The 56,249-nt window shown below is 63.6% G+C and carries 53 protein-coding genes and 2 pseudogenes (1 of these 55 running past the window's edge); 33 read left to right on the top strand and 22 right to left on the bottom strand.

The genetic code is table 11. The annotated features are described in order from the left end of the window. The 8 genes from purH to B6V74_RS16370 all read left to right on the top strand — a co-directional run. Positions 1-1,361, top strand: partial view of a bifunctional phosphoribosylaminoimidazolecarboxamide formyltransferase/IMP cyclohydrolase gene (purH, locus tag B6V74_RS16405; protein ID WP_088723421.1) — the 3' portion only. Its footprint begins 226 nt before the window's first position; only the last 1,361 of its 1,587 coding nucleotides appear in the window; its start codon lies beyond the left edge, outside the window; its stop codon occupies positions 1,359-1,361. 84 nt (positions 1,362-1,445) lie between these two features. Further along, the gene (gene lspA / locus B6V74_RS16400; RefSeq protein WP_088723420.1) at positions 1,446-1,925 is read left to right on the top strand and encodes a signal peptidase II; all 480 of its coding nucleotides are present in this window, start codon (positions 1,446-1,448) and stop codon (positions 1,923-1,925) included. Positions 1,926-1,996: 71 nt separating this feature from the next. Then, positions 1,997-2,548 (top strand): DUF3035 domain-containing protein, encoded by a 552-nt coding sequence (locus tag B6V74_RS16395; protein WP_075776816.1) that lies wholly within the window; start codon positions 1,997-1,999, stop codon positions 2,546-2,548. 93 nt (positions 2,549-2,641) lie between these two features. Further along, positions 2,642-4,024, top strand: a complete 1,383-nt coding sequence (locus B6V74_RS16390; protein WP_077701340.1) for a pitrilysin family protein — start codon at positions 2,642-2,644, stop codon at positions 4,022-4,024. Beyond that, the gene (locus B6V74_RS16385) at positions 4,021-5,346 is read left to right on the top strand and encodes a pitrilysin family protein (RefSeq protein ID WP_206185217.1); all 1,326 of its coding nucleotides are present in this window, start codon (positions 4,021-4,023) and stop codon (positions 5,344-5,346) included. Before B6V74_RS16390 ends, B6V74_RS16385 begins: the two co-directional genes overlap by 4 nt. 65 nt (positions 5,347-5,411) lie before the next feature. Beyond that, positions 5,412-7,310, top strand: coding sequence for a DNA mismatch repair endonuclease MutL (gene mutL, locus B6V74_RS16380; RefSeq protein WP_088723419.1), 1,899 nt, complete (start codon positions 5,412-5,414; stop codon positions 7,308-7,310). After that, positions 7,307-8,758: a DNA recombination protein RmuC gene (gene rmuC, locus B6V74_RS16375; protein ID WP_088720533.1), complete on the top strand. Its 1,452-nt coding sequence runs from the start codon at positions 7,307-7,309 to the stop codon at positions 8,756-8,758. The genes mutL and rmuC overlap by 4 nt, the downstream gene beginning before the upstream one ends. 61 nt (positions 8,759-8,819) lie before the next feature. Next, positions 8,820-9,164 (top strand): DUF3775 domain-containing protein, encoded by a 345-nt coding sequence (locus B6V74_RS16370; protein ID WP_075776813.1) that lies wholly within the window; start codon positions 8,820-8,822, stop codon positions 9,162-9,164. Positions 9,165-9,276: 112 nt separating this feature from the next. Here the strand turns inward: B6V74_RS16370 and B6V74_RS16365 are convergent, their stop codons facing one another. Further along, positions 9,277-9,963: a response regulator transcription factor gene (locus B6V74_RS16365; RefSeq protein ID WP_075776812.1), complete on the bottom strand. Its 687-nt coding sequence runs from the start codon at positions 9,961-9,963 to the stop codon at positions 9,277-9,279. A 142-nt stretch (positions 9,964-10,105) separates the two neighbouring features. Here B6V74_RS16365 and ribA point away from each other — a divergent pair, with 142 nt between their 5' ends. Further along, a complete protein-coding gene (gene ribA / locus B6V74_RS16360) occupies positions 10,106-11,182 on the top strand; it encodes a GTP cyclohydrolase II (RefSeq protein ID WP_075776811.1) in 1,077 nt (358 codons plus the stop codon). Next, entirely contained in the window at positions 11,182-11,736 is a 555-nt protein-coding gene (locus B6V74_RS16355) for a L,D-transpeptidase family protein (RefSeq protein ID WP_088723418.1), read from the top strand. Before ribA ends, B6V74_RS16355 begins: the two co-directional genes overlap by 1 nt. Here B6V74_RS16355 and B6V74_RS16350 read toward each other — a convergent pair. Beyond that, on the bottom strand, positions 11,733-12,386 hold the full coding sequence (locus B6V74_RS16350) for a YggS family pyridoxal phosphate-dependent enzyme (protein WP_088723417.1): 654 nt from the start codon (positions 12,384-12,386) through the stop codon (positions 11,733-11,735). The two genes, B6V74_RS16355 and B6V74_RS16350, sit on opposite strands and share 4 nt — an antisense overlap. Positions 12,387-12,485: 99 nt before the next feature. Then, positions 12,486-13,472 carry a porin gene (locus B6V74_RS16345; RefSeq protein WP_088723416.1) on the bottom strand — a complete coding sequence of 329 codons (987 nt, stop codon included), beginning with the start codon at positions 13,470-13,472 and terminating at the stop codon, positions 12,486-12,488. Positions 13,473-13,822: 350 nt separating this feature from the next. On the opposite strand from B6V74_RS16345, the gene B6V74_RS16340 reads away from it, so the two are divergent. From B6V74_RS16340 to B6V74_RS16320, 5 genes are all read left to right on the top strand, one after another. Then, complete coding sequence (locus B6V74_RS16340) at positions 13,823-14,368, top strand: DUF3576 domain-containing protein (protein ID WP_075776807.1); 546 nt, start codon at positions 13,823-13,825, stop codon at positions 14,366-14,368. 152 nt (positions 14,369-14,520) lie between these two features. Beyond that, a complete protein-coding gene (gene leuS / locus B6V74_RS16335; RefSeq protein WP_088723415.1) occupies positions 14,521-17,079 on the top strand; it encodes a leucine--tRNA ligase in 2,559 nt (852 codons plus the stop codon). After that, positions 17,066-17,563 (top strand): LPS assembly lipoprotein LptE, encoded by a 498-nt coding sequence (gene lptE / locus B6V74_RS16330; RefSeq protein WP_088723414.1) that lies wholly within the window; start codon positions 17,066-17,068, stop codon positions 17,561-17,563. The genes leuS and lptE overlap by 14 nt, the downstream gene beginning before the upstream one ends. Further along, positions 17,560-18,582 (top strand): DNA polymerase III subunit delta, encoded by a 1,023-nt coding sequence (gene holA, locus B6V74_RS16325; RefSeq protein WP_075776804.1) that lies wholly within the window; start codon positions 17,560-17,562, stop codon positions 18,580-18,582. Before lptE ends, holA begins: the two co-directional genes overlap by 4 nt. Next, the gene (locus B6V74_RS16320; RefSeq protein WP_168184244.1) at positions 18,579-19,766 is read left to right on the top strand and encodes a TIGR03862 family flavoprotein; all 1,188 of its coding nucleotides are present in this window, start codon (positions 18,579-18,581) and stop codon (positions 19,764-19,766) included. The genes holA and B6V74_RS16320 overlap by 4 nt, the downstream gene beginning before the upstream one ends. A 45-nt stretch (positions 19,767-19,811) precedes the next feature. Here the strand turns inward: B6V74_RS16320 and B6V74_RS16315 are convergent, their stop codons facing one another. Next, the gene (locus B6V74_RS16315; RefSeq protein WP_088720540.1) at positions 19,812-20,408 is read right to left on the bottom strand and encodes a glutathione S-transferase family protein; all 597 of its coding nucleotides are present in this window, start codon (positions 20,406-20,408) and stop codon (positions 19,812-19,814) included. 172 nt (positions 20,409-20,580) lie between these two features. Here B6V74_RS16315 and B6V74_RS16310 point away from each other — a divergent pair, with 172 nt between their 5' ends. Beyond that, the gene (locus tag B6V74_RS16310) at positions 20,581-21,816 is read left to right on the top strand and encodes an MFS transporter (protein WP_088723413.1); all 1,236 of its coding nucleotides are present in this window, start codon (positions 20,581-20,583) and stop codon (positions 21,814-21,816) included. Here the strand turns inward: B6V74_RS16310 and B6V74_RS16305 are convergent. After that, on the bottom strand, positions 21,804-22,655 hold the full coding sequence (locus B6V74_RS16305; RefSeq protein ID WP_075776800.1) for an SDR family oxidoreductase: 852 nt from the start codon (positions 22,653-22,655) through the stop codon (positions 21,804-21,806). The two genes, B6V74_RS16310 and B6V74_RS16305, sit on opposite strands and share 13 nt — an antisense overlap. Before the next feature lie 101 nt (positions 22,656-22,756). Between B6V74_RS16305 and ade the strand changes: the two genes are divergently transcribed. From ade to B6V74_RS16285, 4 genes are all read left to right on the top strand, one after another. Further along, positions 22,757-24,559 carry an adenine deaminase gene (ade, locus tag B6V74_RS16300; RefSeq protein WP_088723412.1) on the top strand — a complete coding sequence of 601 codons (1,803 nt, stop codon included), beginning with the start codon at positions 22,757-22,759 and terminating at the stop codon, positions 24,557-24,559. Next, positions 24,556-26,031 (top strand): AMP nucleosidase, encoded by a 1,476-nt coding sequence (locus B6V74_RS16295; protein ID WP_088723411.1) that lies wholly within the window; start codon positions 24,556-24,558, stop codon positions 26,029-26,031. Before ade ends, B6V74_RS16295 begins: the two co-directional genes overlap by 4 nt. 131 nt (positions 26,032-26,162) lie before the next feature. Further along, positions 26,163-26,450, top strand: coding sequence for an HU family DNA-binding protein (locus tag B6V74_RS16290; protein WP_075776797.1), 288 nt, complete (start codon positions 26,163-26,165; stop codon positions 26,448-26,450). An 87-nt stretch (positions 26,451-26,537) separates the two neighbouring features. Then, positions 26,538-27,413: a DMT family transporter gene (locus B6V74_RS16285; RefSeq protein ID WP_075776796.1), complete on the top strand. Its 876-nt coding sequence runs from the start codon at positions 26,538-26,540 to the stop codon at positions 27,411-27,413. A gap of 33 nt (positions 27,414-27,446) precedes the next feature. Here B6V74_RS16285 and B6V74_RS16280 read toward each other — a convergent pair whose 3' ends face one another. The 3 genes from B6V74_RS16280 to dapD form a co-directional block, all read right to left on the bottom strand. Further along, positions 27,447-28,721 (bottom strand): lytic murein transglycosylase, encoded by a 1,275-nt coding sequence (locus B6V74_RS16280; protein ID WP_088723410.1) that lies wholly within the window; start codon positions 28,719-28,721, stop codon positions 27,447-27,449. Positions 28,722-28,805: 84 nt separating this feature from the next. Then, positions 28,806-29,171: a hypothetical protein gene (locus B6V74_RS16275; protein WP_075776794.1), complete on the bottom strand. Its 366-nt coding sequence runs from the start codon at positions 29,169-29,171 to the stop codon at positions 28,806-28,808. Next, positions 29,164-29,991 carry a 2,3,4,5-tetrahydropyridine-2,6-dicarboxylate N-succinyltransferase gene (gene dapD, locus B6V74_RS16270; RefSeq protein ID WP_075776793.1) on the bottom strand — a complete coding sequence of 276 codons (828 nt, stop codon included), beginning with the start codon at positions 29,989-29,991 and terminating at the stop codon, positions 29,164-29,166. The genes B6V74_RS16275 and dapD overlap by 8 nt, the downstream gene beginning before the upstream one ends. Positions 29,992-30,073: 82 nt before the next feature. Between dapD and B6V74_RS16265 the strand changes: the two genes are divergently transcribed. Continuing rightward, entirely contained in the window at positions 30,074-30,895 is an 822-nt protein-coding gene (locus B6V74_RS16265; RefSeq protein WP_075776792.1) for an LOG family protein, read from the top strand. Between the two features lie 9 nt (positions 30,896-30,904). Here B6V74_RS16265 and B6V74_RS16260 read toward each other — a convergent pair whose 3' ends face one another. The 4 genes from B6V74_RS16260 to B6V74_RS16245 form a co-directional block, all read right to left on the bottom strand. Next, a complete protein-coding gene (locus B6V74_RS16260; protein ID WP_088723409.1) occupies positions 30,905-31,615 on the bottom strand; it encodes a gamma-glutamyl-gamma-aminobutyrate hydrolase family protein in 711 nt (236 codons plus the stop codon). Further along, positions 31,612-32,571, bottom strand: a complete 960-nt coding sequence (locus B6V74_RS16255) for an amidoligase family protein (protein ID WP_088720547.1) — start codon at positions 32,569-32,571, stop codon at positions 31,612-31,614. The genes B6V74_RS16260 and B6V74_RS16255 overlap by 4 nt, the downstream gene beginning before the upstream one ends. A gap of 58 nt (positions 32,572-32,629) precedes the next feature. Then, positions 32,630-33,811: a 23S rRNA (adenine(2503)-C(2))-methyltransferase RlmN gene (gene rlmN / locus B6V74_RS16250; protein ID WP_088723408.1), complete on the bottom strand. Its 1,182-nt coding sequence runs from the start codon at positions 33,809-33,811 to the stop codon at positions 32,630-32,632. Between the two features lie 133 nt (positions 33,812-33,944). Next, positions 33,945-34,460 carry an invasion associated locus B family protein gene (locus B6V74_RS16245; protein WP_088723464.1) on the bottom strand — a complete coding sequence of 172 codons (516 nt, stop codon included), beginning with the start codon at positions 34,458-34,460 and terminating at the stop codon, positions 33,945-33,947. Positions 34,461-34,626: 166 nt separating this feature from the next. On the opposite strand from B6V74_RS16245, the gene B6V74_RS16240 reads away from it, so the two are divergent. After that, positions 34,627-35,619 carry an asparaginase gene (locus B6V74_RS16240; protein ID WP_088723407.1) on the top strand — a complete coding sequence of 331 codons (993 nt, stop codon included), beginning with the start codon at positions 34,627-34,629 and terminating at the stop codon, positions 35,617-35,619. A gap of 3 nt (positions 35,620-35,622) precedes the next feature. Here the strand turns inward: B6V74_RS16240 and B6V74_RS16235 are convergent, their stop codons facing one another. From B6V74_RS16235 to B6V74_RS16210, 6 genes are all read right to left on the bottom strand, one after another. Then, positions 35,623-36,441 (bottom strand): DUF1217 domain-containing protein, encoded by an 819-nt coding sequence (locus B6V74_RS16235; RefSeq protein WP_088723406.1) that lies wholly within the window; start codon positions 36,439-36,441, stop codon positions 35,623-35,625. Beyond that, on the bottom strand, positions 36,438-36,842 hold the full coding sequence (gene flbT, locus B6V74_RS16230) for a flagellar biosynthesis repressor FlbT (RefSeq protein WP_075776786.1): 405 nt from the start codon (positions 36,840-36,842) through the stop codon (positions 36,438-36,440). The genes B6V74_RS16235 and flbT overlap by 4 nt, the downstream gene beginning before the upstream one ends. Beyond that, positions 36,839-37,213 carry a flagellar biosynthesis regulator FlaF gene (flaF, locus tag B6V74_RS16225; protein WP_088723405.1) on the bottom strand — a complete coding sequence of 125 codons (375 nt, stop codon included), beginning with the start codon at positions 37,211-37,213 and terminating at the stop codon, positions 36,839-36,841. Before flaF ends, flbT begins: the two co-directional genes overlap by 4 nt. 87 nt (positions 37,214-37,300) lie before the next feature. Next, complete coding sequence (locus B6V74_RS16220) at positions 37,301-38,542, bottom strand: flagellin (RefSeq protein WP_075776784.1); 1,242 nt, start codon at positions 38,540-38,542, stop codon at positions 37,301-37,303. 208 nt (positions 38,543-38,750) lie between these two features. After that, positions 38,751-39,089, bottom strand: a complete 339-nt coding sequence (locus B6V74_RS16215; protein ID WP_088723404.1) for a hypothetical protein — start codon at positions 39,087-39,089, stop codon at positions 38,751-38,753. Beyond that, a complete protein-coding gene (locus tag B6V74_RS16210) occupies positions 39,082-39,351 on the bottom strand; it encodes a rod-binding protein (protein WP_206185218.1) in 270 nt (89 codons plus the stop codon). The genes B6V74_RS16215 and B6V74_RS16210 overlap by 8 nt, the downstream gene beginning before the upstream one ends. 1,333 nt (positions 39,352-40,684) lie before the next feature. On the opposite strand from B6V74_RS16210, the gene B6V74_RS19030 reads away from it, so the two are divergent. Together B6V74_RS19030 and B6V74_RS16200 are read left to right on the top strand one after the other, a co-directional pair. Continuing rightward, positions 40,685-41,575, top strand: coding sequence for a flagellar hook-length control protein FliK (locus B6V74_RS19030; RefSeq protein WP_168184243.1), 891 nt, complete (start codon positions 40,685-40,687; stop codon positions 41,573-41,575). 9 nt (positions 41,576-41,584) lie between these two features. Then, positions 41,585-42,268 carry a flagellar hook capping FlgD N-terminal domain-containing protein gene (locus tag B6V74_RS16200; protein ID WP_088723401.1) on the top strand — a complete coding sequence of 228 codons (684 nt, stop codon included), beginning with the start codon at positions 41,585-41,587 and terminating at the stop codon, positions 42,266-42,268. Here B6V74_RS16200 and ubiB read toward each other — a convergent pair. Together ubiB and ubiE are read right to left on the bottom strand one after the other, a co-directional pair. Beyond that, positions 42,265-43,794: a 2-polyprenylphenol 6-hydroxylase gene (ubiB, locus tag B6V74_RS16195; protein ID WP_088723400.1), complete on the bottom strand. Its 1,530-nt coding sequence runs from the start codon at positions 43,792-43,794 to the stop codon at positions 42,265-42,267. The two genes, B6V74_RS16200 and ubiB, sit on opposite strands and share 4 nt — an antisense overlap. A gap of 3 nt (positions 43,795-43,797) precedes the next feature. Beyond that, positions 43,798-44,550: a bifunctional demethylmenaquinone methyltransferase/2-methoxy-6-polyprenyl-1,4-benzoquinol methylase UbiE gene (gene ubiE / locus B6V74_RS16190; protein ID WP_088723399.1), complete on the bottom strand. Its 753-nt coding sequence runs from the start codon at positions 44,548-44,550 to the stop codon at positions 43,798-43,800. Between the two features lie 76 nt (positions 44,551-44,626). Here ubiE and mutM point away from each other — a divergent pair, with 76 nt between their 5' ends. The 9 genes from mutM to gyrB all read left to right on the top strand — a co-directional run bounded on the left by mutM (position 44,627) and on the right by gyrB (position 54,624). After that, positions 44,627-45,472, top strand: a complete 846-nt coding sequence (mutM, locus tag B6V74_RS16185) for a bifunctional DNA-formamidopyrimidine glycosylase/DNA-(apurinic or apyrimidinic site) lyase (RefSeq protein WP_088723398.1) — start codon at positions 44,627-44,629, stop codon at positions 45,470-45,472. An 87-nt stretch (positions 45,473-45,559) separates the two neighbouring features. Beyond that, complete coding sequence (locus tag B6V74_RS16180) at positions 45,560-46,336, top strand: enoyl-CoA hydratase (RefSeq protein ID WP_075776776.1); 777 nt, start codon at positions 45,560-45,562, stop codon at positions 46,334-46,336. Between the two features lie 209 nt (positions 46,337-46,545). Next, entirely contained in the window at positions 46,546-46,812 is a 267-nt protein-coding gene (gene rpsT / locus B6V74_RS16175; protein WP_075776775.1) for a 30S ribosomal protein S20, read from the top strand. Positions 46,813-47,311: 499 nt separating this feature from the next. After that, complete coding sequence (gene dnaA, locus B6V74_RS16170) at positions 47,312-48,706, top strand: chromosomal replication initiator protein DnaA (RefSeq protein ID WP_088720565.1); 1,395 nt, start codon at positions 47,312-47,314, stop codon at positions 48,704-48,706. Between the two features lie 114 nt (positions 48,707-48,820). Further along, a complete protein-coding gene (gene dnaN, locus B6V74_RS16165; protein WP_078521612.1) occupies positions 48,821-49,939 on the top strand; it encodes a DNA polymerase III subunit beta in 1,119 nt (372 codons plus the stop codon). Between the two features lie 52 nt (positions 49,940-49,991). Next, positions 49,992-51,050: a DNA replication/repair protein RecF gene (gene recF / locus B6V74_RS16160; RefSeq protein WP_088723397.1), complete on the top strand. Its 1,059-nt coding sequence runs from the start codon at positions 49,992-49,994 to the stop codon at positions 51,048-51,050. Then, entirely contained in the window at positions 51,047-51,475 is a 429-nt protein-coding gene (locus B6V74_RS16155) for a VOC family protein (RefSeq protein WP_075776772.1), read from the top strand. Before recF ends, B6V74_RS16155 begins: the two co-directional genes overlap by 4 nt. Further along, positions 51,472-52,092, top strand: coding sequence for a LysE family translocator (locus B6V74_RS16150; protein ID WP_088723396.1), 621 nt, complete (start codon positions 51,472-51,474; stop codon positions 52,090-52,092). Before B6V74_RS16155 ends, B6V74_RS16150 begins: the two co-directional genes overlap by 4 nt. An 81-nt stretch (positions 52,093-52,173) precedes the next feature. Beyond that, positions 52,174-54,624 carry a DNA topoisomerase (ATP-hydrolyzing) subunit B gene (gyrB, locus tag B6V74_RS16145; RefSeq protein ID WP_075776770.1) on the top strand — a complete coding sequence of 817 codons (2,451 nt, stop codon included), beginning with the start codon at positions 52,174-52,176 and terminating at the stop codon, positions 54,622-54,624. On the opposite strand, the pseudogene B6V74_RS16140 reads toward gyrB, so the two are convergent. Both B6V74_RS16140 and B6V74_RS18825 read right to left on the bottom strand, forming a co-directional pair. Next, positions 54,581-55,519, bottom strand: a pseudogene (locus B6V74_RS16140) (IS3 family transposase); the annotation flags it as partial. The gene gyrB and the pseudogene B6V74_RS16140 overlap by 44 nt on opposite strands. 136 nt (positions 55,520-55,655) lie before the next feature. Next, a pseudogene (locus tag B6V74_RS18825) lies at positions 55,656-55,856 on the bottom strand (transposase); the annotation flags it as partial. Positions 55,857-56,249 lie beyond the last annotated feature (393 nt).

Raw genomic sequence — 56,249 nt, 5'->3', positions numbered from 1 at the left:
ATGGCGGCCTGCTGGCGCTGCGCGACAACGAAGAACACCTCGCCGCGATGGAAGCGCACCAGATCGAGGCGATCGACCTGCTGGTGGTGAACCTCTACCCGTTCGAGGAAACGGTCGCGAAGGGCGCCGATTACGACACCTGCATCGAGAATATCGATATCGGCGGCCCGGCGATGATCCGGGCTGCGGCGAAGAACCACGCGTTTGTCTCGACCGTCGTGGATGTCGAAGATTACGCCGCCGTGCTGGAAGAGCTCGACGCGAATGATGGCGCGACCTCCTACCCGTTCCGCCAGCGCCTCGCCCAGATCGCCTATGCGCGCACCGCGGCCTATGATGCCGCCGTCTCGACCTGGATGGCTGGCGCCATCGGCGAGCAGACCCCGCGCCGCCGCGCTTTCGCGGGTACGCTCGCCCAAACGCTGCGCTATGGCGAAAACCCGCACCAGTCGGCGGCCTTCTACCTCGACGGTACGAACCGCCCCGGCGTCGCGACCGCGAAGCAGCTGCAGGGCAAGGAACTGAGCTACAACAACATCAACGACACCGATGCCGCCTACGAGCTGGTCTCGGAATTCGGTACCGAGAAGCCCGCCGTCGCGATCATCAAGCATGCCAATCCCTGCGGCGTGGCGACCGGCGAGACCGTGATCGAAGCCTATAAGCGCGCGTTCGACTGCGATCGCACCTCGGCCTTCGGCGGCATCATCGCGCTGAACCAGACGCTCGACGCGGCGACCGCCGAAGAGATCACCAAGATTTTCTCCGAAGTCATCATTGCGCCCTCGGTGGACGAGGCGGCGAAAGAGGTTATCGCGAAGAAGAAGAATGTGCGCCTTCTCGAAACCGGTGGCCTGCCCGACATCACCGCACCGATCACGACCTATCGTCAGGTCGCGGGCGGTTTCCTCGTACAGGACAAGGACAACGGCGTGATCTCGCTGGACGATCTGAAAGTCGTGACCGAGCGCCAGCCCTCCGAGCAGGAGCTGAAAGACCTTCTGTTCGCGTGGAAAGTCGCGAAACACGTCAAGTCGAACGCGATCATCTACGTCAAGGACGGCGCGACCGTCGGCGTGGGCGCGGGCCAGATGAGCCGCGTCGACTCGACCCGGATCGCGGCGCGCAAAGCGGAAGACATGATGGAAGCCGCTGGTCTGAGCGAGACTCCCACCAAGGGGTCAGTCGTGGCCTCGGACGCCTTCTTCCCCTTCGCCGACGGCCTGATCACCGCGGCTGAGGCAGGCGCCACCGCGATCATCCAGCCCGGCGGCTCGATGCGCGATCAGGAAGTGATCGACGCGGCGAACGAGCGTGGTCTTGCGATGGTCTTCACCGGAATGCGCCATTTCCGCCACTGATCCGCCCGTATCTTTGCGTAGCCCGGTGGATGCCGGGCTGCACCTTCTGGCATGAAGACGTGACGAGAAACAAACGAGGGCCAGATGCGGCTAGCAGCGAAAGTGACAGCGGGCGTCCTGCTCCTCGACCAGGTGTCGAAATATATCGTGGTGCAGGGGATGCATCTCGACCAGCGCGGCGCGATCGACGTGGTGCCGCCCTACCTCAACTTTCGCATGGCATGGAATCGCGGCGTCAATTTCGGTCTGTTCTCCGACGAAACCGACTGGATGCGCTGGGTGCTGATTGTCGTCGCGCTGGTGATTTCGCTCTGGGTCTGGGTCTGGATCGCGCGTGAGCCGCATTCGCGCCGGGTGAATATCTCGGCCGGGCTGCTGGTCGGTGGCGCGCTCGGAAACGTCGTCGACCGGCTCGTTTACGGCGCGGTGGCGGATTTTCTCAACATGTCGCTACCGGGTTGGGAGAACCCCTATTCTTTCAACGTGGCAGATGTGGCGATTTTCCTCGGCGCTGTCGGTCTGGTGCTGTTCACCGGCAAGGACCATCGCGCCAACGAAGGCTAGCCTGTTTTTCGCAGGTGACGACGCTCCAATGTTGCGTTAAGACGGGGGCGGAACTGGCAAGGGAGTGGTTCATGCAGGCGAAGATCGGCACGCTCGGACTCGCGTTTACAGCGGTACTGACGCTGGCTGCCTGCGGCAATTCCCGCGACCCCAGCCTGATGAATCTGCGGTCTTCGCACCAAGGCCCGGACGAATTCGGCGTAATTCCGACGAAGCCGTTGGAGATGCCGGAGAATCTGGATGCCCTGCCGCCCCCCACGCCGGGCGGCGCGAACATCACCGATCCCACGCCCGAAGCCGATGCCGTCGCCGCCCTTGGTGGCAATCCGCGCCGCCTCGATCGGAACGGCCAGGTGCCGACGTCGGATCGGGCGCTCGTCTCCGCGGCTTCGCGTTACGGCAGCCAGGCGGGCATCCGCCAGACCCTCGCCGCCGAAGATTACCAGTGGCGCAAGGATCACGACGGTCGCCTGCTCGAACGTCTGTTCCAGGTTTCGGTCTACTACAAAGCCTACAAGCCGATGGAGCTCGACCAGTCGGCAGAGCTCGAGCGCTGGCGCCGTCTCGGCGTCGTCACCCCGGGCGCCCCGCCCTCGGGTGAAGCGCAGCAAGCGGTCAAGTAATCCGGAAAATCATCACGAGAACGTCACCGGCGTTTGCACGCGAAGCGAGAGTGCTTATCTTCGCCGAAACTGTGTCTTGTGAGGAGTTGGGCATTGCGTGCATTCCTGTTCGCCCTGCTGACATTGGCAGGTCTGAGCCCGGCGGTGGCCGGTGACGTCTCTACTTTCGAGTTGGAAAACGGCCTGAAAGGCGTCGTGATCGAAGATCACCGCGCGCCCGTCGTGGTCCATATGGTCTGGTACAAAGCCGGATCGGCCGACGAGAAGCGCGGCAAATCCGGCATCGCGCATTACCTTGAACACCTGATGTTCAAGGGCACCGACACCATGGCCCCCGGCGAGCTGTCGAAGACGGTCGCCGCCAATGGCGGTTCGGACAACGCCTTCACCAGCTTCGATTACACCGCCTATTTCCAGCGCATCGCCGCGGACCGACTGCCGCTGGTGATGAAGATGGAAGCGGACCGGATGCGCAATCTGCGTATCTCGCCCGACGACGCGAAGACCGAGCTGCAGGTGATCCTGGAAGAGCGTGCGCAGCGTACCGATTCCAACCCGCAGGCGCTGTTCAACGAACAGGAACGCGCCGCCCAGTTCCTCAACTCGCCCTATGGCACGCCGGTCATCGGCTGGCGCAAGGAAATGGAAGGCCTGACCCGGCAGGACGCGCTCAAGTGGTATCACGAATATTACGCGCCCAATAACGCGGTACTCGTGGTCGCGGGCGATGTGAAGCCCGACGAGGTGAAGGCGCTCGCCGAGAAGTATTACGGCAAGCTGAAACCGACCGAGGACCTGTCGCCCCGCGCCCGCCCGCAAGAGCCGCCGCAACGCGCCGCGCGCCACCTGACCTTCGAGGACGCCCGCGTCGCCCAGCCCTATCTGGTCCGCACCTATCTCGCCCCCGAGCGCAATCCGGGCGATCAGAAGCGCGCGGCCGCCCTGACCGTTCTGTCGGAGATTCTCGGTGGCAATCAGGCGACCTCCGTACTTGGCCGAAAGCTGATCTACGGCGACGGCACCGCGATCTACGCGTCGAGCTATTATGACGGCATGTCGATCGACCCGACGACGTTCAACCTCTCGGTCATGCCCGCCAAGGATGTGAGCCTCCCCGAGGCAGAAAAGGCGCTCGACAAGGCGCTGGCGCAATTTCTGAAGGAAGGCATCGACCCTGAGCAATTTGCCCGCATCAAGACGCAGGTGAAGGCCTCCGAGATCTATTCGCGCGACAACACGCAGGGCCTCGCACGGCGCTATGGCGAAGCACTGGCCTCGGGCTTCACGGTGAAGGATGTCGAGGACTGGCCGGACGTTCTGATGTCGGTGACGGAGGAGGACGTGATGGCCGCGGCCCGCGATCTGTTCCAGAACAAATCCTCGGTAACGGGCTATGCCAAGCGTCCCGATGACGCCCCCGCCGAGACTGCGGCCCCCGCCGCGCCGCCCGTGACCGCGCAGGAGATCACGCAATGATCCATACCCGTTTCCCGATCACCGCGCGCCTCGTGATGGCGTCGCTCTTTGCCTTCGTGCTGGCTCTGCCCGCCCGCGCGATCGACATTCAGCAGGTCACGTCGCCCGGCGGCATCAAGGCGTGGCTGGTGGAGAACCACGACATCCCCTTCACCGCGCTCGACATCGCCTTCCGGGGCGGGGCGAGCCTCGATGCCAAGGGCAAACGCGGCGCGATCAACCTGATGACCGCCACGCTCGAAGAAGGCGCGGGCGAGAAGAACTCGCAGCAATTCGCCGAGGCCGAGGAAGCACTGGCCGCACAGTTCGGCTTCGATGTGGGCGACGACTCGCTCGACATCTCGGCCCGGATGCTGACCGAGAACCGCGACAAATCCGTGGACCTTCTGCGCGAGGCGCTGGTCAATCCGCGTTTCGATCAAAGCGCAATCGAACGCGTGCGCCAGCAGGTGCTCGCCGTGATCGCGTCGAGCAAACAGGACCCGAACGACATCGCGGGCGAGAAATTCCGCGAGATCACCTATGGCGATCATCCCTATGGTAGCTCGCTCAACGGCACCACCGAGAGCGTGAAGGGCCTGACGCGCGAGGACCTGTTCGAGGCCAAGGACCGTGTGATGACCCGCGATCACATGGTGGTCTCCGCAGTGGGCGACATCACCCCGGAAGAACTCGGGCCGATGCTCGACAAGCTGCTGGGCGATCTGCCCGCCAAGGGCGCCGACATGCCCCCCCCCGCGGATCCGAGCTTCAAGGGCGGCGTGACCACGGTCGATTTCGACAGCCCGCAATCGGTGGTGATGTTCGGCCAGAAGGGGATCGGGCTGAAAGACCCCGATTTCTTCGCGGCCTATGTCCTCAACCAGATCCTCGGCGCGGGCGGGTTCTCGTCGCGCCTGATGGACGAGGTGCGCGAGAAACGCGGCCTGACCTATGGCATCACCTCCTATATCGTCGACAAGGATCTGGCGAAGACTTGGCAGGGCAGCTTTGCCTCCGCCAATGAGAAGGTCGCAGAGGCGATCTCGGTCGTGAAAGAACAGTGGAAAAAAGCGGCGACCGGCAAGGTCACCGACAAGGAGCTGGAGGACGCCAAGACCTACCTCACCGGTGCCTATCCGCTGCGTTTCGACGGCAATGGCACGATCGCGGGCATTCTCACGGGGATGCAGCTCAACGACATGGCGCCGAGCTATATCGACACCCGCAACGACAAGGTGAACGCGGTCACGAAGGAGGATATCCAGCGCGTGGCCAAGCGCATCCTGAACCCCGACAACCTCACCTTCGTGGTCGTCGGACGCCCGCAGGGCCTGAACTGATTTCGCTGGGGATAGCTGGCGCGAATCTCTTTAGATGAGCGCCGCACCATGCTATCCCTAGTGGAATGAACCAGCACAACCGCAATATCGGCGCGTCTGAGCGTCCCGTGATCCGGCAGCTCGATGACGCTGCGGCAAACCGCATCGCAGCGGGCGAAGTGGTCGAACGCCCGGCCTCTGCCGTGAAAGAGCTGGTGGAGAACGCGCTGGATGCAGGCGCGTCTCGGGTCGCGGTGGAATATTGCGATGGCGGCAAGACGCTTATCCGCGTGACCGATGACGGCTGTGGGATGACCGCCGAGGATCTGCCGCTGGCGCTCTCGCGCCATGCCACCTCGAAGATCGACGGCTCGGATCTTCTGAACATCCACACTTTCGGCTTTCGCGGCGAGGCGCTGCCCTCGCTCGGCGCGGTCGGACGGCTGACGATCACCTCGCGCGTCGATGGTCTCGACGCCTTCCAGATCAGCGTGGCGGGCGGCCAGATCGGGCCGGTGAAACCGGCGGCGCTGAACCGGGGCACCGTGGTCGAGTTGCGCGACCTGTTCTTCGCCACGCCCGCACGTCTGAAATTCATGCGCACCGACCGGGCCGAGGCGCAGGCGATCGCCGATGTGATGAAACGGCTGGCGATGGCGGAGCCCTATGTCAGCTTCACCCTCACCGATGTGTCCAACGGCAAATCGCGCGAGATTTTCCGCGCCGATGGCGAGCAGGGCGAGCTGTTCGACGCGCTCTCGGAACGTTTGGCCCGGGTGATCGGGCGGGCCTTTTCGGACAACGCGGTGAAGATCGACGCCGAGCGCGAAGATATCCGTCTGACCGGTTATGCCGCGCTGCCCACCTATTCGCGCGGCGCGGCGGTGGAGCAGTTCCTCTTCGTCAATGGTCGCCCGGTCCGCGACAAGCAGCTGACCGGGGCACTGCGCGCGGCTTACATGGATTTCCTCAGCCGCGAGCGTCACCCCGCCGCCTGCCTGTTCCTGACCTGCGAGCCCGAGCGCGTCGACGTCAACGTCCACCCCGCAAAGGCCGAGGTCCGCTTCCGCGAGGCCGCGACCGTGCGCGGGCTGATCGTGACGGGGCTGCGCCATGCGCTGGCGCAAGCGGGGCATCGGGCGTCCTCGACCGTCTCGGATGCGACGCTCGGCGCGATGCGCCCCGAACCGACCGCCGATCAGCCGCCGCGCATTTACCAGATGGATCGCCCGAGCCTTGGCGCGATGCGGTCGTCCTACTCCGCGCAGGCGCCGCTGCCCGATCCGGCCTATCAGCCCCCATCCTACCCGCAGCCGTCCTTCCAAGAGGCCCCTGCGCCCAGCTTCGACTATGCGCCCTCGGCGCGGGCCGAGGCCCCGGCCCCCGCAGAGCCCGCGCTGACCGAAAAGCCCTTGGGGGCTGCCCGCGCGCAGGTGCATGAGAATTACATCATCGCCCAGACCGAGCGCGGCATCGTCATCGTCGATCAGCACGCGGCGCATGAGCGGCTGGTCTATGAGAAGCTGAAGGGCCAGATGGCCGAGAACGGCGTGCCCGCGCAGGCGCTGTTGATCCCCGAGATTGTGGAGCTTTCTCAAGGCGACGCCGCGCTGCTCCTGGAACATGCCGACGCGCTTTCCCGCCTTGGGCTGACCATCGAACCCTTTGGCGGCAGCGCGATTGCGGTGCGCGAAACCCCTGCCGTTCTGGGCGAAATCAATGCCGAAGGGCTGCTGCGCGACGTGCTCGACGAGCTGTCCGATCTGGGCGACAGCCAGTTGGTGCAGGCCAAGATCGAAGCGGTACTCAGCCGCATGGCGTGCCACGGCTCGATCCGCTCGGGCCGCCAGATGCGCGCCGACGAGATGAATGCGCTGCTGCGCCAGATGGAGGCCACCCCCCATTCCGGCCAATGCAACCATGGGCGTCCGACATATGTCGAACTGAAGCTCAGCGATATTGAAAGACTGTTTGGCCGCACATGATCCAGCTCGGTTCCCTCACTCTCGACCTCAACGATCCCGTGGTTCAGGCTCTGATCGGCGCAGTCGTCGTCGCGCTGATCTTCGCCGGGCTGTGGCTGTCTGCGCGCAAGCGCGCGGCGGAACTGGATGCCGATCTGGCCGCGGCCGAACCTTATCGCGAAGAGGCCCAGAACCTGCGCGAGGCGCTCGCTGCCTCTGAAGCTGCGGCAGAACGTCTGCACGAGGTCGAGGCCACGCTGGAGCGTACGCGAAACGCGCTCAACGACGAATACCGGGCGCGCGTTGCCAAGTCCGAGGCTTATGAGAGCCTGCAGCGCGAACATGCGGCGCGCCTCGAAGAATTGCGCGGCATGAAGAAGGAGATCGAGGATCGGTTCTCCTCGGTCGCCTCCGGCGTGCTGCAGAAGAACTCCGAGGCTTTCCTGTCGCTCGTCTCGGAACGGTTCAAGACCCATGAGAAGACCGCGCAGGAGGAACTCGACCGCCGCCGCGACGCGATCGAGCATCTGGTGAAGCCGCTCAACACCCGGCTCAACGAGTTCGGCGAGCAGATTCAGTCGATCGAGAAGGCCCGCAACGAGGCTTACGGCGCGATCCATGCGCAGGTGAAGACGCTGGCCCAAGGGCAAGCGCATCTGGGGCAGGAGACCCGCAAGCTTGTGCAGGCGCTGCGGGCGCCGAAGACGCGGGGGCGGTGGGGCGAAATGCAGCTGCGGCAGGTCTTCGAGATGGCGGGGATGTCCGAGAACGTGGATTTCCACCTCGAGCAGCATTTCCAGACCGATGCAGGCGCGCGCCGCCCCGATGCGATCGTGCATATCCCCGGCGGCAAGAGCATCGTGATCGACGCCAAGACCCCGCTCGAGGCTTATCTCGATGCGCTGGAGGCGGAGACCCCGGAACTGCAGAACGCGGCCATCACCCGCCACGCGCAGCAGGTGCGTCAGCATGTGAAGCTGCTGTCCTCGAAATCCTATCAGGACCAGCTGCACGAGACGCCCGATTTCGTCGTGATGTTCATCCCCGGCGAGACCTTCGTGGCCGCCGCCGCCGAGGCCGATCCGGGCCTTATCGAATACGCGTTCGAGAACAAGGTGCTGATCGCCTCGCCGACGACGCTGATGGCGCTGGTGAAAGCCATTGCCTATGGCTGGCAGCAGGAGAAGATGGCCCGCAACGCCATCGAAGTGCAGAAGACCGCCAAGGATCTCTACGAGCGGATCAAGACCTTCGGCGGCCATGTCGAATCCGTCGGCAAGGCGCTGACCCGCTCGGTCGAGAGCTACAACAAGGCGGTGGGCTCGCTGGAAAGCCGCGTGCTGCCTTCCGCCCGCCGCTTCGAACAGATGGGCGTCGTGCCCGATGGCGGCACGCTGGAGACGCCCGCGCTGGTCGACAGCCATCCGCGCGCGGTCTCCGCCCCGGCGCTCGTGCAAGAGGAAGACTGACACCTATTGCCGCTTGCGCAAAAGAGGGCGGAGGCGCAAACTCAAGCCTCAGGAGGGATACATGCTCACCATCAGCCCCGCCAAAATCGCCCATGTCATCATCCGCGCCCGCAAGTTCGACGCGGGCGTGCCCGGCTCCGGCCAAGCCCGTGAGCTGCGTGCCTTCATCGCCGCGCTGAACGAGGATGAGCAAGCAGGTCTGACTGCGGTGATGTGGGTCGGGCGCGACACTTATGACGCGTCGGAACTGGATGAGGCGATCGCCACCGCCAAGGCCGAGGCCACCGCGCCCACCGAAGATTACCTGCTGGGCAATCCGATGCTGGCCGATCATCTCGAAGACGGGCTGAATGCGCTTGGTATCTCGCTCGAAGAGGCCGAGGAAGACATCTACCCCACGGTCTGAGCCGCGCATCCCAAGCGCCGGACAAGGAAAAGGCGGCCCCCGCAGGAGCCGCCTTCCTCATTTCCAACCTTGGCGCGCGTCACGCAGCCCATGCCGCGCGAAACGCTTCAGTTCAGGCCACCAGTCGGTAGCCGCCCGATTCCGTCACCAGCAGGCGTGCATTCGAGGGATCGGGCTCGATCTTCTGACGCAGGCGATAGATATGCGTCTCGAGCGTGTGGGTGGTGACACCCGCATTATAGCCCCAGACCTCGTGCAGCAGCACGTCGCGCGGCACCACGCCGTCGGTCGCGCGATAGAGGAACTTGAGGATATTGGTTTCCTTCTCGGTCAGACGCACCTTGCGGTCCTTGTCGTCGACCAGCATCTTCATCGCGGGCTTGAACGTATACGGGCCGAGCTGGAATACGGCGTCTTCAGACTGTTCATGGGTGCGAAGCTGGGCGCGCAGACGGGCCAGAAGCACCGGGAACTTGAAGGGCTTGGTGACGTAGTCGTTGGCGCCGGAGTCGAGGCCGAGGATCGTATCGGCGTCGGTGTCATGCCCGGTGAGCATCACGATCGGGCATTTCACACCGCTTTTGCGCAGCTTCTTGCACAGTTCACGGCCATCGGTGTCGGGAAGGCCCACATCCAGAACGACGAGGTCGTAAAGCGTCGATTTCGCCTTATCTACAGCTTCGTGACCATTGCTGGCTTCGAACACCTCAAAATCATCGGTCGCGACGAGCTGCTCGGCGAGCGCCTCGCGCAGATCGTTGTCATCGTCAACCAAAAGGACCTTCTTCAATGATGCCATGTCCTGAGCCTCCATTTGCGTTTGACGAATAGCTGTTGCCCTTTCACAGCGATGGCAAGGGTGGTGAAACCTATCTCACGCTGACGTGTCGAATCACCGGCAGATATTTCAATTTGTTACAGTCGAGGCTATCTCAGAGCGCATGACCGGTACCTATTCCCTCGGGCCGAGCCCGGCTGAACGACTGAATCGCGCCCGCGCCGATCTGCGCATGGGGCTGCCCGTCTTGCTGTCAGATCACCTCGCGGTGGCGGTCGAGGCGCTCTCGCCCGAGCGGCTCGCGGCGTTGCGCGCGCTGGGGCCGTTGACGCTGGTGCTGACCGCGCGCCGGGCCGAGACGCTGAAAGCCCGGGTCTATGACGCCGATATTGCCCGGATCGAAGTGCCTGCAGACGCCGATCTGCTCTGGCTGCGCGCGCTCGCCGATCCGGCAGACGATCTGCGCGTGCCGATGAAAGGCCCGCTCAAGGCCCTTCGCGGCGGCGATGCGGATCTCTCCCGTGCCGCTATCCGGCTGGCAAAGTCCGCCCAGCTTCTGCCCGCAGCGCTGATGGTCGCAGCGCCCGACCCCACGCCGACGGATCTGACCTGCATCACCGCCGAAGAGGCGCTCGCCGCTGCCGACATCCCGCAGGCTTTCGCCCCGGTCTCTGCCGCGCGCGTGCCGATGCGCGCCGCCGAAGCGGGGCGCCTGCATATCTTCCGCCCCGACAATGGCGCCGAGGAGCATTACGCGATCGAGATCGGTCGCCCCGATCGCTCGAAACCGGTTCTCGCGCGGCTGCATTCGGCCTGTTTCACCGGCGACGTTCTGGGCTCTCTGAAATGCGATTGCGGCCCGCAGCTGGACGCGGCGCTGACGCTGATGGGTCATGAGGGCGCGGGCATCCTGCTCTATCTAAATCAGGAGGGGCGCGGGATCGGGCTTGCCAACAAGATGCGCGCCTATTCGCTGCAAGATCAGGGATTCGACACGGTGGAGGCGAACCACCGCCTCGGCTTCGAGGATGACGAGCGCGATTTCCGGATCGGCGCGGCGCTGCTGCGCAAGCTCGGGTTTTCGCAGGTGCGGCTGCTGACCAACAACCCCGCCAAGGTTGCGATGCTGGAGGCCAACGGCATCGACGTGACCGAGCGCGTGCCGCTGAAGGTCGGCATGAGCCGCCATAACGAAAACTACCTCGCCACCAAGGCGGCGAAATCGGGGCATATCCTGTGATGCGCCTGACGCCCACGGGCCTGCTGTTTCGCGGCCGCCGTTTCCCGGTCGAGATCGGCCGCGGCGGCATCACAGGCAGCAAGCAGGAGGGCGACGGCGCGACCCCCTCGGGGCGGCTGCATATCCTGCGGATGTTTTACCGCGCGGATCGAATCTTAGCGCCTCAGGACTGGGCTGAACCGATTGGGCCGCGCGATCTGTGGTGCGACGCCTCCGGGGATTCGGCCTATAACCAATTGGTTCGCGCGCCGTACCCCGCCTCGCATGAGGCGATGCGGCGCGCCGATCCGCTTTACGACATCGTACTGGTCACCGATTGGAACTATCCGCAGGCGCAGGCCGGCAAAGGCTCGGCCATCTTCCTGCATCAGCGCCGCCGCGCGGGCTACCCTACCGCAGGCTGCCTCGCCTTCCGCCGCGATCACCTGATCTGGATCGCGCAGCGCATCGCACCGGGTGAGCCGCTGGAGATTCCCGTTCGGCTTGGCGGAAATATCCTCCGGGGGTCCGGGGGCGGAAAGCCCCCGGCGCTCGACGCCCGGGACAAAGCTTAGGAATAGTCGCGCGCGCCGAAGATTGCCGAGCCTACGCGCACGTGGGTCGCACCGGCCGCGATCGCTTTCTCGAAATCCGAGCTCATCCCCATCGAGAGACCGTCGAGCCCGTTGCGCCCGGCCATCTCGGCCAGCATCGCGAAATGCGGCGCAGGGTCTTCGGATTCGGGCGGGATGCACATCAGCCCGACGACCGGAAGATCCTTCGCCCGCATATCCGCGACGAAAGCGTCGACATCATCGGGCAGCACGCCCGCTTTTTGTGGCTCCTCGCCAGTATTGACCTGAATGAAAAGATCGGGAGAAGCCCCGCGCGTCTGCGCCAGATTGGCCAGCTTCTTGCCCAGCGAGGGCCGGTCGAGCGTGTGAATCGCCTCGAACAGCTCCACCGCCAGCTTCGCCTTGTTCGACTGCAGAGGCCCGATCATGTGGACTTCGCAGCCGGGAAATTCCTCGCGCCAGGCGGGCCATTTGCCTTGCGCTTCCTGCACGTAGTTTTCGCCGAAGAGCCGATGCCCTTCGCGCAGAACCGCCTCGACCCGCTCGGCGGGCTGAACTTTCGAAACGGCGATCAGCTTCACCGACCCCGCATCGCGCCCTGCCTCTGATTCCGCTTTTGCGATCCGCGCCTGAATGTCGCTCAGTCCCATCTGGCCCTCCCTCGTCAGCGCGCCCAAGAAACACCGAAGGGCCCAAAAAGAAAAGAGCGGGCGCAAGGCCCGCTCTTCCCATCGTTCTGTCCCGAAGGATTAGAACGAGAACTTCACGCCGAGGTCGGCAACCATGTCCGAACCCGAGATGTCGTTGTCAGCAACGCCGCCCTTGATGGTCGCGCCGCCGCCGAGGTCGTACTCAGCGCCGAGACCGTACCAGGTCACGTCGGTGTTGTCGATTTTGTCTTTGGCGTGCTGAACGTAGCCACCGACGGTGGTCGCGCCGAAGACCGACGAAGCACCGATGCCGTAGTAATCAATGTCGAGATCTTTGCCAGCATGCGCGATGTGGGCTTTGACCGAGGTGTTGCCGAACTGAGCGACACCAGCGAGGGTGACCATGTCAGCTTTGCCGGTGCCGAGAACAACGGGGTCGTTGCCCGGAGCGGGAATGTCAAACACGGTTGCGTCGAGGTATTCGTAGCCCAGACCAACGGTGTAGTTACCGAAGGTGTAAGCGCCCGCAATGGCGTACTCTTGGGACGCGTCGGTCGAGCCAGCTTTGCCATCCGACATCGAAGCCGCGACCGAGAACGCACCGAAGGTGCCGGTGTACAGCAGGTTCGGCCCGGTGTTGAGGACCTGCTGCGTGTTAGTGTCGGTGATTGCGGATGCACCCACGTCACCGCCGTTGTCGCCGGTCAGGTACTGGATGTCGTTGCCCAGACCGCCCATCGAGGACAGGTCAGTGTAACCAACTTCGTAGTAGTCGCCGAACAGAGCTTCCGGAGCGCCAACAACGTCGCCCATCGAGAGCTTGCCGAATGCGCCGGAGATGTAGACCGAAGCAGCGGTGCCGTTGGTGGCAGCAGTCGCTTGGTCAGCGCGCATGGAGCCGCCGAACTCGAGGCCACCGTCGGTGGTGCCCGAAGCGGTGAACGAGACGCGGATACGGCTCGAGAAGTTCCAGTCGGTGCCGTTGTACACGACACCCATGCGGCCGTCGCCGCCAACCGAGACCTCAGCGGCAGCGATGCCAGCCGAGAACACGAGCGCGGTCGTCGCGAAGAGAACCTTTTTCATCGTTTTCCCTCATTGTCTTACAGGTAACCCCCAACCTGGGGAATCCGAAGTTGGGTATGACGGTGTTTTCTCTCCCCGCCCTTTTTATTGCAACTCAAAGCGCCCGACCGGGTCGAATAGGGTGTTTGATGGTGCAGACATGTCACAGTAACGTCAGCCCGCCCTTGCAGCCTTTCCTTGCCACCGCCTCGCGACAGCCCTCATGTGTGTATATAGCGGCACAAGACCCGCGAGTGGCAGCGGGCCGATCGGGCGAATTCCGGAGCGAAAAGGGAAAAACCTTGTCGGGCTTGGGGCCATGGGCTAGAGAAAAGGCAACCAATGACGCAGGCCGACGGGGACAGCTTCGCATGACTTCCAGAACCCTTTTGAAACGCACGGCAATTCTGGGCCTGTGCCTCGCGCTCGCAGGCTGCGGCAAGGGTATCTCGAGCGGCAACATCTTCTCGGGTAGCGGTGGCACCCCCGCGCAGCGCGATGCCAATCAGCTAGACCACCTGTCCGGCTCCAACGAGGCCGTAATCGACGGGCCCTCGCGCCGGGTTCAGAAAAAATCCACCGTTTGGGACCTCTTCAGCGGCAAGGGCGATCCGAACATCACCGTCGAGGTGAACAAGTATCTCTGGCAGGCTTCGCTCGAAGTGCTCGACTTCCTGCCGATTCAAGAGGTTGACCCCTTCTCCGGCGTCATCGTGACCGGCTACGGCACCCCGCCGGGCGGCGGTCGCGCCTACAAGGCCACTGTTTACGTCACCGATCCGGCGCTCGATGCGCGCTCGCTGAAAGTGTCGATCCGCACCCGGGGCGGAGCAGTTTCCGCCGATACGCAGCGCGCCGTGGAGAACGCGATTCTTACCCGCGCACGTCAGCTGCGGGTCCGCGACTCGCAACTCTGATCCCGAAAGTCGACCGCAGGACGCATTCAGATCCCCGCCCGAGCCAGCCTCCGGCGGGGATATTTCTGTCCAAATGAGCGCGGCGGCTGGACCTCGCCCCCAAGGCCAGTGTAGCAAGCTCGCGCAGAATTCGACGTGATGAGGGGCCCGACATGGCACGCTACGAACCGAGCCAGAGCGAGACGAAATGGCAAGAGGCCTGGAACAGGGCGGATCTCTTCGCCGCGCGCCGTGATCCGGCCAAGCCGAAATATTACGTCCTCGAGATGTTCCCCTACCCGTCGGGCCGCATCCATATGGGCCATGTGCGCAACTACACGATGGGCGACGTCGTCGCGCGCTACAAGATGGCGAAGGGCTTTTCCGTGCTGCACCCGATGGGCTGGGATGCCTTCGGGATGCCCGCCGAGAACGCCGCGATGGACAATGGCGGTCACCCGAAGGACTGGACCTACGGCAATATCGCCGTAATGAAGGACCAGATGAAGCCGCTGGGCCTCTCGATCGACTGGTCGCGCGAATTCGCGACCTGCGACCCGGACTATTACGGCCAGCAGCAGGCGATGTTCATCGACATGCTCGAGGCCGGTCTCGTCTATCGCAAGAACGCGGTGGTGAACTGGGACCCGGTCGACATGACCGTACTCGCGAACGAGCAGGTGATCGACGGCAAGGGCTGGCGCTCTGGCGCCGAGGTCGAACGCCGCGAGCTGACGCAGTGGTTCTTCAAGATTTCCGACTATGCCGAAGAACTGCTCGACGCGCTCGACAACCTGAAAGACTGGCCCGAGAAGGTGCGCCTGATGCAGGCAAACTGGATCGGGAAATCGCGCGGCCTGCAATTCGCCTTCTCGACCGTCGATGCGCCGGAAGGTTTCGACCGGCTGGAGGTCTACACGACCCGCCCCGACACCCTGCGCGGTGCGAGCTTTGCGGCGATCTCGCCCGATCACCCGCTCGCCAAGCATCTGGAACGCCACGATCCCAAGGTCGCGGAATTCGTCGCGAAATGCCGCGCGGGCGGCACAACAGAAGAAGCCATCGAGACTGCCGAGAAGCTCGGGATGGATATCGGCATCAAGGTCCGCCACCCGCTCGACACTAGCTGGGAACTGCCGGTCTATATCGCGAACTTCATCCTGATGGATTACGGCACCGGCGCGATCTTCGGCTGCCCGGCGCATGACGCGCGCGACTTCGAATTCGCGACGAAATACGAGCTGCCGATCACGCCCGTTTTCGAGCCGCTCGAAGGTGACTATCCCGACGCCGAATACGTCCCGCTGAAATCGGAAAAAGTCCGCTATATCCGCGGCTTCGCGGGCGACGAAGTGCAGACCGGCGAAGAGGGCGTAGCAGCCGCGATCGCCTTCTGCGAGGAAAACGGCATCGGTCAGGGCGTGACCAAGTTCCGCCTGCGCGACTGGGGCCTGAGCCGCCAGCGCTACTGGGGCTGCCCGATTCCGGTCGTGCATTGCGAGACCTGCGGCGTGGTGCCGGAGAAGAAGGAAAACCTGCCCGTCGAGCTGCCTTACGACGAGGACGGCCAGAAGATCGACTTCTCGATCCCTGGCAACCCGCTCGACCGTCATCCCAGCTGGCGCGACTGCACCTGCCCGAATTGCGGCGGGCCGGGTCAGCGCGAGACCGATACGATGGATACCTTCGTCGATTCGAGCTGGTATTACGCGCGCTTCACCTCGCCCGGTGCCGCCACGCCGACCGATCCGGCCGAGGCCGAGTATTGGATGAACGTCGACCAATATATCGGCGGCATCGAGCATGCGATTCTGCACCTGCTCTATTCGCGCTTCTATGCCCGCGCGATGCACAAGACCGGCCACCTGCCAGCGAAAGCGATCGAGCCGTTCGATGCGCTGTTCACGCAAGGCATGGTGACGCACGAGATCTACCTCACGCGCGACGCCAAGAATCGCCCCGTCTACCACCTCCCCGAAGAGGTCGAGGACGGCAAGCTGAAGGCGACCGGCGAAGCGGTCGAGACCATCCCCTCGGCCAAGATGTCGAAATCGAAAAAGAACGTCGTCGATCCGATGAACATCATCGCCGAGTTCGGGGCCGATACCGCCCGCTTCTTCGTGATGTCCGACAGCCCGCCCGAGCGGGACGTGGAGTGGACCGCCGCCGGCGCCGAAGCCACGTCGAAATTCCTCGCCCGCGTGCACCGCATTGCCGACGATATCGCCAATTCGGATGCGCCCGCGAACGAGGCCGAGGATACGGCGCTGCTTAAGGCCACCCACAAGGCGATCGACGAGGTCACCAAATCGATCGAGGGCTTCACCTTCAACAAGGCGGTCGCGACGCTCTACGGCCTGACCAACACGATGTCGAAATCGAAGGCCGGGGCCGAGACCAAGCGCGAAGCGATGAAGCTGATGGCGCAGCTGATGGCGCCGATGGTGCCGCACCTCGCCGAAGAGGTCTGGTCGATGCTGGGCGGCGAAGGTTTCGTGATCGCAGCCCCTTGGCCCGAGGCGGACCCGGCCCTGCTGGTCGAGGATTCGGTGACGCTGCCGATCCAGATCAACGGCAAGCGCCGCGCCGAGATTTCGGTGCCCAAGGACATGCCGAAGGAAGAGGTTGAAAAGCTGGTTCTGGCCGACGAAGCTGTGGTCAAGGCGCTGGCCGGTGGCCAGCCCAAGAAGCTGATCGTTGTGCCGGGGCGGATCGTCAATGTGGTCATCTGACAGACGCGGATTTCTGGGGCTCGCGGGGGCCGCTGGCCTGCTCGCGGGCTGCGGCTTCACCCCGGCCTACGGGCCTCAGGGCGGGGCTGCGAAACTGCTCGAAGGGGTCGAACCGGCTGCGCCCACGACGCGCGACGCCTTCGCCCTCGTTCAGCAGCTGAATGCCCGGCTCGGCCCGTCGCAGGCCACCCGCTACCGGCTCGATTACAAGATCGACACCGAGGCGGTCGGTCAGGGCATCTCGCCCGACAACGCGACCACGCGCTACCAGTTGAACGGCACTGTGGATTACACGCTGCGCGATGCGGCCGATAACGCCGTGCTGCTGACCGGACGCGTCACCTCCTTCACCTCGTGGTCCGCGACCGGCACCGTGGTCGCCTCACAGGCCGCGCAGGAAGACGCGCATCGCCGTCTGATGGTGATCCTTGCCGATCAGATCGTGACGCGCCTGCTGTCCCAAGCACCGAGCCTTCCGGAATGAAACTGACCGGCGTAGCAGCGACCCGCTATTTCGCCAAACCCGAGCCAGAGCGCACCGGCCTGCTGATCTTCGGGGGCGATGCGATGCGCGTGGCCCTCCGCCGTCAGGAAGTCATCGCCGCATTGATTGGCGCAAAGGGCGAAGAGGAGATGCGCCTGAGCCGGATCGCGGGCGGCGATCTGCGCAAGCAACCCTCGCTGCTGCTCGATGCGATCAAGGAGGTCGGCTTCTTCCCTGGCCCGCGCGTGGCCTTCGTCGAAGACGCGACCGACGCGGTGGCCGATGCAGTGAAAAACGCGCTCGACGCATGGCGCGAAGGCGATGCGCAGATCGTGATCACCGCGGGCTCGCTCGCCGCGAAATCGAAGCTGCGCAAAGCTTTCGAGGGTCACAACAACGCCTATTCTGTAGGGATTTACGACGACCCGCCGAGCCGCGAGGAAATCGAGGATATCCTGCGCCGCGCCGGTCTGCGCGACATCTCGAACGACGCGATGACCGATCTCGTGGCGCTGTCGCGGGCACTCGATCCAGGCGATTTCCGCCAGACCGTCGAAAAGATCGCGCTCTACAAATTCGGTGACACTACGCCGCTTGCCCCTGCCGATGTGGCTGCCTGCGCGCCGTCTTCGGTCGAGGCAGGCGTCGATGACGTGCTCTCCATCGTGGCCGAGGGTCGCGCGCCCGAGCTTGGTCCGGTGATGCGGCGGCTGGAAAGCCAAGGGGTGCAGCCCGTGCAGCTCGCCATTGCCGCGATGCGCCATTTCCGCGCGCTGCATGCCGCGGCCTCCGACCCGCAAGGCCCCGGTGCAGGCATCGCCCGGATGCGTCCGCCGATCTTCGGCCCGCGCCGCGACCGGATGCAGCGGCAGGCGCAAAGCTGGGGCATGTTCAAGCTGGAGACCGCGCTGAAGGAACTGGTCGAGACCGACCTGACCCTGCGCTCCGCCAGCCGCGCGCCGCAGATGGCGGTGATGGAGCGCGCGCTGATGCGGCTCGCGATGCTGGCCCGGCGGTGAGCGCGGCGGCGAAATCCGCGCTCGTCATCGGTGGCGGCCCGTCGGGACTGATGGCAGCCGAGGAACTGGCGCGGGCCGGTGTCGCCGTGACATTGGCAGAGGCCAAGCCGACGCTCGCGCGCAAATTCCTGATGGCGGGAAAGTCCGGGCTGAACCTGACCAAGGATGAGCCGCTCGATGCCTTCCTATCCCACTATTCCCACCCGCAGATCGCCGCGATCACGCGCGCGTTCGGCCCCGAGGCGACGCAGAGTTTCGCCCGCGATCTGGGTGTCGAGCTGTTCACCGGCTCCACCAGTCGGGTCTTCCCGACGGTGATGAAAGCCTCGCCGATGCTGCGCGCCTGGATCGCGCGACTCGAATCTCTCGGCGTCACGATCCACACCCGCTGGCGCTGGCAGGGCTTCGATGGCGACGCACTGATCTTCGACACGCCCGAGGGGCGCCAGAGCCTGAGCCCCGATGCCACGATTCTCGCGCTTGGCGGCGCAAGCTGGCCGCGGCTTGGCTCGGATGCGGCATGGGCGCCTTGGCTGAGCGCGAAGGGCGTAAAGATTGCCCCCTTTGCCCCCGCCAACATGGGGTTCGAGATCGACTGGTCGGCGCATATGGCAAGCCAGCTCGGCCAGCCCGTGAAAGGGGCCGCGCTGATCACGCCGACCCGGCGCACGCGCGGGGAAATCGTGATCTCGGAGCGTGGCCTTGAGGGCGGCGGCATCTATGAACTTTCCGCCGAATTGCGCGAGGGCGCGCCGCTGAGCCTCGATCTCGCCCCGGATCAGAGCGCCGAAGACCTCGCCGCGCGGCTTGCGAAGATCCCGCCCAAACAGAGCCTGACGAACCGCCTGCGCAAAGGCGCGAAGCTGGACCCGGTGAAACTCGCGCTCGCTCTGGAATGGGGACGCCCGCTACCCAAGGACCCGACGCAACTTGCGACAACGCTCAAATCCTTGCCCGTGCCTCTCGGCGCGCCGCGCCCGATCGCCGAGGCGATTTCCAGCGCGGGCGGCATCGCGTGGGACAGCCTCACCGACGATCTGGAACTGACCGCCCTGCCCGGCCTCTACGCCGCAGGCGAAATGCTCGACTGGGAGGCCCCGACGGGCGGCTATCTGCTGACCGCCTGCCTCGCCTCCGGCCGCCATGCCGGACGCGCCGCCGCGCGACAGCTCGCTTCTTCTTGATAGAAAATCCCGGGGGAGGTCCGTAGCACCGGGGGCAGAGCCCCCTTACTCGTCCCGCTTCGCCACCGCGCGCTTATAGGCGGGGCGCGCCCGCATCCGGTCGTGATATTCGCTCAGCCGATGCTCGACGATCGGGAATTTCGCCATCAGCGCCCAGTCGAGGCAATGCGTCAGGATGATATCGGGCACGGTCATTTCCTCGCCCATCACGAACTCCCCATCCCCCATTCGGTGGATGAGCGTGCGCTGCGAGCGCTCGAACTCCCAGCGCAGGGAATTCTTGATGCCCGACAGCCGCAGCTCTTCGGGCAGGACGAAACTGTGGCGCGCGGCGGTCCAGAGATTCGCATCGAACTCGTCGAGCAGGAATTGCGTCAGGCTGTCCTGCCGCGCACGCTCCAGCGTACCCGCCTCATGGGTGAACTTCCCATGCGCATCAGCAAGATAAGTGAGGATCGCGGTGGAATCGGTGATCGGCGTGCCGTCGACAACGAGCACCGGCACCTTGCCTGCCGGGTTGAAGGCCACGACATCCTCCGAGCGCGGCGCGGCCCGCACGTGCTGATACTCCGCGCCCAGCTCCTCCAGCATCCACAACACGCGCAGCGTCCGCGAGCCGACCGTTCCGATAACCGTATACATCCTGCCTCCCCTCGAAAGTCACGCCATTGGGCCATGGCTGCGGAGGAGGTTCAAGAGCGGCTCTGGGGCATTCCCGCGCGATTGTGACCGAGACAAGCTCGCGATTGACGCGCTGCAGCATCCATGGCGATATGCCGCCCGCGCGGAAGGGAGATCCGCCGGGAGACGTAGAATGACACAAGGCAGACTGTTCACGCCGGTTCTGATCGGAGGGGCCGTGATCCTGATGCTGAGCTTCGCCATCCGGGCGAGCTTCGGCGTTTTCCAGATTCCGATCGCCAGCGAGTTCAACTGGCCACGCGCCGAATTCTCGCTCGCCATCGCGGTGCAGAACCTCGCCTGGGGCATTGGTCAGCCGATCTTCGGCGCGATTGCCGAGCGCTGGGGCGACCGGCCGGCGATCATCCTCGGTGCGCTGGTCTATGCGCTCGGCCTCGTGCTCTCGGCCTTCGCGGTGGAGCCTGAACAGCATCAGCTTCTGGAAATCCTCGTGGGTTTCGGCATCGCGGGCACCGGCTTCGGCGTTATCCTCGCCGTGGTAGGCCGCGCGACCTCGGACGAGAACCGCTCGCTTGCGCTTGGCATCGCGACGGCGGCAGGCTCGGCCGGTCAGGTCTTCGGCGCGCCGATGGCGGAGCTGCTGCTAGGCCATTTCCCGTGGCAGACCGTCTTCGTTATCTTCGCCGCCGTGATCCTCGCCTCGCTGGCCTTCCTGCCGCTGATCCGCGCGCCTGAGCGCGCCAGCCGCGAAGAGATGGCCGAGAGCATGGGCACCGTTCTGATGCGCGCCTTCCGCGATCCGTCCTACACGCTGATCTTCCTCGGCTTCTTCTCCTGCGGCTATCAGCTGGGCTTCATCACGGCGCATTTCCCCGCGATGGTGACCGAGATGTGCGGCGCGGTACCGCCCGGATCGTTGCTGGCCGGGATCGGGATCGAGACCACCTCGGCGCTCGGCGCCGCCGCGATCTCGGTGATCGGCCTCGCCAATATCGCTGGCACGATCTATGCGGGTTGGGCGGGCAAGCGATGGTCGAAGAAATACCTGCTGGCGGGAGTTTACCTGCTGCGCACATTCGTCGCCGCCGCATTCATCCTGACGCCGATGACGCCCGCGACGGTGCTGATGTTCTCGCTCGCGATGGGGGCGCTGTGGCTCGCGACCGTGCCGCTGACCTCGGGGCTGGTCGCGCATATCTACGGGCTTCGTTACATGGGCACGCTTTACGGGATCGTCTTCTTCTCGCACCAGGTCGGCGCCTTCCTCGGCGTCTGGCTGGGCGGCAAGCTCTACGACATCTACGGCGATTACACGCTGGTCTGGTGGGTCGGCGTGGGCGTGGGTGCCTTCTCCGCCATCGTACACCTGCCCGTGCGCGAGAAGCGGGTGGAGCTTCAGCCCGCCTGATCGAGAAGCGCGCGCAGCCCTGCGCGGTAATCCGGATAGCGCAGCGTGACGCCGAGGTCGTGTTTGATCTTGTCGTTTCGCACTCGCTTGCTCTCCGCATAGAAGCTGCGCGCCATCGGGCTGAGATCGGCCTCCTCGAACGGCACCTCGGGCGGTAGCGGCAGGTTGAGCAGTTCCGCAGCATAGGCGATCACGTCCTGCGGCGGCGCGGGATCGTCGTCGCAGACATTATAGACCGCGCCCGGATCGGGACGGTCGATCGAGGCGAGCAGCACCTGCGCGATGTCCTCGACATGAATGCGCGAGAAGACCTGCCCCTCCTTGATAATCCGCCGGGCCTTGCCCTGCCGCACCTTCTCGAAGGGCCCGCGCCCGGGGCCGTAGATGCCCGCGAGCCGGAAGATATGCAGCGGCAGGTCATGGGCTGCGGCCAGCGCGCCCCAAGCCGCCTCGGCCTCCACCCGCGCCTGCCCGCGCTTGGTCGAGGGGGTCAGCGGCGTTGCCTCATCGACCCAGCCGCCCGCGTGATCGCCATAGACGCCGACGGTCGAAAGATAGCCGATCCACTCCAGATGCCGCGATGCAGCAATTTCGGAATGCTGCGCAGCGAGGACCGGATCACCCTCCTGTCCCGGGGCAACCGAAGACAGCAGATGCGTCGCTTGATCGAGCGGCAGAGGCCCACCTTCCCAGACCAGCGGCTCCACGCCTTCGCTGCGCAGCATTTCGGCCTTCTCTGCGCTGCGCGTAGTGCCGATCACGCGCCAGCCACGCGCCAGAAGAAGCGGTGCGAGTGCACGGGCGGAATAGCCGTGTCCGATGGAAAGAAGCGTCGGCATCACGGCCTCCTTTGCGTTTCTGTCATCCGTCATAGGTAGAGGCTGTGTGAAGGCATAACAACGTCTCTTGAACCTTCCCGCACGCAATGACAGGCTTGGACATGGAACAGAAGAACAAGATCAAATCCTGGCCCGAAGCCGCACCGCGATTGATTGCCGTGGCTGCCGGGCGCGAACCTGCCGACCTCGTGATCCGGGGTGGCAAATGGGTTAATGTCCACACACGAGAGGTTCTCGACGGCTACGATATTTCCGTGGCCGAGGGGAGATTTGCGGCCGTGGCCCCCGATCTCTCGGACAGCATCGGACCCGATACCGAAGTGATCGAGGCCGGAGGGCGTTACATGGTGCCGGGCCTGTGCGACGCGCATATGCATATCGAGAGCGGTATGCTCACGCCCGCCGAATTCGCCGCCGCCGTGATCCCCCACGGCACGACGAGCATGTTCACCGATCCGCATGAGATCGCGAATGTGCTGGGGCTCGACGGCGTGCGGATGATGCATGACGAGGCGCTGATGCAGCCGGTCAACATCTTCACCCAGATGCCTTCCTGCGCGCCCTCTGCGCCCGGGCTGGAAACGACGGGCTTCGAGATCACCCCCGAAGATGTGGCCGAGGCGATGACATGGCCCGGCATCATCGGTCTGGGCGAGATGATGAACTTCCCCGGCGTGATCAATGCCGACCCAAAGATGCTCGCCGAGATCGCGGCGACGCAGAACGCGCATAAGACCGTGGGCGGGCATTACGCCTCCCCCGATCTGGGCGCACCGTTCCGCGCCTATGTCGCGGGCGGGCCCGCCGACGACCACGAGGGCACCTGCGAGGCCGACGCGATCGCGCGGGTGCGCAACGGGATGCGCTCGATGATGCGGCTGGGCTCGGCTTGGTATGACGTTGAGACGCAGATCACCGCCGTCACCGAGAAGGGTCTCGACCCGCGCAACTTCATCCTGTGCACCGATGATTGCCATTCCGGCACGCTGGTGAATGACGGGCATATGAACCGCGTCTTCCGCCATGCGGTGGAGTGCGGGGCCGATCCTCTGGTCGCGCTGCAGATGTGTACGATCAACACTGCGACCCATTTCGGGCTGGAGCGGGAGCTGGGCTCGATCACGCCGGGCCGCCGGGCCGATGTGATCCTGACCTCGGATATGGCGACCCTGCCGGTCGAGCAGGTCATCGCGCGTGGGCGCACGGTGGCGAAGGATGGAAAGCTGCTGGCGGACTGCCCGCATTACGACTGGCCTGAAAGCGCCCGCAACACGGTGCATCTGGGCAAGGCCCTGACGGCTGCGGATTTCGAGATTGCCGCGCCGGAGGGCGCTAACACAGTGACCGCCAAGGTGATCGGCGTGGTCGAGAACCAGGCCCCGACCAAGGCGCTGACCGCAGAGCTGGACGTGACCGACGGGCTCGCCCAGCCCGACACCTCCAAGGACATCGCCCAGATCGCGCTGGTGGAGCGCCATCAGGGCACGGGCGGCGTCACCAACGGCTTCGTCTCAGGCTTCGGCTACAAGGGCCGCATGGCGATGGGCTCGACTGTCGCTCATGACAGCCACCACATGATCGTGGTCGGCACTGATCGCGAGATGATGGCCGCCTGCGCCAATGCGCTTGGCGAGATGGGCGGCGGAGTCTCTGTCTGGAAGGACGGCGCAGAAATCGCCGCCGTCCCGCTGCCGATCGCAGGGCTGATGTCGGACGATCCGGCACAAACGGTCGCCGCGCGCGCCGCCAAGATGGTCGAGGCGATGGGCGCCTGCGGCTGCACCTTGAACAACGCTTACATGCAGCATTCGCTGCTCGCGCTCGTCGTCATTCCCGAGATCCGCATTTCGGATCTTGGCCTTGTCGACGTGACGCGTTTTGAACTGACGGATCTTTTTGAATGAATGAAACGCTAGACCTCATCACCCCTGACGCCGCCCCTGCGGAGAGCTTCACCGATGCCGCCGAGGCCGTGGCCCGGCTCGAGGCGCTCTATGACGAGGCGACCGCCTTCCTGCTCGAGAAATTCAACGAGACACTGGAGAGCAAGACCGCGCGGAACCGCTTTCGCGCCTTCTACCCGGAAGTGCGCATCTCTGTGCCATCGCATATCAAGGCCGACAGCCGGCTGAGCTTCGGCCATGTGGCGCTGCCGGGTACCTACATGGCGACGATCACGCGGCCCGACCTGTTCCGCAACTACCTGACGCAGCAACTGGGCCTGCTGATCAAGAACCACAATATCCCGGTCACGGTCGGCCCGTCGGAAACCCCGATCCCGGTGCATTTCGCCGTCGCCGCGCATCCGGAAGTGACGGTGCCGCAGGAAGGCGTGCTCGATTTCAGCCTGCGCGACGTGTTCGACGTGCCGGACCTTGCGGGGATGAACGACGACATCGTCAACGGCATGGCGGGGCCGAACCCGGACGGCTCGGGCCATCTCGCCCCCTTCACCGCGCAGCGCGTGGATTACTCGCTGGCGCGCCTGTCGCATTACACCGCGACCAAGGCCGAGCATTTCCAGAACCACGTGCTGTTCACGAACTACCAGTTCTATGTGGACGAGTTCGAGGCCGTCGCGAGGCGCCTGCTGGGCGACAAGAACTCGGGCTATACGAGCTTCGTGGCTCCCGGCAATCAGGAGATTACCGACCCGCAGGACGAGATCCCGGGCCTTGCGAAACTGCCGCAGATGCCCGCCTATCACCTCAAGCGCGCCGATGGCGGCGGGATCACGCTGGTCAATATCGGCGTCGGCCCCTCCAACGCGAAGACCGCGACGGACCATATCGCCGTGCTGCGCCCGCATGCCTGGCTGATGGTCGGTCACTGCGCGGGTCTGCGCAATTCCCAGCAGCTGGGCGACTTCGTCCTCGCCCATGCCTATCTGCGCGAAGACCATGTGCTCGACGACGACCTGCCCGTCTGGGTGCCAATCCCGGCGCTGGCCGAGATTCAGATCGCGCTGCAGGAAGCGGTGGCAGAGGTGACGAAACTGGAAGGCTACGAGCTGAAGCGGATCATGCGCACCGGTACGGTAGCGACTATCGACAACCGCAACTGGGAGTTGAGAGACCAGTCAGGCCCGGTCCATCGGCTGAGCCAGTCGCGCGCGGTTGCGCTCGATATGGAAAGCGCCACGATCGCCGCGAACGGTTTCCGCTTCCGGGTGCCCTACGGCACGCTTCTCTGCGTCTCGGACAAACCGCTGCATGGCGAGCTGAAGCTGCCCGGCATGGCGACCGAATTCTACCGCACCCAAGTCGCGAGCCATTTGCTGATCGGCATCCTCGCGATGGAGAAACTTCGCGAGATGCCTCTGGATCGTATTCACAGCCGGAAATTGCGTAGCTTCGAGGAAACAGCTTTTCTGTGACGTGGGAAAAACCCGCGCATTCTGGGAAAAGGGCTTGCCATGCTCAATAAAAACGTGTGGAACATGGCCCACCAACCGTGCAACGCGGACGAAATTGACCCTGGATTACCGGGGCGGAGAGAGGAACGAACATGTCGAAACCGATGACCAAGACCCAGCTGGTGGCAGCCCTCGCCGAGGCGATGGACGCCGACAAGAAGACGGCTTCGGCCGCGCTCGACGCAATCACCGACGTCGTCACCAAAGAAGTGTCGAACGGCGGCGCCGTTACCCTGCCGGGCATTGGCAAAGTCTACTGCCGCGAGCGCCCCGAGCGCATGGTCCGCAACCCGGCCACCGGCGAGCAGATGCAAAAGCCGGCTGACAAGCAGGTCAAAGTGACCGTGGCGAAAGCGCTCAAGGACAGCGTGAACTCCTGATCGCAGGACTCTCTCTAGAGAGGGACAGCCAAGTTTTTAGGGCGCCCGCGAGCAATCGGGGCGCCCTTTTTCAGGCCCGGAGGAAAGATGGATTTGCGCGCGATCGGAATGGGGCTCGCCTTTGCCCTGATGTGGTCTTCGGCTTTCACGTCCACGCATATCATCGTGGCGGAGGCGCCGCCCCTTGCGGCGCTGGCGTTGCGGTTCGCCCTGTCCGGCGGGATCGGCATCGCGCTTGCGCTGGCCTTCGGGCAAAGCTGGCGGCTGAGCCGGGCCCAATGGCGCGCCACGATCATTTTCGGTATTTGTCAAAACGCGCTCTACCTGGGGTTTAACTGGGTCGCGATGACGACGGTCGAAGCCTCGGTCGCCGCGATCATCGCCTCCACCATGCCGCTGATCGTTGGCGCGCTCGGATGGATCGTCTTCCGCGACCGGATTCCGCTCCTCGGTATCGCCGGGCTGATCGCTGGTTTCGCGGGCGTTGGCATCATCATGGGGGCGCGGCTGCAAGGCGGGATCGATCCGTTCGGGCTGGGTCTTTGCGTCGCGGGCGCCTTGGCACTGGCAGTGGCCACGCTGACCGTGCGCGGCGCGAGCGGCGGCGGCGGCGGCGTCTTGATGATCGTCGGGCTGCAGATGCTGGTGGGTTCCGTGAGCCTCGCCGTGGTCTCCGCCTTCACCGAGCATCTGGACGTGACCGTCACGCCGAAACTGGCGCTGGCCTTTACCTATACGGTAATCGTGCCAGGCCTGATGGCGACCTGGGTGTGGTTCCGCCTCGTGGGCCGCATCGGCGCGGTGCGCGCGGCGACCTTCCACTTCCTGACGCCGGTCTTCGGCGTCGCGATCGCCTGGGCGGTGTTGGGCGAGCATGTCGACTGGCACGACGCGCTTGGCGTGCTGGTGATCGCAGGCGGCATTCTCGCCGTGCAGATATCAAAGCAAGAGGCGCGGAGGTAAGCCCCCGCGCCCCTGAACTTTACGCCTAGCAATTCACGAACCGCGCAGCACCTGCAGCAGCTCCAGCGTGGCGTAGCCATCGGGCGGCAGACCGCGCGATTTCTGGAAGGCCACGATCGCCTTCGACGTATTCGCACCGATCTTGCCGTCCGTGCCGTCCGTATCGAAGCCCGCCGCGGTCAACCTCTCCTGCAGCTCGACCTTCTGCTTCGAATTGAGCGGCTTGCCCGTGCGGGGCCAATCCTGCACGAAGGGCCCCTTCCCTTTCAGACGATCCGACAGATGCCCGACGCCGATCACGTAGCTGTCGGCGGAGTTGTAGCGCGAGATGGCGCGGAAGTTTCCGAAGATCATGAAGGCCGGTCCCTTCGCGCCTGCGGGCACGAGGATCGACGCCGAGCCATAATTCGGCACCGTGCCGCCCGTGGCCGAGCGCACGCCAAGCGCCGCCCAATCGGCAGGGCTCTTCTTCGTGCCCTTGCCGGTGAGGCCGTAGTCGAAGCCAGAGGGCAGGATGACCTCGACGCCCCACGGCTGCCCCTTCGACCAGCCCGAGCGCGCCAGATAGGCCGCCGTCGAGGCCAGGGCATCGGTTGGATCTTCCGACCAGATATCGCGCCGACCATCGCCGGTGAAATCAACCGCGTAGGACAGATAGGAGGTCGGGATGAACTGTGTATGGCCCATTGCCCCGGCCCAGGAGCCGGTCATGTGCCGCGCATCCACGTCGCCGGACTGGATGATCTTGAGCGCGGCGATCAGCTGCTTGGCGAAGAACTCGCCGCGTCGCCCGTCATAGGCCAGCGTCGCGAGCGCCGGGATGATCGCCGTCTTCCCACGATAGGCGCCGTAACGGCTCTCCATGCCCCAGATCGCGACGACGACTTCCTTGTCGACCCCGTATTTGCGTTCGATCGCATCCAGCTGCGGGCCATATTGGCGCAGCATCTGCTTGCCGGTGGCGACGCGCTCATCCGAGACCGCGCTGTCGAGGTAGTCCCAGATCGACTTGGTGAATTCCGATTGGTAGCGGTCGCGTTCGATCACCTTGGGATTGTAGCGCACGTCGGCCATCGCGCGGTTCCAGGTGTACTCGGTGATGCCGTTCGCCAGCGCGCGTGATTTGAAGCCCGCGAGCCAGGACTCGAAACGCGCTTCCGTTGCGGCGTCCGTCGGCGGGATCGGATCCGCCACGGGCGCGCTGCCCCGCGCCAGCGGCCGGGGCGAGGATTCGGGAGGCCCCGCACAGGCCGAGAGCGCGGAAAACGCCATGAATGTCAGTGGGATAATCTTGCCCGGAATTGCCATGTTGCCTGCTCGCTGTTTTGCCCTTTGAACCACTGTATCAACGGTTCGTGAGGTTTCAACGGGCGTCAAAAGACACTCTATGGCTTACTGCAGCGGCTTCTTGTCGTTGCCGAAAAACGGCTCCATCTGGGCGATGATCACGGAGTTCTCGTCGAGCGCCCGTTGCATCAATTCACGTTCAGCGTCGTCGATCTCGTGCCCCTGTTTTTCGCGTTCCGCGAGCGTGCCGTAACCCGTGACGTCAAGCGGCGCCATCTCGGCCTGCTTGAGGATCGCCACGGTCTCGCGCACGGCCTCTGCCTCGTCCACGCCCGATGCGTAGCAGAGCAGCCCCGCCCCGGACGCGCCTTTCGGCAGACCGTCATTGGGCGAGCGACCGACCTCGACCAGCAGGGTGAAGACCTGCTGGCGCGAGGGTTTCTTCTTCGGCTTTTCCGGCTTGTCAGTCACGCAGCAGCTCGTTGATGCCGGTCTTCGACCGGGTTTGTGCGTCGACGCGCTTCACGATCACCGCGCAGTAGAGGTTGATGCCGTTCTTGGACGGCATCGAGCCCGACACGACGACCGAATAGGGCGGCACTTCGCCATACATCACGTCGCCGGTCTCCCGATCAACGATCTTGGTCGACTTGCCGATATAGACGCCCATGCCCAGAACCGAGCCTTCGCGCACGATGCAGCCTTCGACGACTTCCGAGCGCGCGCCGATGAAGCAGTTGTCTTCGATGATGGTCGGGCCGGCCTGCATCGGCTCCAACACCCCGCCGATGCCGACGCCGCCCGAGAGGTGAACGCCCTTGCCGATCTGCGCGCAGCTGCCGACGGTGGCCCAGGTATCGACCATCGTGCCCTCGTCGACATAGGCGCCGAGGTTCACGAAAGAGGGCATCAGCACCACGCCCGGTGCGATGTAGGCCGATTTACGCACGATGCAGTTCGGCACGGCGCGGAAACCTCCGGCTTTCCACTCGTTGTCGCCCCAGCCCTTGAACTTGCTGTCGACCTTGTCCCACCAGTGACCGCCCTGCGGGCCACCATCCTGCTGCTCCATGTCCTTCAGGCGGAATCCCAGCAGAACCGCCTTCTTGGCCCATTGGTTCACATGCCAGTCGCCGTTCTCGCGCTTTTCGGCCACACGCAGTTCGCCGCGATCCAGCGCGTTGAGCGTGTCCTCGATCGCCTCGCGGGTCTCACCGCCGGTTGACGGGGTGATCGTGTCGCGGGCTTCCCAAGCGGCTTCGATTGCAGTTTCGAGCGCGGCGTTCGACATGGGCAAATCCTCTTTCAGGTGGCCTTTACAGCGTTCAGCCTATAGTTGGTCAGAGCCAATCGCGCAATGAGCAGGTGCCCCTATGAAGGACGACACGACGCATTCGTTCCGCCACTCGCGGGAAGACGCGCAGACCGCAAAGAACATTCCCGACACGCCACAGACCCGCGCGCCCGCCTATCGGCTGGCCTATACGGACGTGGATTTCATGCTGCGCGACGAACTGCGCCCGGTTCGGCTACAGCTCGAATTGCTCAAGCCGCAACTGATCATGGACGAGCGCGGCATCGAGTCGACCATCGTCATGTTCGGCGGCGCACGCATCCCTGCCCCCGAAAACAAGGCGAGCGCCAAGACCGAATATCTCGCGGAACTGTCGGGTTACTATGAGGAGGCCCGCAGCTTCGCCCGCGCGATGACGGAGCGTTCGATGCAGGAATATGGCCGGGAGAACGTGATCTGCACCGGCGGTGGCCCCGGCGTGATGGAGGCAGGCAACCGCGGCGCGCATGAAGCGGGCGGACAGTCCATCGGCCTCAATATCGTGCTGCCGCACGAGCAGGCGCCCAACGAATTCGTGACGCCCGATCTGACGTTCAACTTCCACTATTTCGCGATCCGGAAGATGCATTTCCTGATGCGCGCCCGCGCCGTCTGCGTTTTCCCCGGCGGCTTCGGCACGCTCGACGAGATGTTCGAGGCGCTGACGCTGATCCAGACGGGGCGGATGTCGAAGATCCCCTTCATCCTGTTCGGGCGAAAATTCTGGGAAGAGATCATCAACTGGGATCGGCTGGCCGAGGCCGGGACGATCTCGCCCGAAGATCTCGAGCTTGTCAGCTTCGTAGAGACCGCAAAAGACGCAGTCGCGATCATCGACGGCTGGGATTACGACAACTGCTGAGGCGTGGGCTCAGGCCTTCGCCTCGGCGCTGACCTCGGGAAGCTGCGCGCGATGTTCGACACCGGCGCGCGCGGCCGCCACCAGCGCCCGAAACAGCGCCCGTTGTCGGTGCGCATAGGTCAGGTATTCCGGGTGCCACTGAACGCCGAGGGCGAAAGGTTCCTCGATCCGCTCCACCGCCTGCACCATGCCCGAGCCGTCGCGCGCCGCGACCCGTAGGCCATCGCCCAACCGATCCACCGCCTGACTGTGGAGCGCGTTGACCCGCATCGGCTCCAGGCCGGCCAGCGCACCGAGGCGGGTGCCGGGTTCGATCCGCACATCCTTTTTCGGCAAGAGCGTCGTGTGTTTGCGCACGTTGTAATGGTCGTAGGCGTCCTGGTGCAGATCACCGCCGAGCGCCACGTTGATCATCTGTGCGCCGCGGCAGATCCCTAGCACCGGCTTTCCCTGCGCCATCGCCTCCTCGACCAGACATTTCTCCAACTCGTCGCGCGCCGGATCGAGGACCGCGCTCGCGATCAGATCGCCGCCATACAGCTCTGGAGAGATGTCGTCGCCCCCGCCCACGATGACGCCATCGACATGGCGCACCTCGGCGCGTTTGCCTGCTACCCAGCGCACCGAACGCCCGCCCGCAAGCCAGACACCGAAGGCGATGAAAGGATAGACCCGCCACCCGGTGCGACGCGAGGTCGATATGCCGATCAGAGGCTTCATTTATGCCCGGCAAGCCTCAGAATTTTCTCGCAGGTTTCGAGCCATTTCCCACCCAGCAGATGAAATTCGGTTTTCGCCGTCAACCATTCGCGACACATCAGACCCAGCAGTTCAGGGTCTGCCGCGAGCGTCTCCACGAACCACCAACGCTTCCATTCGTTATCGAGCGACCATGTCTCATCGTCGATGCGGCAATCGGGCAGCCGGAAATGGAAGGCGGGACGCGGCGAAACGGTGCCACCCTTCCCTTCTTCCGGCGCGATCAGGTCGGGTCGCAGTTCGCAGAAGATCGGAAGCATGTCGAGCCCGTGGTTCCGCGACAGCGTGTGCTTGCGATAAGCCAGGATCACCGCGTCGAGCGCGGCATCCGGGCCGAGCCGCGCCAAATCTTCGATCAGCTTCTTGGGGTAAGGGGCGGTGAAGGGCAGCACTTCGCGGGTCGCCTCGATCGGCCACGTCTCCCGCATCCACTCCTCGATCAGCGCGAAGGCCAGTAGAGGGCGGACGATGTCCTCTGCGTTGCTGGACGCGATCTCCGGGTTTAGGTGAAGCCCGAAACCATAAAGCAGCGACCGACCGGTTCCTTGCGCGCCCTCGCTGCGCAGCAAGTCAAGGAAATCAGATAGCTGCAGGAGCCCTTCGCGGTCCAGCGGATCGGTCACGATCTCGACCGGAATGACCTCGCGCCCTATGCGTAGACCAAGCTCTTTGAGCGTCCCACCGGCTTGTTTGCGCAGCGAGATGTCGAGATAGACCTGCAGATCGCCGAGCTTCGTACCGGTGACTTCCCAGTCCTGACCGTCGCTGCGCCGCGCCTCGCCCCCCAAGGCCCGCGCAGCGATCTGCGCGATGCGCGCCTCGGTCAGCCCCGCGAACTCGATCTCCACGCCGGTGCGGCGCGGTTTTCCCTCGGCATTGCAGGGCTTTGGCAGCGGGGCGATGGCCTCTCGCGTCATGACGTCTCCGGAAACTAGCCACACCCAGCGTCAATGCGGACCCGGCGAAGCGGGTTCCTTAAAGACCCGCCTCCGCCTGAATTTGCGCCCGCGACTTGCGCGCCCGCTCGGTCGCCGATTTCAGCTGACCGCAGGCGGCCATGATGTCCTCGCCGCGCGGCGTACGGATCGGCGAGGCATAGCCCGCTTTGTAGATGATGTCGGCGAAGCTCTCGATCCGCTCCCAGTCGCTGCGCTCGTAGGGCGCGCCCGGCCATTCGTTGAACGGGATCAGGTTGATCTTCGCGGGGATGCCGCGGATCAGCTTCACCAGGCGCCGCGCGTCCTCGTCGCTATCGTTCACCCCCTTGAGCATCACGTATTCGAACGTGATCCGCTCGGAGTTCGACAGGCGCGGATATTCCCGCAGCGCGTTCAGCAGCGTCTCGATATTCCAGCGCTTGTTGATCGGCACCAGCTTGTCGCGCACTTCGTCGGTCGTGGCGTGGAAGGACACCGCCAACAGACAGCCGATCTCCTCGGCGGTCTTCGCGATCTCCGGCACCACGCCCGAAGTCGAGAGCGTGATCCGGCGGCGGCTGAGGCTCAGCCCCTCGCCATCCATCACGACCTTCATCGCGTCGCGGACATTCTCGAAGTTGTAAAGCGGCTCGCCCATGCCCATCAGAACGACGTTCGACACCAAACGGGTCTCGTTCTTCGGGCTGTTCTTCTCGGGCCATTCGCCCAGATCGTCGCGTGCGAGCATGACCTGGCCGACGATCTCGCCGGGCGTCAGGTTGCGCACGAGTTTCTGCGTGCCGGTGTGGCAGAACGAACAGGTCAGCGTGCAGCCCACCTGGCTCGAGATGCACAGCGTGCCGCGGCTTTCCTCGGGGATGTAGACCGCCTCGACTTCGTGGCCGCCCGCGATCTTCAGAAGGTATTTCCGCGTGCCGTCCTCGGAGACCTGCTTCGAGACGATCTCGGGCAGGGTAATCTCGAACGTCTCGGCCAGCATCGCCCGGTAATCCTTGGCGAGGTTGGTCATCGCCGCGAAATCGCGCACACCCCAGTAATAGAGCCACTGCCAGATCTGGCCGACGCGCATCTTCGCCTGCTTCTCGGGCGTGCCCGCCTCGATCAGCGCCGCGCGCAGCTGGTCACGGGTGAGGCCAATGAGATTCACCTTGCCGCCTTCGGGCAGCTTGCGCGGGATCGTGTGCACGTCTTGCGTGATCGGAGCCTGAGACTGGGTCATCGCATGTTTCCTTGAAATGAGGCGCCTCATATAGGGGATTCGCCCCTGCATTAACAGGGGGCGTCGCGCTTTTGGCTCGAACGCGAAAACCCCGGCGCATGGCCGGGGCTCGAATGTCAGGCGCGAGGGTCGCTTACTTGCAGCGCTGCTCGGCCTCGTCGGTCGCGGCGGTGAAGCCCATCAGCGAGAACGTGTCCTCGGTCTGGGTGCCACGGCTCGAACGACCGGTCAGTTTCACGTCTGCGCCAGCCTTTAGGGCGGCGATGATCTTCGCGTCCTCTTCCGGCGATCCGGCCCAAGCGCCGCCACCGTCGGTGAAGAGGGTGTATTTCTGCCCCCCGACTTCCAGATCGACGGTCGAGCCATCCGCGAAAGGATAGCCGCCCATGAAGGAAATCTCGGGCGCCTTACCCGGACGATAGGTCACGAAGAGCAGGATATCCCCGCGGTTCACCTGTACGACCTTCCCACCCTTGGTGTTGACCGTTTTCTTCGGCTTCGACACGCCCCAACATTCTTTCGGATCGTTATCGACGAAGACGCTCCAATCGGTATTCGCAGCGACGCGGTTGGTGCTTTCCTGCGCAATTGCGCCGTGCCCCGCCCCGATCATGAGCGCGGCGACCGCCGCGATCCGCAGACCCTTCATCATCATGCTTACAGCCTCCAGCTGTCACGTTGCCTCTGCATCGCCCGGGCTGGTCACCCTGTTTTCGGTGGCGGATGCGTTTTCCTCTCGATAACACTCATTTAACCCTAAAAAGCCTAGGGGGAAAACCCCGCGACGGCGAGATTTCGCGCATAGGAGGCAGGCGATGACGGCACCCGAGGCAATGATTGAGCTATGGCGCGGAGGGATGTGTGAATCCGTCCATCATGGCCATGCAGTGATCTTCGGCCCCGAGGGCATCGAAGCGGCTTGGGGCGATCCCGAAACAGTAATTTTTCCGAGATCGTCCGTGAAGATGATTCAGGCTTTGCCGCTGCTGGAAAGCGGGGCGGCGGAGGCGGCTGGCCTGGCCACTTGCCAGCTGGCCCTGTCCTGCGCGAGCCATTCCGGCGCTCGCATGCACCGCGCCGCAGTCGAAGACTGGCTCGCGACGCTCGGGATGAAGGACGATGATCTGCGCTGCGGGGCCCATCTGCCGCGCGACAAGGCCGAGAAGAAACATCTGATCTGCGCGGACGACGCGCCTTGCCAAGCACACAACAATTGCTCGGGCAAACATGCCGGCTTCCTGACGCTGAACCGGCATCTGGGCGGCGGGCCGGACTATATCGATTTCGATCACCCGGTGCAGCGTGCCGTGAAATCCGCCTTTGAAGAGGTAACCGAAGAGAGCTCTCCGCGCTATGGGATCGACGGATGCTCGGCCCCGAATTTCGCGACCAGCCTCGCTGGCCTCGCGCGTGCGATGCAATTCTTCGCGTCGGCGAAACCGGACGGCGATCTGCGGGCGCGCGCTGCCGCCCGACTGGTCGACGCGATGATGGAGTATCCTGAAATGGTCGCGGGCGAAGGGCGCGCCTGCACCGAAATCATGCGCGAGGCGAACGGGCGTGTCGCCGTCAAAACCGGTGCAGAAGGCGTTTACGTCGCCATGCTTCCGGATCAGAAGCGCGGCGTCGCCCTGAAAATCACTGATGGCGCAACCCGGGCCTCGGAAGCGGCGATAATCGTGCTGCTGATCCGCCTTGGTGCGCTCGATGCCAACGCGCCCGTGGTGCATCGCAGATTGACCGGGCCAATCACCAATTGGCGCGGCCTGAAAACGGGCGAGCTGCGCCGTGCAGCGCAGTTCCCCTAAAGCCTAGAGTCGAAGGGACAGGCCCTGCGCCCCTGTGTTCCGCAACAGGCTGAGCGCGACATTCTGCGGAGAGACGCTGGCCATGTTCGAAAGCTGCGCGCGCAGTAGATAGTCCCGCGTCAGGGCAGCCAGCTTCTCCGGCGCGGCGAGTTCAGCCGAATCGGAGGTGCCGTAGACGCGTTGCGCCTTGGACATGTAGATGTCGCGCTGCTGCTCGACATCCAAAGCGCCGACACTCGGCGGCAGGTTGAGCGCGGTCTGGAAGACCCGGCTCAAAGCGGGCGATCCGATAATCGTGTACCATTTCGCAGGCTCGGACATGTCCCTTGCCGCGAGTGCGGGCAGATCACGCTGAAGGGACATCGCCATGCGCATGTCGTTGTCGACCCCGCCGACCGCGACTTCGAATTCCCGGCTCTCGAATTGGTTCAGGATCTCATCCGCGAATGTCGAGAGCTTGGTGCGCGGAATAGCGAAATCTCCAAAACCGAATGCCTTGGTCAGTGCGAGATAGCTTTTATCCGACAGCTTATTGGCAAGCGCCGTGCGATCCAAAGACCCCTCTTCGAGTACTTTGCGGATGAAGTACTTGTTGTCGATATCCGCATCGAGACCGAACGCGCCCAGCGCCACGCTCAGAAGGCGCCGGTCATCGACCAGTTCCTGTGCCGTATCGATGCTTCCGATCGTCTCACGGAAATAGCGATCAAGACGCTGGTTTTCCGACGACGCCGCGAAAGCCGCCTTCTGCGTTTCCATCGTGCGCGAGAGAAAGCGCCATCCCGCGAACCCGGAAAAGGGAATAACGGGTTGATAAGTCATGACGCGCCCGCGGCGAGGAGACGTTCCTCCCGTGGGAGAAGCGTCCGTAGCGCCTTCAGCGCTTGGTAATGCTGGTTCTCGATCACGGCGAGCGTGGCCGCATTCAGCTGCGCCCGGCTATCGTGATCCTTGAGAACTTGGCTGAGTTGTTCGATCCCCCGAAGCAACTGCATCCTTGCCTCTTCGGGGTCGGTGTCCCCCGACAGCACGAGCTGCGCGATATAGCACACGCGCCGGACAGGCGTGTTCACCTCTTCCGGATGGATCGCGTCGCGCAGCCGCAGGATATTTGCGTTCGGCGTCATGATCGCGAGCCGCGATCGGCGATCTCCGTTTTCGATAACCGCGCCATTAATCAGCACTCTCTCCTTTGGGGCGAGTTTAAGCACGAGGCCGCTCATTGTTTGATCCCTTCTTGCCGCAACCCGCGCATGATTGCGGTATTCACGTCGATCAAAACATCGACCGAACGCTTTTCCGAAAGGACGAGGCGGCTATGCGCCTGCGTGAACTCGTTTAGAAAGAAAATGCGCGCGCGGAGGTCCTGCGGCAAGCCATTCTCGGAATCCGCCACATCCGCCGCGAGCGCGGTCCAGAGGCGGCGGTTTTCGAAGATCGCTTCTGCCAGCGCGGCAAAGGGCACGTCCTGCGAAGACACCTGTTTAAGGCGACGCGTGATGCGGGCAAATAGCTCGAATTCGAGACCGCGCGGTGTGCGCATCGGCTGGCTCGGATTGGAATAGGCCGTTTTGGCCAAAGTCGTCGCGTACACGGGAAATCCTTCCGGTGACTGAAACTGATCATGTGCGGAGGGCATGAGGGAAGCGGGGGCGCCGGATCAGACGCCCCTACCCGGACTTTAACGGAACAGCGAAAGGATGTTCTGGGGCTGCTGATTGGCGATCGAGAGCGCCTGGATACCTAGCTGTTGCTGAGTTTGCAGAGCCTGAAGCCGTGCCGAGGCCTCTTCCATATCCGCGTCTACCATCGACCCGATACCGGCCTTGAGCGAGTCGCTGAGGCTGGAGATAAAGTCGGCTTGCGTGCCGATCCGGCCCTCGACCGAACCGAAGGAAGAAGCCGCATCGGTTGCCGTCTGGATCAGCGTCTCGATATTGGTGAGCGCAGCGGTCGCCCCCGCGTCAGTGGTCACGTCGATCGATGCGACCGCGGCGAGACCGCCCGAGCCCGCATTGAGGAATTGCGACACGATCGTCAGATCGCCGGCCAGATCGGCGCCGCCATCATTCTTGAAGGTCAGGGTCGAGTCGCTGGTGGTGCTCACACCGGCGGTGAAGTCGACTTGCAGGTTGGCGATGCCCAGTGCGTCGATCGCCGATTTCAGTCCAGCGGCGATCAAGTCGGTGCGTGCAGTGCCGGTCTGCGCCGCATCCGCTTCGGAGAGCGTGTAGCTGACCGTTTGATCTCCGAGGCTGACCTTCACGCTATCGCCCGCGGCCCAGGTAACCGTGTCATCGAGAAACACCTTGACTCCCGTCGTATCAGCCTTGGCGAGAGTCGTGGCGGCGGTATCCTTATCGGTAGACACCCCGGCCGAACCGGTGAAGGCCGCTTTCGCAGAGTAACTGCCGACAGAGAGGTTTTGGGCGGTGACGTCGATATGGCTCGCGGAAACGGTGCCGTCCGAGGCGCGGTCGAGCGACGACAGCACTTTAACGGTCGCAGCCGAGGAGCCATCGACCAGGTTCAGGCCATTGAACTGCGCCGCCCCGACGACCGACGTCAGTTGCTCCTGAAGTGCGTCGATATCCGTCTGAATCTTGTCGCGGTCGACATTCGACTCCTGTGCCGCGACGATCTTGCTTTTCATATCGGTCAGCAGGTCAGTCACGGTTTCGGCGGCCTTACGGGCCACCGCGACAGTCGATTCCCCCAGCGCGAGGCTATCCGAAATGCCAGAGAAGCTTTTTACGTCGGACTCCATGACCTTCGAAATCGCCCATACGGCCGCGTTGTCTTTCGCCGAGCCGACCGATTTGCCGGTCGAGATTTCAGATTGGGTGGTGGCGAGGCCGGAATTGATCCCTTTCAGAGTCTGCAGCGCGATCATGGCGCCGGTATTCGTCAGAATGCTGGACATGATTTATCCTTTTAATGTCGACGCTTTGCGTCACTCGGTTGCAAAGCCGCGTGTTCGACGCGGCGCTCATGGCTTTCTGACCAATGCGCCTCGTGAGCTTTGAAGCGCGCCATCGCTTGGATGCGGCGCCACAATGGCCGAGCAAAGGCTAACAACCTGCTAAATCCTGTCCCTAAACTCTTGAGAAATGTCTTTCATGATTAACAGCTTATGCACGCCGCTCGAAATCCGCACTACCGCGGCGAATAGGCTGCGGACGCCCTTCTCGGTCATAGGAATCGAAGCCTTTCGCCGCCGCCACAATTACCTTGAGACGGGCCTGCGCAGCGCGCACTCCTTCCAGAGCAGAGGCCAGCAGCACCTGATTCTCGCGAGCAAGCGCCTGAATCTGCTCGACCCTGCCGTGATCAGGCTTCGTCAGCGCGGCCATCGCGCGCTCCTTTCGGTCGCTCAAGGCAATGAGGTCGGAGAACTCCGCCGACCGGATTGCTTCTCGTTCGAGGCGCAGTAGCGAGATGAGCTCTTCCGCGGTAGTCGTTTCAGGCATCCTGTCCTCCGTTCTTGAGCCATTCGAAGATGACTTCGGCAAGGCCGATCCCCCCCGCGTCGACCATGGCCTTCGACTGTTCGACTCTTAAGAAAGATGCGAATTGCGCTTCCCCGATGCCGCCGCCGAAAGCGCCGTCGTCAGCCCGCAGTCCGGCCTCTTTCAACATTTCCGAAAGGAAACCAGCTTCGAACGCCTTGGCTTTCGCGAAAAGTTTGGCGTCTTGCGGCGAAAGGACCGGGGCACGCGGCCCTGGTGACATGGTCGGGCGAAGCATCGAACTCTCCAATTGCGGATAATTTTCTGCACTCTGCCAGGCGGGCGTAAAGAATCGGTAAGTTCCTGCCGCGATAGTGGTTTCGACACAGACAGAGGTCGTGAGGACCATGATTCCCTTTCCGATGCCAGAAATGCCGAAAGGCTTGGGCAGCCAAATCAACTCAGCGACCGTCAATACCGGGGCGGATGAAGCGCCGAGCGGGGATTTCGCGCTCGTGGCCGAGGCAGCGGCGCCTACTACCGACGAAGCTCGTAATACGGACGCGGCCGCATCAAAGGAGAGCGGCGCAGGATCCGAGGACGATCAGTCCGCACATGAGGAGAGAGAGGGTGCCGTTCTCCGCGCATCGGTTTCAAATGACTTGTCTGAGGTCATCTTGCTGCTTGGACCGCAGAAATCCCATCGCCAACTGCAGTCTGCTTCCACGGTCGAACGAAACCAGGTCAAAGGGACCGATATCGTGAAGCCCACGGAGAAGAACGTTGCCGCGAGAGACGGCGACGCGCGCCCTCGAGGGAGAAAGAACGGCGCCGAAACAGACAAGTCCAGCGAAACGCACCCGACAAAAGCCGCAGCAAAAGTCGCTGAGACTACCTCCGGCAACGTGATGACTTATGCTCCAGTTTCGAGCGGAATCACGATGCAACCACATATCGAGCCCCAAAGAAACGACTCCAGACAGGATGGGCTGGCACCACGATCACTGTCGAACCGAAAGCCACTCGCGGTGCCGAGCGACGCGCGAGAACAAAGAACTGCCAATCCCGGGCAAACATCTGCGGTGTCATTGCCGGCAAGAACCGGTGCGTCTGCTTCCGATAGTGTGGTCGTTCACAGTGCCGAGCATGCCCCGAAAACAACCTTCGACGTGAACGAGTCGCTCGCCCCCGCCCCCGAGAATGAGCAGCCAGTAGCTGAGCATGTTATATCAAAGCGTCACCGGAAAAGGGACACGGGAGGCACAAAGCCTCTCCGTCCCCTTGCCTCGCCGGAAACTTTGCCCGCGGAGACCGAGGAGACGGCGCGGTCCGCGCACGCGCCTCCTGCAGAAGCCGGGACTCAGGCGCCATCTCTATCCGCAGAATCGTTTTTTCAGGGGCGGAGTAACACCGCAGCGAAAGCGAACGGGGAAGCGATCCGGGCTGTAATCCGCCATGGGCCAGAGGCAGCGCCGGCGCAAGCATCCCCGAACAGAGGCGACCACGAAGCCGCGACGCCGGTTTTCACGTCAAAACCGGCCACAAGCACCGAGGCAGCCGACGCTATGCCTCCAAGCGCGGGAGCTGCGGGGATCACAGTGCGGCGGAGCGCATCCTTGGAAACGGTCGAAACGGTCGCTGTGTCCGCAAAAGTATTGCAGAGCGGGAAAGCATCAGACCCTCACTACGCTTTGGCGGCCAAAGCTCCGCCAGTCGACGCAGAAATTGCGCGGGCCTCTACCCGCTGGCAGCCGCCGCCACAACCACAGTTCAACACAGCGCGCCTTTTAAGCACGCCAAGCGATACGTCCAAGAATGACAAAGCCGAGGCGCGCGAACCTTCGGTCCGGGTGGATCGTGATATTCTACCCATGGACGTTGCGGCCCATGCCCCGACTGCTCGCATGAGCCATGCTCAGGCTATCTATCTGGGGACAGCTGCGCTTCGGGCGGCGCAGGGGGACACGGAGAGGTCCGAGTTGCCCAGAGCGCGGTTCAGTACGGCTGAGACGCCCGAAACCTCAGCCGCGCACAGCGCACCACTGGCTGCGGGGACAGGCGGGGCGGCGCCGACAAGTTCAGCGCCGCAGCCCGCCCCGGCTTCTATCGCGCAGTCAATAGCGCATCAGATTGGTATTTCACTGCAGCGGATGCCCGATCGGCCAGTGGAAATTGCGCTTTCGCCGAAAGAATTGGGCCACGTGCGCATGATCCTCCATGCAAGCCAGCATGGCATGACGGTCGCGATACAGGCCGATCGCGCCGAAACACTCGACCTCATGCGCCGCCATATCGATACTTTCGCGCGCGAAATACGCGACTTGGGTTATGGCACGCTCGATTTTCAGTTCAGCCAGCGCGAGGAGCGCCCCCAGCGGCGGCCCGATATATTCGACAGGTCAGGCACTGGCCCGGGCGTCGCCCACGTTGAGACGCCGATTGACCCCAATCCGCGCCCCGCCACCCGCCTAGCCCCACACAAAGGCGGGCTCGACCTGCGCATGTAGGAGATCATCATGACCACCACCACTTCCCCCGTAACCCCGACGAACCCCAACGTCGCCGCCACGGCCGCAGCGAACAGTGGCGATGCAAAAGCCCCATCGGCGCTCAGTTCGGATTTCGAAACCTTCCTGACGATGCTCACCGCCCAGATGAAAAATCAGGATCCGCTCAATCCGATCGAAAGCGCCGATTTCGCGGTGCAACTCGCGACATTCTCCAGCGTCGAGCAACAGGTAAAGACCAACGATCTGCTGATCGCTCTGTCAGGCCAGATTGGACTTGGCAGTTTGAGCGAACTGGCGAGCTGGGTCGGAATGCAGGCCCGCGCGGAGGCACCGAGTTACTTCGACGGCTCGACGCCGATCGACCTTGCGCCCGCGGCGCAATCGGGGGCCGACACAGCCGTTCTGGTGATCACGGATTCGACCGAGGAACAGGTCGCGAAGAAGCTGATTTCGCCTGCGCTCGAAAGCTATGCGTGGGACGGAACCAACGGGGCGGGCCAATCGCTAGGGGCTGGGCAATACCGCTTCTCGCTGCAAAGCTACGCGGCGGGCAATCTGATCGGCACCGATCCGGTCGCGGCCTATAGCCGGGTGGTCGAGGTGCAAGCAGGCGCTAACGGCGCGATGTTGACGCTCGAAGGCGGGGCCAAAGTTCCCGCCGATACGGTCAGCGCGCTGCGGGAGGGTTAAAGCAGCTCGCCCAGGACGACGCCAAGCAGCAGAAGGGCCGTCCCAGCTGAGATCAGTGCCGCGTAGCGCCAGCGGGTCACCGTCACCGGGGGCGGTGTCGGTTCGGTCTGCTTGCGGATCGCCGCCTTCACGAGGTCAGGGAGTTGCGGCCCGAAGCGACCCAGAACCTGCACCGTCTTGCGCAGATCATTCGCGATGGCACGCGGACCGAGGCTTTCGCGAATGTATTTCTCCACGACCGGCTTCGCGACTTCCCACATGTTGATCGACGGGTGGAGCGAACGCGCCACGCCTTCAACAACGACCATCGTGCGCTGCAGCAGGATCAACTGCGTCTGGGTCTGCATCCCGAAGCGCTCCGTCACCTCGAAGAGATAGGCCAAAAGCCGCGCCATCGAGATATGGGCGGCGTCCATCCCGAAGATCGGCTCGCCCACGGCGCGCAGCGCCAGCGCGAACTCGTCGACATCGCGATCGGCGGGGACGTAACCAGCCTCGAAATGCACCTCGGCCACACGCTTGTAGTCGCGCTGGATGAAGCCCATGAGTATCTCGGCATAGACCCGGCGGGTATATTCGTCGATCTGCCCCATGATCCCGAAATCATAGGCGAGGATATCCCCGTTCCCAGCCACCTTGAGATTGCCATGATGCATGTCGGCATGGAAAAACCCGTCGCGCAGAGCATGGCTAAGGAACAGTTGCAACACGCGCTCGCCGATGGCGGCCACGTCATGTCCCGCATCGCGCAGGCCCGTCGGGTCGCCCATCGGCAGACCTTCCGCCCAGTCAAGCACCATCACGCGCTTGGCCGAGAGGTTCCAGACCGGCTGTGGCACGAGGAAGCCCGCATCACCTACGGTATTGGCGCCGAACTGCGAAGCCGAAGCCGCCTCCAGACGCAGATCCAACTCGCCCAGAACCACGGATTCGAAGTGTTTGATTACCTCGCTCGGGCGCAAGCGCCGCGACGCGGGTGAAATCCGCTCGATCATAGCGGCGGCGAAATGGAAGGCGTCGAGATCGCGACGGAAAGCGCGCTCGATCCCCGGGCGCAATACCTTCACCGCGACCCGTTCACCCGTGTCCGCACGGCGCGCGGAATGGACCTGCGCGATCGAAGCGGCGGCGACGGGCTCGGAAAACTCGATGAACAGCTGATCGGCGGGCGCGCCCAGTTCGTCTTCGACCATACGCTTGGCGATCGAGGTCTCGAAGGGCGGCAGCTTGTCCTGCAGCACGCGCAGCTGATCGGCCAATTCGGCGCCGACCACGTCCGGCCGCGTCGAGAGGACCTGACCGAACTTGATATAGGCCGGGCCCAGCGCGGTGATCGCGCGCGTGACTGGCGGTAGCTCCGGATCGCCCTTGTAGCCAAGCCATGCGAAGGGCGCGCTGATCGCATAGGCCACGGCGCGCAGCCGCGGCGGCGCATCCATCGCCTCAAGCGCCTGATGCATCGCACCCGTGCGGATGAAGGTCGCGCCCGTCCGGATCAGGCGCCAGATATTGTGGGGTCCGCGCATCGGTTAAAGTTTCCAGCCCGAGTGCAGCGCCGCGATTCCCATCGACAGATTCCGGTAGGAGACATTGTCGAACCCGGCTTCACGGATCATCTGCGCGAAGGTCTCCTGCGAGGGGAACTTGCGGATCGATTCCACCAGGTACTGGTAGCTGTCGCGGTCATTTGCGACGATTTCGCCCATCTTCGGGATCACGTTGAAGGAATAGAGATCATAGGCCTTCTGCATCAGTTCATTCGGGATCTGGCTGAACTCCAACACCATCATCCGTCCACCAGGCTTGAGCACCCGATAGGCCTCCGAGAGCGCATCCGCGATCCGCGTCACGTTCCGGATGCCGAAAGAGATCGTGTAGACGTCGAAGGAATTATCCGCGAAGGGCAGCGCCATCGCGTCGCCGACCACCCAGTCGAGACTGTCGGCCATGCTTTCGGCCTCGGCGCGCTTGCGGCCCTCGATCAGCATCGATTCGGTCATGTCACAGACCGTCGCGTGGCCCGAGCCTGCGCGTTTCAAGAAGCGGAAGGACACGTCGCCGGTCCCGCCCGCCACGTCGAGCAACTTTTGACCCGGTCGCGGCGCGAGCCAATCCATCATCGCGTCCTTCCAGACGCGGTGGATGCCCATGCTCATCAGGTCGTTCATGATGTCGTATTTCGATGCCACTCGCGAAAACACGCCGTGAACCATGCCTGCCTTGGCATCTTCGTCCACGGTCTGAAAACCGAAATGCGTGGTCTTTGATTGCTCTGCGCTCATGGGCCCTTGCCGATCCTCATTTCACCCCCTTCTTATAGGGGCCCTTTGCCCCAAGACAATGCGATGAGGAGGAACTATGCCCGAATTGCCCGAGGTCGAGACGGTTCGTCGCGGGTTGGTCCCGGCCATGGAAGGCCATCGGATCGAGCGTGCCGAAGTCAATCGGCCCGACCTGCGCTGGCCCCTGCCCGAGCGGATGGCCGAGCGGTTGCAGGGGGCCCGCGTGGACCGTCTGCGGCGACGGTCGAAATACATCCTCGCGGATCTCGACAGCGGAGAAAGCCTGCTGATCCACCTCGGGATGTCGGGCCGCATGCTGGTCTCGGGCGTGGCGCTTGGCGATTTTCACCTCGAACATCCCGCGCCTGCGAAACACGATCACGTTGTTTTGCACATGGCGGGTGGCGGGCGTGTGACCTTCAATGACGCGCGTCGCTTCGGGGCGATGGATCTGGTGCTGACCGAGCGCGAGCATGCGCATTGGCTCTTGGCGGGCCTGGGCCCCGAGCCCTTCGGCAACGACTTCCACGAAGACTATCTGGTCGAGGCGCTCAAACGGCGCGCGACCCCGATCAAGTCTGCGCTGCTCGACCAGCATGTCGTGGCGGGTCTGGGCAACATCTATGTCTGCGAGGTGCTGCACCGGGCAGGCATCGACCCGCGCCGTCAGGCGAAGCGGATTTCGAACGCACGCATCGCCTCGCTGGTGCCGATCATCCGCGAGGTGCTGACCGAGGCGATCTCGGCGGGAGGGTCGTCTCTGCGCGACCATCGGCAAGCGGATGGGGAACTGGGATATTTCCAGCACAGCTTCCATGTCTACGACCGCGAGGACGCGCCCTGTAGCACTTGCGGGACGCCGATCCGGCGCATCGTTCAATCCGGACGATCCACCTTTTTCTGCCCGGCCTGCCAGAAATGACGCAGCGCTCCGGCATCACAAGACGCTTGATCTGATTTGACGCTCTGCTAGGAGTCCCGTTCAGAGACAAGGAAAGGCAAGACCGAAATGGCCTACCAGACCCTGATCGTCGAGATCGAGGATTACGTTGCCCTGATCCGGCTCAACCGCCCCGACGCACTGAACGCCCTGAACTCGCAATTGCTGGGGGAACTGGCCGAGGCGCTGAAATCGGCGGAAGAGAATGACAAGGTGCGTTGCATCGTCATCACCGGTTCGGAAAAGGCCTTCGCGGCTGGCGCAGACATCAAGGAAATGTCGGAAAAGAGCTTCGTGGACATGTTCACGAGCGACTTCTTCGGCAAGGAAGCGGATGCCATCAACCGCATCCGCAAACCGATCATCGCTGCAGTGGCGGGCTACGCGCTCGGCGGCGGTTGCGAATTGGCGATGATGTGCGATTTCATCATCTGCGCGGAGAACGCCAAGTTCGGCCAGCCCGAGATCAATCTCGGCGTGATCGCCGGGATCGGCGGCACCCAGCGCCTGACGCGCTTCGTGGGCAAGTCCAAGGCGATGGACATGCACCTCACGGGCCGCTTCATGGATGCCGGCGAGGCCGAACGGTCGGGACTTGTCAGCCGAGTCGTCCCGAATGCCAAGCTGATCCCCGAGACTATGGCTGCGGCGCAGAAGATCGCCGAGAAGTCGATGCTTGCGACTCGCGCCGCGAAAGAAGCGGTGAACCGCTCCTACGAGACGACGATGAACGAAGGCATCCTGTTCGAGCGTCGTCTGTTCCACGGGCTCTTCGCCACCGACGACCAGAAAGAGGGCATGGCTGCCTTCCTCGAAAAGCGCGAGCCTCAATTCCGCGACAAGTGAGCCCTTTCGGGCCGCTCGCACGACACCAGATGGCGGGGCTTCGGCCCCGCTTTTCATTATTCCCTTTCCCTTTTGCGCAATTTGCCTTATGAGGCCGCCTCACATGCGCGTGGAGCCCGCTTAGGCTAGAATCATCTAGGTTCGCTGGAGCCCGGGGTCTGTCGTGCGATTGAAAGATTTGAACAGACCCGGAAAGTGGGAAGATACACATGGCTAACACGCCCCAGTCCAAGAAACGCGCCCGTCAGAACGAGCGCCGCCAAGACGTCAACAAAGCTCGTCGTTCGCGCATCCGTACCTTCATCCGCAAAGTCGAAGAAGCGATCGCTTCGGGCGACTACGAAGCGGCAACCAACGCTCTGCGCGCTGCCCAGCCCGAGCTGGCTCGTGGCGTCACCAAGGGCGTTCTGCACAAGAACACCGCATCGCGCAAAGTCTCGCGCCTTGCGTCGCGCGTGAAGGCTCTCAACGCCTGATCTGCGCCCCGGGGTCGAGCCGGCTCCGGAATACGCTGGATTCCTTGAGAAAAAACGCGTCCGCCTATTTGGTGGGCGCGTTTTTTCTTGGACAATCAGTGCCTTGACACGAAACTGTTGCAGTTTTGCGCAGCCCCCTCAGATTCGTTTCGGGGAATCTCACGTCAAGCGCAAAGGTCGGTTGCCTGCTGGCTCGCCAGCTTGCTAGCTTCTACCTGCGATTCACGTCGCCTTGGGGGACATGACGCATTTATCTGGCCGTCGGGGGCAAATAAGTCTGCCACGACAAATGAAAAAGCCTGTTGGCGACCAGCGAAATGCGATTCCGATTCTCGAGGGGGTCCAACTCCTCACTTTCGGCAACTCTGCCTGAAACCGGGTTTCAATCCCGGCAGGTAGGTCGTGTCTGTTTGTAATCGAGGCCGAGCTGCCAGCCGGGCTTGCCGCAATCCCAAGGGACGAAGACGCAACTTATTTGTGTTTGGCGATGGGCGGAAAAATGACGGACGAAACTTGGGGGCAGGTCTGCAATGAGCTTCAAAAAGCTGTTGGGCAAAACAACTACACGACCTGGATCGCTCCGCTCGAGCTGATCGACCTCGAGGACGGCATCGCCTCATTCCAAGCACCGACGAAATTCATGTGCGACTGGGTCTCGCGCAACTTTGCGGAACCGATCCTGAGCGAACTGCGTCGGGCGGGCATCTCTGCAGAGCGCGTCGACATCTCGGTCCCGGCCCGTCGTCCGATGAACGGCACGGCGAATGGCGCGACCCGCCCTGCGGTTCCGGCCCCTGCCCCGGCTCCCGCTGCAGCCGCCAAGCTCCGCAAGACCCCGCGTCCCGACGAGCCGCTTCCCGGCGCGCCGCTAGATTCGCGCTTCACCTTCGACAGCTTCGTCGTCGGCAAGCCGAACGAACTGGCCCATGCCGCCGCCAAGCGCGTTGCCGAAGGTGGCCCGGTCACGTTCAACCCGCTGTTCCTCTATGGCGGCGTCGGGCTTGGTAAGACCCACCTGATGCATGCGATCGCGCATGACCTACAGCATCAGCGTCCGGATCTGCGCGTGCTCTATCTTTCGGCCGAGCAGTTCATGTATCGCTTCGTGCAGGCGCTGCGCGAAAAGCAGATCATGGACTTCAAGGAGATGTTCCGCTCGATCGACGTTCTGATGGTCGACGATGTGCAGTTCATCGCCGGGAAAGATTCCACACAGGAAGAGTTCTTCCACACGTTCAACGCGCTCGTGGATCAGGGCAAACAGATCGTCATCTCGGCGGATCGTGCCCCGGGCGAGATCAAGGACCTCGAAGAGCGCATCAAGTCGCGCCTGTCCTGCGGTCTCGTCGTCGACCTGCACCCGACCGATTACGAACTGCGCCTCGGTATTCTTCAGACCAAGACCGAAGCCTACAAGGTTCAGTATCCCGACCTGCAGATCGCCCCCGGCGTTCTGGAATTCGTGGCACACCGGATCACCTCGAACGTGCGTATCCTCGAAGGCGCGCTGACCCGCCTCTTCGCCTATGCCTCGCTGATAGGGCGCGAGATCACGATGGATCTGGCGCAGGAATGCCTCAAGGACCAGCTGCGTCAGTCCGAGCGCAAGGTCACCGTCGAAGAAATCCAGCGCAAGGTGGCGGAGCATTACAACGTCCGTCTCTCCGATCTCGTGGGGCCCAAGCGCCTGCGCGCCATCGCTCGTCCGCGCCAGGTGGCGATGTTCCTCGCGAAATCGCTGACCACCCGCTCGCTTCCCGATATCGGGCGCCGCTTCGGCGGGCGCGATCACACCACGATCATGCACGGCATCCGCAAGATCGAAGAACTGCGCGGCACGGATTCGCAGCTCGCCGAAGATATCGAGTTGCTCCGCCGCCTCCTTGAAAGCTGATCTGGCCCGCTGGGCTTGACGCTCCGGACAAAGCGACCGAATGTCTGCGAAAACCGTTGTGCCGGTGGCGCGAGGTGCTACCTTGCCAGCCCCGGAAAGTCGTGAGGGATCGACATGAAATTCAGCATCGAACGCGCCGCGCTGCTCAAGGCCGTCTCGCAAGCGCAATCCGTTGTGGAACGCCGCAACACGATCCCGATCCTTGCTAACGTGCTGATCGAAGCCGAAGGCGACACTGTCCAGTTCCGCGCGACCGACCTCGATATCGAGGTGGTCGACAAGGCGCCCGCGCAGGTCGAACAGGCCGGGGCTACGACGGTCTCGGCGGTCATGCTGCATGAAATCGTGCGCAAGCTGCCCGATGGCGCGCTGGTCTCGATCTCGGACGACCCGGCCGCCGGGCGTCTGAACGTGCAGGCCGGTCGGTCGAGCTTCAACCTCGCCACGCTGCCGAAGGAAGACTTCCCGGTGATGGCTTCTTCGGAATACACGGCGAATTTCACGGCCAAGGCCGGGGTGCTCAAGCGCCTGTTCGACAAGTCGAAATTCGCGATCTCGACTGAAGAGACCCGCTATTACCTCAACGGCGTCTACATGCATATCGCGACCGGCGAAGACGGTCAGGTGCTGCGCTGCGTCGCCACCGACGGTCACCGTCTGGCGCGTATCGATTCCGGCCTGCCCGAAGGCGCCTCGGGCATGCCCGGCGTGATCGTGCCCCGCAAAACGGTGAACGAGCTGCGCAAGCTGCTGGAGGACGACGATCAGGAAATCGCGGTCTCGGTCTCGGAAACCAAGGTCCGTTTCGCGACCCCGGTGATCACGCTGACCTCGAAGGTCATCGACGGCACCTTCCCCGATTACACCCGCGTCATCCCGACCGGGAACACCCGCCAGCTGGAAGTCGACGCATCGGAATTCGCAAAAGCGGTGGACCGTGTGGCGACCGTCTCGTCGGAGCGGTCGCGCGCGGTGAAACTGGCTCTGGAAGCCGACAAGCTGGTACTTTCGGTCAACGCACCCGATGCCGGTGCCGCGGAAGAAGAGCTGGTCGTGGCCTATGCCGACGAGCCGCTGGAGATCGGTTTCAACGCGAAATACCTGCTCGAGATCGCGAGCCAGGTCGATCGCGAAAATGCCGTCTTCCTGTTCAATTCCTCGGGCGATCCGACCCTGATGCGCGAAGGTGGCGACACTTCGGCGGTCTATGTGGTCATGCCGATGCGCGTGTGAGGCCTGACGGAAGCCTCCGGCGGGGATATTTCCATCGAGAAGAAGAGGCGCGATGCTGCGTGAACTGAAGATATTGCAGTTCCGCTCGCATCGTCGTGCCGAAATCGCTTTCGACGGGCGGCCCGTGGCAATCTACGGGCCCAACGGCGCGGGCAAGACGAATATCCTTGAGGCGGTGTCGCTGCTCTCACCCGGGCGTGGGCTGCGCCGGGCGCAGGCCGACGAGTTGATGCGCCGCGCCGAAGCCGTTGGCTGGAAGCTGCGCGCCGTCACCGACACCCATGAAATCGAGACCTCCGCCCTGCCCGGCGAGTCGCGCCGGGTCGAGATCGATGGCAAAGTCGCGCCGCAGGTGGCACTGGCGCAGATTCTGCGGGTGCTGTGGCTGGTGCCCTCGATGGACCGGCTCTGGATCGAAGGGGCCGAGGGGCGCAGGCGGTTTCTCGACCGGATGGTAATGAGCTTCACCCCCGCCCATGCCGAGGTCACGCTGGCCTATGAAAAGGCGATGCGCGAGCGGAACCGCTTGCTCAAGGACATGGTCCGCGATCCGACCTGGTATCACGCGCTGGAGGCGCAGATGGCCGAAGCTGGCGCTGCGATCCGGGCGAACCGCGCCGAAGCCCTCACGCGGATCATGCAGGCGCAGGCGGATGCGGCGACGGCGTTTCCAGCAGCGCATCTGGTCCTCGAGAACGAAGGCCCCGGGGATCTGGCCGCAGCCCTCGACGCCAATCGCCCGCGCGACATGTCAGCGGGCAGGACGCTGGAGGGGCCGCACCGGGCCGATCTGCTCGCCACATATGTCGAGAAAGATGCCCCCGCCGCGCAATGCTCTACCGGGGAGCAGAAGGCGCTGCTGATCTCGCTGATCCTCGCCAATGCGCGGGCGCTTGCGGGCGAGGATGTGGTGCTTTTGCTCGACGAGGTCGCCGCCCATCTGGACTCCGGCCGGCGCGCGGCGCTTTATGACGAAATCTGCGCGATGGGCGCGCAGGTGTTGATGACCGGCACGGGAGCTGAGCTGTTCGACGCGCTCGGGGACCGGGGGCAATATCTCGAAGTGGTCGAGGGGCCGCAGGGCTCTGAGGTGAGGGAGGCTATGCCGTGAGCTATCCGCAGCAACGTGTGACGCTGATCACGCTGGGCGTGGCCGATCTCGACCAGTCGAAGCGCTTCTACGCAGCGCTCGGCTGGCAGCCCCATGCCGAGCAGGAGGACGTCGCCTTCTACCAGTTGCACGGGATGGCGCTGAGCCTGTTCTCCTTGCCGGCGCTGGCCGCCGATCAGGGCCTTACCCGCGCAAGGCTGGGCACAGGCGCGATGACGCTGGCGCAGAACTTCGACAGCCCCGAAGACGTGGACGCCGCTTTCGCTGCCGCCCTCAAGGCAGGCGCAACCGAATTGAAAGCCCCCGAGAAGACTTTCTGGGGCGGCTATGCGGGCTATTACGCCGATCCCGACCACCATGTCTGGGAACTTGCCCATAATCCCTTCTGGCCGCTGGCCGACGACGGAAGCCTTACCCTCCCATGACCCTCACCTTATCGCAGATCGCGCTATACACCGGCGCGCTTCTGGTTCTCTTCCTCACCCCCGGACCGGTCTGGCTCGCCCTTCTCGCTCGCGCGATGGCCGGCGGGTTCGCCTCTGCATGGCCGCTCGCGCTTGGCGTGACGGTGGGCGACATGGTCTGGCCCGCACTCGCGATCTTGGGCGTGTCGTGGCTGGTCGGCGAATTCAGCTGGTTCCTCGATGCGCTGCGCTGGGTGGCGGTCGCGATGTTCGTGGGGATGGGGGCGCTCCTGATCCGCCATGCCGACCATCAGATCAGCTCCGACAGCCGCCTGACGCGCCCGGGCATGTGGGCGGGCTTCGTCGCCGGGCTCATCGTGATCATCGGCAATCCCAAGGCGATCCTGTTCTACATGGGCATCCTGCCGGGCTTCTTTCCGATCGCCACGATGACCTGGATCGACATCGCCACGGTCAGTCTGATCTCGGCCATCGTACCGCTGACCGGCAACCTTATCCTCGCCGCCTTCGTGGGCCGCATCCGCGCCTTTGTACAAAGCCGCGGCAAGCTCGCAAAGCTCAACCGGATCGCGGGTGGGCTGATGATCCTCGTCGGCCTTCTTATCGCCGTGACGTGACCCCCTAAATCTTGTGTCTGACGCGTGACATTCCCGGGCCCAGCCGATATAAAACCGGCAACAGATAAAGGACGGGCAGGCATGACCGACGACACCCCGAAGAAGAACGCATACGGCGCCGATTCCATCAAGGTTCTCAAGGGCTTGGAGGCCGTTAGGAAACGGCCCGGCATGTATATCGGCGATACCGATGACGGCTCGGGCCTGCACCACATGGTTTACGAGGTCGTCGATAACGGCATCGACGAAGCCTTGGCGGGTCACGCCGACTACGTCGCCGTGAAAATTCACGCGGATTCTTCGGTCTCCGTGCGTGATAATGGGCGCGGGATTCCCGTCGACATTCACGCCGAAGAAGGCGTCTCCGCGGCCGAGGTCATCATGACCCAGCTGCACGCCGGCGGGAAATTCAACAACACCGACGACGACGGCAACGCCTACAAGGTGTCGGGCGGTCTGCACGGGGTTGGCGTCTCGGTGGTGAACGCGCTGTCGGACTGGCTGGAACTGACGGTTTGGCGCGACGGCAAGATCCACAAGGCGCGCTTCGAGCATGGCGAATGCGTCGAGCATGTGCATGTCGTGGGCGAGGCCCCGAACGAGAGCGGCACCGAGGTGCGCTTCCTCGCGTCGAGCAAGGAAGACGATCCCGAGGGCACCTTCTCGAACCGTGAGTTCGTCTTCGCCACGCTGGAAAAGCGTCTGCGCGAACTGGCTTTCCTGAACTCCGGCGTCCGTATCATCATCGAAGACGAGCGCCCCGCCGAGCCGCTCAAGACCGAGCTGCACTATGAAGGCGGCGTTCGGGAATTTGTGAAATATCTGGATCGATCGAAAAACGCCGTGATGGAGGACCCGATCTACATGGTCGGCGAGGTGCGCGGCATCGGCGTCGAATGCGCGATGTGGTGGAACGACAGCTACCACGAAACCGTTCTGCCCTTCACCAACAACATTCCGCAGCGTGACGGCGGCACCCATATGGCGGGCCTGCGCGGGGCACTGACCCGCACGATCACGAAATACGCGCAGGAAAGCGGCATCGCCAAGCGCGAGAAGGTCGACTTCACCGGCGACGACGCGCGCGAAGGTCTGACCTGCGTGCTCTCGGTGAAAGTGCCCGATCCTAAATTCTCCAGCCAGACCAAGGACAAGCTGGTCTCCTCCGAGGTCCGTCCGGCGGTCGAGAACCTCGTGAACGAGAAGCTCGCCGAATGGTTCGAGGAAAACCCGAACGAGGCCAAGCAGATCGTCGGCAAGATTATCGAGGCTGCGTTGGCCCGGGAAGCTGCTCGCAAGGCACGCGAACTTACGCGCCGCAAGACGGTGATGGATGTGGCCTCCCTGCCCGGCAAGCTCGCCGACTGTCAGGAGAAGGATCCGTCGCTCTCCGAAGTCTTCCTCGTCGAGGGTGACTCCGCGGGCGGTTCAGCCAAGCAGGGCCGCGAGCGCAAGAACCAGGCGGTGCTGCCGCTGCGCGGTAAGATTCTTAACGTCGAGCGCGCGCGCTTCGACCGGATGCTCAGCTCGGATCAGATCGGCACGCTGATCACCGCGCTCGGCACCGGAATCGGTCGTGACGAATTCAACATCGACAAGCTGCGCTACCACAAGATCGTCATCATGACGGATGCTGATGTCGATGGTGCGCACATCCGAACGCTTCTGCTGACCTTCTTCTTTCGCCAGATGCCCGAGATCATCGAGCACGGTTACCTCTACATCGCGCAGCCGCCGCTTTACAAAGTCGCGCGCGGCAAGTCCGAGGTCTACCTAAAGGATCAGACCGCGCTGGAGGATTACCTGATCGATATGGGCGTCGAAGGGGCGATTCTGCGGCTCAACACCGGCGAGGAGATCAGCGGTCAGGATCTCAAGCGCGTCGTGGAAGAGGCCCGCCTGATCAAGCGGATCCTCGCAACCTTCCCGACCCATTACCCGCATCACATCCTCGAACAGGCCGCGATCGCGGGCGCTATGGTGCCGGGCAAGATCGACGGAGACGCGCAGGGCGTCGCGAACTCGGTGGCCGAGCGCCTCGACCTCGTCGCTCTGGAATACGAGCGCGGCTGGCAGGGCCGTCCGACGCAGGATCACGGCATCCGCCTCGCCCGCGTTCTGCGCGGCGTGGAAGAGGTCCGCACGCTCGACGGTGCCGTGCTGCGCTCGGGCGAAGCGCGCCGTCTCGGCAGCCAGACCGAGCAGCTGCAAGAGGTCTACGACCGCCCGGCGAAGCTGGTGCGCAAAGAGCGCGAAATCCTGATCCACGGCCCGCTCGAACTGCTCGACGCGATCTTGAACGAGGGTGAAAAGGGCCTGAGCCTGCAGCGCTACAAGGGTTTGGGCGAAATGAACCCCGAGCAGCTGTGGGAAACCACACTCGACCCCTCCGCGCGGACCCTGCTTCAGGTGCGAGTCGAAGACGTGGCCGAGGCCGAGGACATCTTCTCGAAGCTGATGGGCGACGTCGTGGAACCCCGCCGCGAGTTCATCCAACAGAACGCCCTAGCGGTGGAGAACCTCGATTTCTGATGGGTTGTAGCTGACCTGCTCCCCTTCGAGTCCGCGTTTTGAGGTTAGCTCTGTTCAGGGTTTGGTCCTCTTTCGACCTTTGGTGATACTCCCACGGGGTGAGCCCGTCGAGGCTCGTGTGGGGGCGGTGATGGTTGTAGTCATCACGCCACGCCGCGATCAGACTGCGGGCGTGACGCAGGTTGGCGAACAGATGCTCGTTGAGGCATTCGTCCCTGAGGCGGCCATTGAAGCTCTCGACAAAGCCGTTCTGCATCGGTTTCCCCGGCGCGATGTAGTGCCATTCGACCCGGCGCTCCTCCTGCCATTTGAGGATGGCGTTGCTGGTCAGCTCGGTCCCATTATCGCTGACCACCATGCAGGGATGGCCTCTGACTTCGGCGATCCGGTCCAGCTCCCGGGCGACCTGGATGCCGGAGAGCGAGGTGTCGACGACCGCAGCCAGACATTCCCGGCTGAAGTCGTCGATCACGCACAGGATCCGGAAGCGGCGGCCATCGCTGAGGCTGTCCGACACGAAGTCGAGGCTCCAGCGCTGGTTCGGCCCCTGCGGGATCGCCATCGGCGCCCTGGCTCCCAGGGCCCGCTTGCGACCGCCCCGTTTACGGACTGTTAAGCCTTCTTCCCGGTAGATCCGGTAGAGCTTCTTCCAGTTCAACGCCCAGCCCTCCCGCCGCAGCAGGATGTGCAGACGCCGATATCCGAACCTCCGCCTCTCGCCCGACACCTCCCGCAGCCGCTGGCGCACCTTCCGGTCCTCCGGCCTGGTCGGCTGCCGCCGATACACGCGCGGGTCGATCCCGGCCAGCGCACAGGCCCGCCGCTGCGAGTAGCTCTTCTCCTTCATGGCCCAGTCCACGGCGCGCCGCCTCGAACCGGGCCTGAGAAGCGTCCGCAGGCTCTCTCGAACGCATGGCGTTCGCCTGCTCCCATTCCCAACATCTCCTTCAGCGTCGCGACGTCGAGCATCTGGTCGGCCAGCGTTGTTCGGGGCAAACGCCCCACTGGGGCCTTTGCTGATCCCTCCAACTCTTCAGCTTCGCGTTCTCGGCCTCCAGCGCCTTCAGCCGGCGGACGTCCGACACCTCCATGCCGCCATATCTCGAGCGCCACTTGTAGAAGGTCGCGTCGCTGATGCCATGCTTGCGGCACAGCTCCTTCGCGCCCAGCCCGGCCTGGTGCTCCTTCAGGATGCCAATGATCTGCTCTTCGCTGAACCGGCTTCTCTTCATCGTCTGTCTCCTCGTCTGGAGAACAGGCTAACCTCAAAACGAGAACATTTCAGGGGAGCAGGTCAGAAGATCTGACGGCAGCGCTCAATGACAAGGATAGTCGCAGCGAGGCGACGGCGATCCTTCGTAGCCTCATCGACCAGATCGTCCTGCACCCGGACCCGAACGCTTCGAGCGGCCATGTGATTGAGCTTTATGGCGAGTTGGGTGCGATCCTGGGATTGAGGGATGGCACAAATGACAAACCCCGCCTTCGTGGGGGCGGGGTGTCGAATTCTACTCCGCCTGCTTCCACATTGCTTCCACGGGCGGTGGAAACGCAAGAGACCGCCCGAAGGCGGCTGCGCAGCGTCTTGACCCGAGTTCGGTAGAATTGGTTGCGGGAGTAGGATT

The sequence above is a fragment of the Thioclava sp. F42-5 genome (genome assembly GCF_002213195.1).
In the GTDB taxonomy this organism is placed as follows: domain Bacteria; phylum Pseudomonadota; class Alphaproteobacteria; order Rhodobacterales; family Rhodobacteraceae; genus Thioclava; species Thioclava nitratireducens.
This window is presented reverse-complemented; position numbering and strand designations above follow the sequence as displayed.

What these genes read in the sequence shown, in the direction of transcription:
- lspA (WP_088723420.1), top strand. Translation starts at nt 1,446, where the DNA reads ATGCGGCTAGCAGCGAAAGTGACAGCGGGCGTCCTGCTCCTCGACCAG.
- B6V74_RS16395 (WP_075776816.1), top strand. Translation starts at nt 1,997, where the DNA reads ATGCAGGCGAAGATCGGCACGCTCGGACTCGCGTTTACAGCGGTACTG.
- B6V74_RS16385 (WP_206185217.1), top strand. Translation starts at nt 4,021, where the DNA reads ATGATCCATACCCGTTTCCCGATCACCGCGCGCCTCGTGATGGCGTCG.
- mutL (WP_088723419.1), top strand. Translation starts at nt 5,412, where the DNA reads ATGAACCAGCACAACCGCAATATCGGCGCGTCTGAGCGTCCCGTGATC.
- rmuC (WP_088720533.1), top strand. Translation starts at nt 7,307, where the DNA reads ATGATCCAGCTCGGTTCCCTCACTCTCGACCTCAACGATCCCGTGGTT.
- B6V74_RS16370 (WP_075776813.1), top strand. Translation starts at nt 8,820, where the DNA reads ATGCTCACCATCAGCCCCGCCAAAATCGCCCATGTCATCATCCGCGCC.
- B6V74_RS16365 (WP_075776812.1), bottom strand. Translation starts at nt 9,963, where the DNA reads ATGGCATCATTGAAGAAGGTCCTTTTGGTTGACGATGACAACGATCTG.
- ribA (WP_075776811.1), top strand. Translation starts at nt 10,106, where the DNA reads ATGACCGGTACCTATTCCCTCGGGCCGAGCCCGGCTGAACGACTGAAT.
- B6V74_RS16355 (WP_088723418.1), top strand. Translation starts at nt 11,182, where the DNA reads ATGCGCCTGACGCCCACGGGCCTGCTGTTTCGCGGCCGCCGTTTCCCG.
- B6V74_RS16350 (WP_088723417.1), bottom strand. Translation starts at nt 12,386, where the DNA reads ATGGGACTGAGCGACATTCAGGCGCGGATCGCAAAAGCGGAATCAGAG.
- B6V74_RS16345 (WP_088723416.1), bottom strand. Translation starts at nt 13,472, where the DNA reads ATGAAAAAGGTTCTCTTCGCGACGACCGCGCTCGTGTTCTCGGCTGGC.
- B6V74_RS16340 (WP_075776807.1), top strand. Translation starts at nt 13,823, where the DNA reads ATGACTTCCAGAACCCTTTTGAAACGCACGGCAATTCTGGGCCTGTGC.
- leuS (WP_088723415.1), top strand. Translation starts at nt 14,521, where the DNA reads ATGGCACGCTACGAACCGAGCCAGAGCGAGACGAAATGGCAAGAGGCC.
- lptE (WP_088723414.1), top strand. Translation starts at nt 17,066, where the DNA reads ATGTGGTCATCTGACAGACGCGGATTTCTGGGGCTCGCGGGGGCCGCT.
- holA (WP_075776804.1), top strand. Translation starts at nt 17,560, where the DNA reads ATGAAACTGACCGGCGTAGCAGCGACCCGCTATTTCGCCAAACCCGAG.
- B6V74_RS16315 (WP_088720540.1), bottom strand. Translation starts at nt 20,408, where the DNA reads ATGTATACGGTTATCGGAACGGTCGGCTCGCGGACGCTGCGCGTGTTG.
- B6V74_RS16310 (WP_088723413.1), top strand. Translation starts at nt 20,581, where the DNA reads ATGACACAAGGCAGACTGTTCACGCCGGTTCTGATCGGAGGGGCCGTG.
- B6V74_RS16305 (WP_075776800.1), bottom strand. Translation starts at nt 22,655, where the DNA reads ATGCCGACGCTTCTTTCCATCGGACACGGCTATTCCGCCCGTGCACTC.
- ade (WP_088723412.1), top strand. Translation starts at nt 22,757, where the DNA reads ATGGAACAGAAGAACAAGATCAAATCCTGGCCCGAAGCCGCACCGCGA.
- B6V74_RS16295 (WP_088723411.1), top strand. Translation starts at nt 24,556, where the DNA reads ATGAATGAAACGCTAGACCTCATCACCCCTGACGCCGCCCCTGCGGAG.
- B6V74_RS16290 (WP_075776797.1), top strand. Translation starts at nt 26,163, where the DNA reads ATGTCGAAACCGATGACCAAGACCCAGCTGGTGGCAGCCCTCGCCGAG.
- B6V74_RS16285 (WP_075776796.1), top strand. Translation starts at nt 26,538, where the DNA reads ATGGATTTGCGCGCGATCGGAATGGGGCTCGCCTTTGCCCTGATGTGG.
- B6V74_RS16280 (WP_088723410.1), bottom strand. Translation starts at nt 28,721, where the DNA reads ATGGCAATTCCGGGCAAGATTATCCCACTGACATTCATGGCGTTTTCC.
- dapD (WP_075776793.1), bottom strand. Translation starts at nt 29,991, where the DNA reads ATGTCGAACGCCGCGCTCGAAACTGCAATCGAAGCCGCTTGGGAAGCC.
- B6V74_RS16265 (WP_075776792.1), top strand. Translation starts at nt 30,074, where the DNA reads ATGAAGGACGACACGACGCATTCGTTCCGCCACTCGCGGGAAGACGCG.
- B6V74_RS16260 (WP_088723409.1), bottom strand. Translation starts at nt 31,615, where the DNA reads ATGAAGCCTCTGATCGGCATATCGACCTCGCGTCGCACCGGGTGGCGG.
- B6V74_RS16255 (WP_088720547.1), bottom strand. Translation starts at nt 32,571, where the DNA reads ATGACGCGAGAGGCCATCGCCCCGCTGCCAAAGCCCTGCAATGCCGAG.
- rlmN (WP_088723408.1), bottom strand. Translation starts at nt 33,811, where the DNA reads ATGACCCAGTCTCAGGCTCCGATCACGCAAGACGTGCACACGATCCCG.
- B6V74_RS16245 (WP_088723464.1), bottom strand. Translation starts at nt 34,460, where the DNA reads ATGAAGGGTCTGCGGATCGCGGCGGTCGCCGCGCTCATGATCGGGGCG.
- B6V74_RS16240 (WP_088723407.1), top strand. Translation starts at nt 34,627, where the DNA reads ATGACGGCACCCGAGGCAATGATTGAGCTATGGCGCGGAGGGATGTGT.
- B6V74_RS16235 (WP_088723406.1), bottom strand. Translation starts at nt 36,441, where the DNA reads ATGACTTATCAACCCGTTATTCCCTTTTCCGGGTTCGCGGGATGGCGC.
- flbT (WP_075776786.1), bottom strand. Translation starts at nt 36,842, where the DNA reads ATGAGCGGCCTCGTGCTTAAACTCGCCCCAAAGGAGAGAGTGCTGATT.
- B6V74_RS16220 (WP_075776784.1), bottom strand. Translation starts at nt 38,542, where the DNA reads ATGTCCAGCATTCTGACGAATACCGGCGCCATGATCGCGCTGCAGACT.
- B6V74_RS16215 (WP_088723404.1), bottom strand. Translation starts at nt 39,089, where the DNA reads ATGCCTGAAACGACTACCGCGGAAGAGCTCATCTCGCTACTGCGCCTC.
- B6V74_RS16210 (WP_206185218.1), bottom strand. Translation starts at nt 39,351, where the DNA reads ATGTCACCAGGGCCGCGTGCCCCGGTCCTTTCGCCGCAAGACGCCAAA.
- B6V74_RS16200 (WP_088723401.1), top strand. Translation starts at nt 41,585, where the DNA reads ATGACCACCACCACTTCCCCCGTAACCCCGACGAACCCCAACGTCGCC.
- ubiB (WP_088723400.1), bottom strand. Translation starts at nt 43,794, where the DNA reads ATGCGCGGACCCCACAATATCTGGCGCCTGATCCGGACGGGCGCGACC.
- ubiE (WP_088723399.1), bottom strand. Translation starts at nt 44,550, where the DNA reads ATGAGCGCAGAGCAATCAAAGACCACGCATTTCGGTTTTCAGACCGTG.
- mutM (WP_088723398.1), top strand. Translation starts at nt 44,627, where the DNA reads ATGCCCGAATTGCCCGAGGTCGAGACGGTTCGTCGCGGGTTGGTCCCG.
- B6V74_RS16180 (WP_075776776.1), top strand. Translation starts at nt 45,560, where the DNA reads ATGGCCTACCAGACCCTGATCGTCGAGATCGAGGATTACGTTGCCCTG.
- rpsT (WP_075776775.1), top strand. Translation starts at nt 46,546, where the DNA reads ATGGCTAACACGCCCCAGTCCAAGAAACGCGCCCGTCAGAACGAGCGC.
- dnaA (WP_088720565.1), top strand. Translation starts at nt 47,312, where the DNA reads ATGACGGACGAAACTTGGGGGCAGGTCTGCAATGAGCTTCAAAAAGCT.
- dnaN (WP_078521612.1), top strand. Translation starts at nt 48,821, where the DNA reads ATGAAATTCAGCATCGAACGCGCCGCGCTGCTCAAGGCCGTCTCGCAA.
- recF (WP_088723397.1), top strand. Translation starts at nt 49,992, where the DNA reads ATGCTGCGTGAACTGAAGATATTGCAGTTCCGCTCGCATCGTCGTGCC.
- B6V74_RS16150 (WP_088723396.1), top strand. Translation starts at nt 51,472, where the DNA reads ATGACCCTCACCTTATCGCAGATCGCGCTATACACCGGCGCGCTTCTG.
- gyrB (WP_075776770.1), top strand. Translation starts at nt 52,174, where the DNA reads ATGACCGACGACACCCCGAAGAAGAACGCATACGGCGCCGATTCCATC.